Origin of the sequence: Cohnella sp. GCM10020058 (assembly GCF_042683485.1) — a bacterium.
Lineage (GTDB): Bacteria > Bacillota > Bacilli > Paenibacillales > Paenibacillaceae > Cohnella.
Genome location: NZ_JBHUJV010000008.1, coordinates 401,718 through 459,388, shown reverse-complemented (window position 1 = coordinate 459,388; position 57,671 = coordinate 401,718). Strand labels below are relative to the sequence as shown.

At 57.8% G+C, this 57,671-nt stretch carries 51 protein-coding genes (2 of these 51 cut by a window edge); 12 read left to right on the top strand and 39 right to left on the bottom strand.

The window, feature by feature from the left end:
• From ACFSR7_RS14435 to ACFSR7_RS14350, 18 genes are all read right to left on the bottom strand, one after another.
• Nucleotides 1–343: the 5' end (the start) of a beta-L-arabinofuranosidase domain-containing protein gene (locus ACFSR7_RS14435; protein WP_378162618.1), read on the bottom strand. Its footprint begins 1,343 nt before the window's first position; 343 of the gene's 1,686 nt are visible here — the first part of the coding sequence; its start codon is at nucleotides 341–343; the stop codon falls past the left edge of the window.
• 21 nt (nucleotides 344–364) lie between these two features.
• A complete protein-coding gene (locus ACFSR7_RS14430) occupies nucleotides 365–4,261 on the bottom strand; it encodes a discoidin domain-containing protein (protein WP_378162616.1) in 3,897 nt (1,298 codons plus the stop codon).
• A gap of 48 nt (nucleotides 4,262–4,309) precedes the next feature.
• Nucleotides 4,310–6,112 (bottom strand): type 2 periplasmic-binding domain-containing protein, encoded by a 1,803-nt coding sequence (locus tag ACFSR7_RS14425; RefSeq protein ID WP_378162614.1) that lies wholly within the window; start codon nucleotides 6,110–6,112, stop codon nucleotides 4,310–4,312.
• A gap of 67 nt (nucleotides 6,113–6,179) precedes the next feature.
• Nucleotides 6,180–7,064: a carbohydrate ABC transporter permease gene (locus ACFSR7_RS14420; protein WP_378162612.1), complete on the bottom strand. Its 885-nt coding sequence runs from the start codon at nucleotides 7,062–7,064 to the stop codon at nucleotides 6,180–6,182.
• A 40-nt stretch (nucleotides 7,065–7,104) separates the two neighbouring features.
• Nucleotides 7,105–8,049: an ABC transporter permease gene (locus ACFSR7_RS14415; protein ID WP_378162610.1), complete on the bottom strand. Its 945-nt coding sequence runs from the start codon at nucleotides 8,047–8,049 to the stop codon at nucleotides 7,105–7,107.
• A 15-nt stretch (nucleotides 8,050–8,064) separates the two neighbouring features.
• Nucleotides 8,065–10,476, bottom strand: coding sequence for an alpha-L-rhamnosidase-related protein (locus ACFSR7_RS14410; RefSeq protein WP_378162608.1), 2,412 nt, complete (start codon nucleotides 10,474–10,476; stop codon nucleotides 8,065–8,067).
• Nucleotides 10,476–11,141 (bottom strand): beta-phosphoglucomutase, encoded by a 666-nt coding sequence (pgmB, locus tag ACFSR7_RS14405; protein ID WP_378162606.1) that lies wholly within the window; start codon nucleotides 11,139–11,141, stop codon nucleotides 10,476–10,478. Before pgmB ends, ACFSR7_RS14410 begins: the two co-directional genes overlap by 1 nt.
• Complete coding sequence (locus ACFSR7_RS14400) at nucleotides 11,134–13,554, bottom strand: glycoside hydrolase family 65 protein (protein ID WP_378162604.1); 2,421 nt, start codon at nucleotides 13,552–13,554, stop codon at nucleotides 11,134–11,136. The genes pgmB and ACFSR7_RS14400 overlap by 8 nt, the downstream gene beginning before the upstream one ends.
• 99 nt (nucleotides 13,555–13,653) lie before the next feature.
• The gene (locus ACFSR7_RS14395; RefSeq protein WP_378162602.1) at nucleotides 13,654–15,486 is read right to left on the bottom strand and encodes a sensor histidine kinase; all 1,833 of its coding nucleotides are present in this window, start codon (nucleotides 15,484–15,486) and stop codon (nucleotides 13,654–13,656) included.
• Nucleotides 15,487–15,488: 2 nt separating this feature from the next.
• Nucleotides 15,489–17,231 carry a response regulator gene (locus ACFSR7_RS14390; protein WP_378162600.1) on the bottom strand — a complete coding sequence of 581 codons (1,743 nt, stop codon included), beginning with the start codon at nucleotides 17,229–17,231 and terminating at the stop codon, nucleotides 15,489–15,491.
• Between the two features lie 354 nt (nucleotides 17,232–17,585).
• The gene (locus tag ACFSR7_RS14385; protein WP_378162598.1) at nucleotides 17,586–17,786 is read right to left on the bottom strand and encodes an Imm10 family immunity protein; all 201 of its coding nucleotides are present in this window, start codon (nucleotides 17,784–17,786) and stop codon (nucleotides 17,586–17,588) included.
• A gap of 127 nt (nucleotides 17,787–17,913) precedes the next feature.
• The gene (locus ACFSR7_RS14380; protein WP_378162597.1) at nucleotides 17,914–18,282 is read right to left on the bottom strand and encodes a hypothetical protein; all 369 of its coding nucleotides are present in this window, start codon (nucleotides 18,280–18,282) and stop codon (nucleotides 17,914–17,916) included.
• A 28-nt stretch (nucleotides 18,283–18,310) separates the two neighbouring features.
• Complete coding sequence (locus ACFSR7_RS14375) at nucleotides 18,311–18,592, bottom strand: S-layer homology domain-containing protein (RefSeq protein WP_378162595.1); 282 nt, start codon at nucleotides 18,590–18,592, stop codon at nucleotides 18,311–18,313.
• Nucleotides 18,534–19,811: an ABC transporter permease gene (locus tag ACFSR7_RS14370; RefSeq protein ID WP_378162593.1), complete on the bottom strand. Its 1,278-nt coding sequence runs from the start codon at nucleotides 19,809–19,811 to the stop codon at nucleotides 18,534–18,536. Before ACFSR7_RS14370 ends, ACFSR7_RS14375 begins: the two co-directional genes overlap by 59 nt.
• Nucleotides 19,804–20,706 carry an ABC transporter ATP-binding protein gene (locus ACFSR7_RS14365; protein WP_378162591.1) on the bottom strand — a complete coding sequence of 301 codons (903 nt, stop codon included), beginning with the start codon at nucleotides 20,704–20,706 and terminating at the stop codon, nucleotides 19,804–19,806. The genes ACFSR7_RS14370 and ACFSR7_RS14365 overlap by 8 nt, the downstream gene beginning before the upstream one ends.
• Nucleotides 20,703–21,656, bottom strand: a complete 954-nt coding sequence (locus ACFSR7_RS14360; protein ID WP_378162589.1) for an ATP-binding cassette domain-containing protein — start codon at nucleotides 21,654–21,656, stop codon at nucleotides 20,703–20,705. The genes ACFSR7_RS14365 and ACFSR7_RS14360 overlap by 4 nt, the downstream gene beginning before the upstream one ends.
• Complete coding sequence (locus ACFSR7_RS14355) at nucleotides 21,653–22,069, bottom strand: GntR family transcriptional regulator (protein WP_282911191.1); 417 nt, start codon at nucleotides 22,067–22,069, stop codon at nucleotides 21,653–21,655. The genes ACFSR7_RS14360 and ACFSR7_RS14355 overlap by 4 nt, the downstream gene beginning before the upstream one ends.
• A 32-nt stretch (nucleotides 22,070–22,101) precedes the next feature.
• Nucleotides 22,102–22,827 (bottom strand): hypothetical protein, encoded by a 726-nt coding sequence (locus ACFSR7_RS14350; RefSeq protein WP_378162587.1) that lies wholly within the window; start codon nucleotides 22,825–22,827, stop codon nucleotides 22,102–22,104.
• A gap of 209 nt (nucleotides 22,828–23,036) precedes the next feature.
• On the opposite strand from ACFSR7_RS14350, the gene ACFSR7_RS14345 reads away from it, so the two are divergent.
• Together ACFSR7_RS14345 and ACFSR7_RS14340 are read left to right on the top strand one after the other, a co-directional pair.
• On the top strand, nucleotides 23,037–24,194 hold the full coding sequence (locus ACFSR7_RS14345; RefSeq protein WP_378162585.1) for an RluA family pseudouridine synthase: 1,158 nt from the start codon (nucleotides 23,037–23,039) through the stop codon (nucleotides 24,192–24,194).
• Nucleotides 24,195–24,555: 361 nt separating this feature from the next.
• On the top strand, nucleotides 24,556–26,970 hold the full coding sequence (locus ACFSR7_RS14340; protein ID WP_378162583.1) for an EAL domain-containing protein: 2,415 nt from the start codon (nucleotides 24,556–24,558) through the stop codon (nucleotides 26,968–26,970).
• Nucleotides 26,971–27,041: 71 nt separating this feature from the next.
• On the opposite strand, the gene ACFSR7_RS14335 is transcribed toward ACFSR7_RS14340, so the two are convergent.
• The 4 genes from ACFSR7_RS14335 to ACFSR7_RS14320 form a co-directional block, all read right to left on the bottom strand.
• Entirely contained in the window at nucleotides 27,042–27,914 is an 873-nt protein-coding gene (locus tag ACFSR7_RS14335; protein ID WP_378162581.1) for a fumarylacetoacetate hydrolase family protein, read from the bottom strand.
• Nucleotides 27,915–27,944: 30 nt separating this feature from the next.
• Nucleotides 27,945–29,525 (bottom strand): gamma-glutamyltransferase, encoded by a 1,581-nt coding sequence (ggt, locus tag ACFSR7_RS14330; RefSeq protein ID WP_378162579.1) that lies wholly within the window; start codon nucleotides 29,523–29,525, stop codon nucleotides 27,945–27,947.
• 92 nt (nucleotides 29,526–29,617) lie between these two features.
• Nucleotides 29,618–30,817 (bottom strand): amidase, encoded by a 1,200-nt coding sequence (locus ACFSR7_RS14325; protein WP_378162577.1) that lies wholly within the window; start codon nucleotides 30,815–30,817, stop codon nucleotides 29,618–29,620.
• Between the two features lie 261 nt (nucleotides 30,818–31,078).
• Nucleotides 31,079–31,756 carry a hypothetical protein gene (locus ACFSR7_RS14320; RefSeq protein WP_378162575.1) on the bottom strand — a complete coding sequence of 226 codons (678 nt, stop codon included), beginning with the start codon at nucleotides 31,754–31,756 and terminating at the stop codon, nucleotides 31,079–31,081.
• A gap of 160 nt (nucleotides 31,757–31,916) precedes the next feature.
• Between ACFSR7_RS14320 and ACFSR7_RS14315 the strand changes: the two genes are divergently transcribed.
• Together ACFSR7_RS14315 and ACFSR7_RS14310 are read left to right on the top strand one after the other, a co-directional pair.
• A complete protein-coding gene (locus ACFSR7_RS14315) occupies nucleotides 31,917–32,630 on the top strand; it encodes a response regulator transcription factor (protein ID WP_378163056.1) in 714 nt (237 codons plus the stop codon).
• Complete coding sequence (locus tag ACFSR7_RS14310; RefSeq protein WP_378162573.1) at nucleotides 32,627–34,006, top strand: sensor histidine kinase; 1,380 nt, start codon at nucleotides 32,627–32,629, stop codon at nucleotides 34,004–34,006. The genes ACFSR7_RS14315 and ACFSR7_RS14310 overlap by 4 nt, the downstream gene beginning before the upstream one ends.
• A 92-nt stretch (nucleotides 34,007–34,098) precedes the next feature.
• Here the strand turns inward: ACFSR7_RS14310 and ACFSR7_RS14305 are convergent, their stop codons facing one another.
• From ACFSR7_RS14305 to coxB, 6 genes are all read right to left on the bottom strand, one after another.
• Nucleotides 34,099–34,560: a DUF420 domain-containing protein gene (locus ACFSR7_RS14305; protein ID WP_378162571.1), complete on the bottom strand. Its 462-nt coding sequence runs from the start codon at nucleotides 34,558–34,560 to the stop codon at nucleotides 34,099–34,101.
• Nucleotides 34,561–34,645: 85 nt separating this feature from the next.
• Nucleotides 34,646–35,557 (bottom strand): cytochrome c oxidase assembly factor CtaG, encoded by a 912-nt coding sequence (ctaG, locus tag ACFSR7_RS14300; RefSeq protein WP_378163054.1) that lies wholly within the window; start codon nucleotides 35,555–35,557, stop codon nucleotides 34,646–34,648.
• Between the two features lie 331 nt (nucleotides 35,558–35,888).
• Nucleotides 35,889–36,209 (bottom strand): cytochrome C oxidase subunit IV family protein, encoded by a 321-nt coding sequence (locus tag ACFSR7_RS14295; protein ID WP_378162570.1) that lies wholly within the window; start codon nucleotides 36,207–36,209, stop codon nucleotides 35,889–35,891.
• Between the two features lie 4 nt (nucleotides 36,210–36,213).
• The gene (locus ACFSR7_RS14290; protein ID WP_378119038.1) at nucleotides 36,214–36,834 is read right to left on the bottom strand and encodes a cytochrome (ubi)quinol oxidase subunit III; all 621 of its coding nucleotides are present in this window, start codon (nucleotides 36,832–36,834) and stop codon (nucleotides 36,214–36,216) included.
• Nucleotides 36,831–38,696 carry a cytochrome c oxidase subunit I gene (gene ctaD / locus ACFSR7_RS14285; protein ID WP_378162568.1) on the bottom strand — a complete coding sequence of 622 codons (1,866 nt, stop codon included), beginning with the start codon at nucleotides 38,694–38,696 and terminating at the stop codon, nucleotides 36,831–36,833. The genes ACFSR7_RS14290 and ctaD overlap by 4 nt, the downstream gene beginning before the upstream one ends.
• A 20-nt stretch (nucleotides 38,697–38,716) precedes the next feature.
• On the bottom strand, nucleotides 38,717–39,790 hold the full coding sequence (gene coxB / locus ACFSR7_RS14280; RefSeq protein WP_378119034.1) for a cytochrome c oxidase subunit II: 1,074 nt from the start codon (nucleotides 39,788–39,790) through the stop codon (nucleotides 38,717–38,719).
• 426 nt (nucleotides 39,791–40,216) lie between these two features.
• Between coxB and ACFSR7_RS14275 the strand changes: the two genes are divergently transcribed.
• A complete protein-coding gene (locus ACFSR7_RS14275; RefSeq protein ID WP_378162566.1) occupies nucleotides 40,217–40,969 on the top strand; it encodes a hypothetical protein in 753 nt (250 codons plus the stop codon).
• 344 nt (nucleotides 40,970–41,313) lie between these two features.
• On the opposite strand, the gene ACFSR7_RS14270 is transcribed toward ACFSR7_RS14275, so the two are convergent.
• The 4 genes from ACFSR7_RS14270 to ACFSR7_RS14255 form a co-directional block, all read right to left on the bottom strand.
• The gene (locus ACFSR7_RS14270; protein ID WP_378162564.1) at nucleotides 41,314–42,072 is read right to left on the bottom strand and encodes a hypothetical protein; all 759 of its coding nucleotides are present in this window, start codon (nucleotides 42,070–42,072) and stop codon (nucleotides 41,314–41,316) included.
• A 171-nt stretch (nucleotides 42,073–42,243) separates the two neighbouring features.
• Nucleotides 42,244–42,432, bottom strand: coding sequence for a hypothetical protein (locus ACFSR7_RS14265; RefSeq protein ID WP_090109397.1), 189 nt, complete (start codon nucleotides 42,430–42,432; stop codon nucleotides 42,244–42,246).
• A 132-nt stretch (nucleotides 42,433–42,564) separates the two neighbouring features.
• Complete coding sequence (locus ACFSR7_RS14260; protein WP_378162562.1) at nucleotides 42,565–43,299, bottom strand: FHA domain-containing protein; 735 nt, start codon at nucleotides 43,297–43,299, stop codon at nucleotides 42,565–42,567.
• A gap of 143 nt (nucleotides 43,300–43,442) precedes the next feature.
• Complete coding sequence (locus tag ACFSR7_RS14255; protein WP_378162560.1) at nucleotides 43,443–44,015, bottom strand: hypothetical protein; 573 nt, start codon at nucleotides 44,013–44,015, stop codon at nucleotides 43,443–43,445.
• A 256-nt stretch (nucleotides 44,016–44,271) separates the two neighbouring features.
• On the opposite strand from ACFSR7_RS14255, the gene ilvA reads away from it, so the two are divergent.
• From ilvA to ACFSR7_RS14230, 5 genes are all read left to right on the top strand, one after another.
• Nucleotides 44,272–45,504, top strand: a complete 1,233-nt coding sequence (gene ilvA / locus ACFSR7_RS14250) for a threonine ammonia-lyase IlvA (RefSeq protein ID WP_378163052.1) — start codon at nucleotides 44,272–44,274, stop codon at nucleotides 45,502–45,504.
• 106 nt (nucleotides 45,505–45,610) lie between these two features.
• A complete protein-coding gene (locus ACFSR7_RS14245; RefSeq protein WP_378162558.1) occupies nucleotides 45,611–46,804 on the top strand; it encodes an MFS transporter in 1,194 nt (397 codons plus the stop codon).
• An 8-nt stretch (nucleotides 46,805–46,812) separates the two neighbouring features.
• On the top strand, nucleotides 46,813–47,454 hold the full coding sequence (locus ACFSR7_RS14240) for a TVP38/TMEM64 family protein (RefSeq protein ID WP_378162556.1): 642 nt from the start codon (nucleotides 46,813–46,815) through the stop codon (nucleotides 47,452–47,454).
• A 136-nt stretch (nucleotides 47,455–47,590) separates the two neighbouring features.
• Complete coding sequence (locus ACFSR7_RS14235; protein WP_177244180.1) at nucleotides 47,591–47,734, top strand: hypothetical protein; 144 nt, start codon at nucleotides 47,591–47,593, stop codon at nucleotides 47,732–47,734.
• A gap of 23 nt (nucleotides 47,735–47,757) precedes the next feature.
• Complete coding sequence (locus tag ACFSR7_RS14230) at nucleotides 47,758–48,039, top strand: transposase (RefSeq protein ID WP_378162553.1); 282 nt, start codon at nucleotides 47,758–47,760, stop codon at nucleotides 48,037–48,039.
• A gap of 290 nt (nucleotides 48,040–48,329) precedes the next feature.
• On the opposite strand, the gene ACFSR7_RS14225 is transcribed toward ACFSR7_RS14230, so the two are convergent.
• From ACFSR7_RS14225 to ACFSR7_RS14205, 5 genes are all read right to left on the bottom strand, one after another.
• Nucleotides 48,330–49,385 (bottom strand): FUSC family protein, encoded by a 1,056-nt coding sequence (locus ACFSR7_RS14225; protein WP_378162551.1) that lies wholly within the window; start codon nucleotides 49,383–49,385, stop codon nucleotides 48,330–48,332.
• A complete protein-coding gene (locus ACFSR7_RS14220; protein WP_378162550.1) occupies nucleotides 49,382–50,497 on the bottom strand; it encodes a DNA alkylation repair protein in 1,116 nt (371 codons plus the stop codon). The genes ACFSR7_RS14225 and ACFSR7_RS14220 overlap by 4 nt, the downstream gene beginning before the upstream one ends.
• A gap of 27 nt (nucleotides 50,498–50,524) precedes the next feature.
• The gene (locus ACFSR7_RS14215; protein ID WP_378162548.1) at nucleotides 50,525–51,466 is read right to left on the bottom strand and encodes a hypothetical protein; all 942 of its coding nucleotides are present in this window, start codon (nucleotides 51,464–51,466) and stop codon (nucleotides 50,525–50,527) included.
• Between the two features lie 51 nt (nucleotides 51,467–51,517).
• Nucleotides 51,518–52,483 carry a 2-hydroxyacid dehydrogenase gene (locus ACFSR7_RS14210; RefSeq protein ID WP_378162547.1) on the bottom strand — a complete coding sequence of 322 codons (966 nt, stop codon included), beginning with the start codon at nucleotides 52,481–52,483 and terminating at the stop codon, nucleotides 51,518–51,520.
• A gap of 87 nt (nucleotides 52,484–52,570) precedes the next feature.
• Nucleotides 52,571–54,337 carry an ATP-binding protein gene (locus ACFSR7_RS14205; RefSeq protein WP_378162545.1) on the bottom strand — a complete coding sequence of 589 codons (1,767 nt, stop codon included), beginning with the start codon at nucleotides 54,335–54,337 and terminating at the stop codon, nucleotides 52,571–52,573.
• Between the two features lie 119 nt (nucleotides 54,338–54,456).
• Here ACFSR7_RS14205 and mscL point away from each other — a divergent pair, with 119 nt between their 5' ends.
• The gene (gene mscL / locus ACFSR7_RS14200) at nucleotides 54,457–54,942 is read left to right on the top strand and encodes a large conductance mechanosensitive channel protein MscL (protein WP_378162543.1); all 486 of its coding nucleotides are present in this window, start codon (nucleotides 54,457–54,459) and stop codon (nucleotides 54,940–54,942) included.
• A complete protein-coding gene (locus ACFSR7_RS14195; protein WP_378162541.1) occupies nucleotides 54,939–55,706 on the top strand; it encodes an NUDIX hydrolase in 768 nt (255 codons plus the stop codon). Before mscL ends, ACFSR7_RS14195 begins: the two co-directional genes overlap by 4 nt.
• 286 nt (nucleotides 55,707–55,992) lie before the next feature.
• On the opposite strand, the gene ACFSR7_RS14190 is transcribed toward ACFSR7_RS14195, so the two are convergent.
• On the bottom strand, nucleotides 55,993–56,895 hold the full coding sequence (locus ACFSR7_RS14190; protein ID WP_378162539.1) for a hypothetical protein: 903 nt from the start codon (nucleotides 56,893–56,895) through the stop codon (nucleotides 55,993–55,995).
• Between the two features lie 118 nt (nucleotides 56,896–57,013).
• A protein-coding gene (locus tag ACFSR7_RS14185; protein ID WP_378162537.1) for an AI-2E family transporter crosses the window boundary here: on the bottom strand, nucleotides 57,014–57,671 show its 3' portion. The gene runs 425 nt beyond the window's last position; only the last 658 of its 1,083 coding nucleotides appear in the window; its start codon lies off the right edge, out of view — the gene reads right to left on this strand; its stop codon occupies nucleotides 57,014–57,016.

The following is a 57,671-nucleotide window of genomic DNA, read 5'->3' as shown; positions in this document are numbered from 1 at the left end:
AGCTGTTGCCCGACAGCTGCTGCTCGTCGACCGTCCCCGGTTCATGGACGGGACCGAAGTATCCATTTGCATTCAGGTAATCCGGCAGGCGCTCCATGATCTCCGTCAGATGCGTGGGCTCCCGGTGCGTCGCCTGCGCCAGCAGCACAAGCGCCAGGATCGTCCTTCCCTCCCAATCGCCCGGCCACTCGTAATCGGGCGATTTAAAGACCGTATCGGGTTCGTACGGCTCCGTCTCCATGCGGTCAAAGCTGAGCGATGCCCGTCTGCGCAGCTCGCCGGACGTCTCCAGATCACGCCAAGGAATCGTATTTAGGCCGTATGCGCTATTTATGCCGCTCAAGTCCAGACTCCTCCTCTTTGCCTACTCCGTATACTGGATCTGCGGAATCCACGTTGTGCTGTCGCTCGTAATGGTGTTATACCGATTCACGTAAAACTTCAATTCGTCGCCCTGACGCACATCGAGCAGGACGTTCATATTAAGCCCGGTCGTATCGTTCCCTGCAATGAACTGCCAGCCTCCGGCATTCGGCCAGACGGTCTCGTTATTTTTCACGATGCGAACCTGCACGCCGTCCCCGCCCGCGGCGCTCTTCCTGACATTCCCCGGGGCGGTGATCTCGATCATGCCGTCCCGGGGCGCCTTGAACACTCTTACCGCGTCCTGGCCGGCATCCGGATGCTGCCATTGATTCGTGATCAGGCTGTAAGCCGCGCTGCCCTTCCACCGTCCATTGGCGCTGTCCCAGGTCATATTGCTTAGAACTCCGCCCGCTTCTTCCTTATAGGACCAGTTCTTGGTCCCTTGGGTGGACGAAAAGTCCGTATCGCCATTGTAAGTGTCTACAAAAGCGATCTGGGGCGCCCAATACGTCGTATCGGAATTGCTGTTGCCGTTGTTGTTGACGACAAAGCTGAATTGGTCGCCCTGATTGACCGGCGTAACCCCTTGGAACGCAACGCCTGTAATATCCGTGATGGTCTCATATCCGGTGGATGGCCACCATGGCGATCCGTTCTTCAGAATCTTGACCTTGATTCCGTTGCCGCCGCTGTAACGAAGCCTTACGACGCCGGTAACCTTGACCGTCCCGGCTTGCGGAGCCGTATAGATGCGCACGGCCTCGCGGTTGTCGTCCGGATGCATCCAGCCGCTGCCGATCAGGCTGTAATCCGACGTGCCCTTCCATCTGCCGCCGACCCAGGTCATCGGATTGACCGTCATTGTGCCGCCGTTCCACAGCCATTCCTGGTAGTTCCAGTTGTTGACGCTTTGCGTACTCGCGAAGCCGGAGGTCGCCTTGAACTTTTTAATGCCGGGCTCATTCATCGTCACTGCGACCGCATATGGCTGCAACTCCGCGACTTGCATGGCATAGCCGGCGCCGTCGGCCCCCAGACGGGTCGCGTGCATCCGAATGTATCTGGCCAGCACGGGCGCATTAAACGAGAAGGTTTGCGCCGTGGAGCCCGGATTGGCATAACTGCTGTAATTGGCGCTCGGCACGTCGAACCACTCGATGCCGTCCAGGCTGGATTGGAACTTGAAGTCGACCGGGAATCCGCCGCCGCCGCTTCTCGGCGTGACTTGCACCCGCCTCACCGCGGCATTGGCGCCCATATCGACAAATACGGATTCCGCATGCCCGGCGTCCCCGTAGGCGGCGCTGGACCAATAAGTGGCCGCGTTGCCGTCGATGGCTTTGGCGGACGTCTGCGTCCCGCCGACCGTCGAGGCGCCGCTGCCGCTGCGGGACGTCGACGTTCCGGTGCCCATGCTGTCGGAGATCGTGACCGTACGCGCCCCGGCGGCCGTAATGTTATAGGTCACCAATCCGTTTTCGTCGGCCGTGCGCGAGTAGCTCGTTCCATTGTCGTTAATGGTGTACGCATAACCGGGCTTCATATTGTTCCACATGAATCGGACGGTTTCCGCGCCGTCGTTTTGCATGAGCGTTCTGCTTAATTGGCCGTCGTAGCGAATGCGATATTGATGGCCCCGCATATTGTAGTTGATCTCCGTCCCGAAGAGCGAAGAATCCAGGACAGGGTTCACCTCCAAAGCGTCGTACTTCGGCTTGATTCCCAGCATGTCCGTAATCAGCGTGGCGCCTGCCTCCATGTTGACGTCCATCTTCGTGTACATGCCGAATATGCCTGTCATTTGCCAGGAGAATACGTCCTGCGCCCAGTAGGGATCGCCGGGCTGATAGTAGACATCGACGATGTTTTTAATGTATTTGAACGGAAGCGCGCTCCCCGCTCTTGCATAGGCGCCGACCATCTCCCCTGTCGTATGGGGAAATACGTCGCCGTTCTCCCAATCCGGGAACGAAGCGGTAAAGGTCGGATTGACCTCCGTGCCGTCCATCGGATAGAGATTGAGCGGGTAAGCCTTGGCCTGATTTCGGACCATCCAGTCGTCCAGGCCCTGGTACGTGTCGAAGCCCCCGTACAGAATGGACTGCATGCGCTCCTTATTCGCCACGCCGTACTTGATCGCCGCCGAATCCACGTGCACGTATTTCACGTCGGCTTTCATCGTGCCGTTCATATTCCGCCAGCCGATAAAGCCTTGATTCGTATTGGACCAGAGCCCGCCGTAAATCAGGTCTTTGTTGTACGCTTCCTTCAGCTTGCGGGCTTTGTCCCTGTAATACTGCGCCTTGGCCGAATCCCCGATCGCCTTCTCCTCGATATCGGCCCATTGCGTCAAGGCGCCGTACATCAACGCATTGATATAGGCGTCTTCGCCGCCCAGGTAGACTTGATCGAGATAGGCCTGTGCGCTTAATCCCGTGTTGGTCGCCAGCGTCGCTTCGACCAGTCCGTTCCCGTTGGAATCTTTGGACAGGCGGAAGTCCAGCGCTTTGCGGATGCCCGTCTTGACCGCATTCGCCCAAGCGGTATCTCCGGTCGCGTTAATATAGGCTGCTGCGGCCAGCGGCATCGCCTCGTCCGCTTCCGAATCTTCCGGGAACTCGTACACCTGCCCGCCCGCTACGCCCCTGATATGTCCGGAGGGCTCCTGAACGGCAATGGCCATCTCCGTATTTTTCCTCAGCGCTTCGAGCGCGATCCTGTTGCTGGCGGAGGTTTGCATGGCCAGCATGGCGTCAATGCCCCACTGCATTTCCATCAATCCTGAATATTCGGGCCTTAGCGCATTCCACGCGCCGCCCGCCCCCAATAAATCGACGATGGAGTCCCGCCCGAATTCCGTGATGAATCGCGCGAATTTCTGTTCATTGATGCCGGAGGCGGCCGGGAAGCTGCCGATATCGTAATAATCGTCCAGGTTTAACTTGGCGCTGATCGTATAGGTGATCGAGTCGGTCTGCAGATCGGCGATCGCTACCGGATCATAAGCATGCCTGTTGTTGACGTTGGCCGCCACGGGCGAGAACAAGTGGAAGTTCACGGTTTTGGCCGGGTTGTGCAACGTATGGGCGAATGCCGGCAAGCTCAATTTATGATCCAGTTTAAAAGAATAAGGCGCGGTGGCGCTGCGGTAGATCTCGGATGAAATATAGCGGCTGGAGGCGGTCCGGATCTTAAGCAGGAAAGCGTTGGACTCGCTGAGTAGATCCATGTCGCCCCCGATGTAGCCGAAGCCGGCCTCCGCTTCTTCGCCGTAATATTTATCCCCGGGCGTCAGACTCCGCAAGGTGGTCCCGTCCGCAGGCGAGATTAACGTATTCGATCCGCCGTCTCCGCGGTAGGCCGTATTAAACATGCTCTGTTTAAAGGTAAAGCCGAGCGACTTCATATCCACCGTCGTGTAGGTGCCGGATATCCAGTCGTTCGTCTTATCCACCTTGACCTGCACGTCGTCCGTATTGGCCGTAAAGGTCCACGTTTCCGTCACCTTCAGATAGGCGTTCTGGTATGAAATCCCGCTCACCACCGCCGTGTTTCCGCTTACAGAAACCGTCGGGCTGGTCGACAGAGACGCCGTCGTGACCGGGGTACTCCCTCTCGGCACTTCAAAGCTGGAGAGAATGCCGTCGGTATCCAGCGTTTCGACCGAATTGATCTTCAGCGAATCGATTTTGCTTTTCAGATTGTAATCGAGCGACAGCGATACATTTCCCCCGCTCACGGTGAGTCGCTTATTTGCCGTATCGTTCGTTATCGTTCCCGCTGCCGCAGCAGGTTTGGCTTGAAAAGGGCCTAATGCCTGACCGGGCAGCAAAGTAATGCAGAGGGACAGCAAGGCGGAGATCGTCACGACTAGCGCTTTCTTCAATGGATTCATGGATGATTCCTCCAGAAGATCATGATTTCGATTCGCGATCGCTCATTGCTATTTTCCTTGCAGCACCCGGAAATAGTCCGTCATATCCGTTTTGGCCGCTTCATACTTATCGGCCTTGAATTCTTTTAATACGGAGTCGAAGGCTTGATCGACCTCCGCATCGTCCTTGGCCTTGAGTATTTTCGCGACCTTCTGCGCCACGAACTCTCCCCAGAACCAATTCCCGACCTCGCTCGCGTTCTCGCCGTATGGAGCGACATGCGTTCCGTCCGTAGCCAGCTTCTCCACGGCAACCGCATGTCTTGCCGTTTCGAAGGGGTCCATTTGCACCGGATAGCTCTTCTGCCAGGTCACCGGGTTATAGCCGAATAAGCCGACGGCCGTGCGCAAGGCTTTGGAAGTGAATCCGTCGCTGTAGAACGGATCGTAAAGACCGTAATAGCTGGCAGATTTCCCGTCCGCCGTTTTTTGTCCGCTGGCGATCGCTTGGCCGAACGCCTCGTCCTTGAAAACGCGCTTGCCGTCTTTCTCGGTATAAAGTCCGGCGCTTTCCGGTCCCCATGTCATCAGCTCCATGGCCTCGTCGGAATAAAGCCAGTCGAAATACTTCAGCAGACGCGGCAAATCTTTCACCTTTTTGCTGATCATGACATTATAGAAGCCGCTTGGATAAGTGGCGTCCACGTAAGTTTTCCCGCTTGCCGCCTTCGGCCAAGGGATCGGTCTCAGATCGTACGCGGGATTGATTTGCTTCAGGGATTCTCTCGACTTGGACCAATTGTCCGAATAGCTTGCGACGGCAATCCGGCCGGAATTGAGCTTCTCCATATACTGCTCGGTCTTTTGAATGACGTAGTCATTGTCCAGCAGCTTGCCGGCGTACCATTGATTAATCGTCTTGTAGTAATCCCGCATGCCCGGGTTATCCAGGAATCCGCTTACATTTCCGCTCCCGTCAATCATCCAGCCGGGGTTCGTGTACAGCGTGCTGAAATGATAGATGCTCCAGTTCATCATGCTCAGCGGAATGACGGGCTTGTCGCCTTCCATCAGATTTAAGTCTTTGATCTGCTGAAGCAGCTTGGTAAAGTCCGCGACGGTCTCGATTTTCGGATCGAGTGCGAGTTCGTCCGCCGTATAATTGCGGGGGTTCGCTTTGAGATCCGATTCGATCTCGCTCATCGTTTTAAACTTGTAACCCAGCTTTTTGAGAATGTCCTCTCTTACGACCAGGCCCATGCTCGTTTGCCCTTTGTAAAAAATATCGTCGTCCGGAATGTTCGCGCCGACTTGCGGATCGCTCTTGAACGGCGTTGCATTGGGCAGCGCGATAATATGTCCTTCTTTGTCCTTCAACATGTTCCAGGCCAGCTCGGACGTCCACTTTTTCATATTGGGGAGCTGGTCGATATAATCGTCCAACGCGACGAACTTGTCGCTCGCATAAAATTTGCTCACGTTCGGATTGTCGACCAGCACCACGTCGGGAAGCGTATCGGAAGCGACCAGCAGATTAAATTTCTCTTCCGGCCGCATCCCCGAGGCCGTGACGATGTCGCTTACCTTGATCTTGAATTTATTCTCGATATAAGGCGTGACGACGTCGTTCGGATTGTTGTAGAAATCCTGCGGCGTGCTGTGTACGGCATCGAAGAAGCTATATTCCATTTCCTCCTGCGGCGCTTCCGAAGAAGCGCCGGAAGAAGCCGTACTCTGAGCTGTCGCCGAACCCTCTTTTTCCACCACGGTGTTTGCCGCATCATTGTTGCAGCCGGTCAAAGCCGTGGTTACCGCCAGCGCGCCGATCATCGTGACCGCATGCCATTTACGCTTCCATCCTGCCAGTTTCATCGTTCTGTCTCCCCTTATAGTCGTTAATCTATCTATAGCCGCGCTGCAGTCGCGGGTATATTCGCAATCAGGCTTTGACTGCGCCCATGGTGACGCCTTTGACGAAGTACTTTTGCAAAAAAGGATAGACGCAGACGGCCGGCACGACCGACACGATCAGCGTGCTCATCTTGATGGCTTCCGGCGTCACATTGCTTTTTCCCTGGGACATTAACGCCATTTGTTGAAAATCCTTCGCTTGCGCCTCGAACATAATTTTATAGAGCAGCGTTTGCAGCGGATGCAGCCTCGTATCGGTCATGTACAGGAACGCGTCGAACCACGAATTCCATTGCGCGACGCCGACGAATAAAGCGATCGTGATAAAAACCGGCACGGACAGCGGAACGACGATCTTCATGAATATCGTCAAATCCCCGGCTCCGTCGATTCTCGCCGATTCTTCCAGACTTTCGGGGAGCCCTCTTAAAAAAGTGGAAATAATAATCAGATGAAAGGTGCTGAACATGCCCGGCAGAATATACACCCAGAAGCTGTTCATCAGATGCAGCTTGTTGATTAGAATATAGGACGGTATCAATCCGCCTGCCACGAACATCGGGATCATAAAATAGAGCATTAATCCCTTTTTGCCGTAAAGATCGTCCTTGGAAATCGCATATGCGGCGATGCCGGTAACCGTCAGATGCAGGAGCGTGCCGGACAGCGTCCGGGCAACGGAGATCCCGAATGCGTTGAGGATCAGATTGTTCGAGAATACGGCTTTATAATTTTCGAGCGTAGGCCGACTCGGCAGGAAGGTAATAATCCGGCTGGCGGATGTCGTCCCGTCGCTGAAGGAATAGGCCAGCACATACAAAAAGGGATAGATCGTTACCCCGCAAAGAACGATTAAGAGGATGACAATCATCGTATTTGCGCTTTTTTCATAGATCAGATGTTTGGGATACATGCGCTTCCTCCATTATGGATCGCAGATATGAATCGCAGAATTAATATAGGCCGTAGCCGTTCACTTTTTTGGACATGCGGTTAGAGAGTACGATCAAGATCAAAGCGACGGCGGATTGGAAAAGGCCGATGGCCGAAGCATACGAATAATGGGCATATTGAACGCCGATTTTGTAGACTAAAATGTCGAGATTGTCCGAGGCGCTGCTCACCATGGCATTTCTCAGGTTAAATAGGGTTTCAAAGTTCGGCGTCATCGTGCCGCCTACCGAAAAGTTAACGCTCACGATACTCCCCGTCGTCAGGATGAACAGCACGATAATCGTCGGAGCGATTCCCGGCAGCGTTATATGCCAAATTCTCTTGAGGCGTCCCGCGCCGTCCACGATGGCCGCTTCATAGAGCTGCTGATCGATCGCGGTGATCGCGGCGAGATAAATAATCGAGTTCCAGCCGATCTCCTTCCAGATCGCCGATCCGATGGCAATTCCCCAGAAATAATGCGGCTCTCGCATAAACGCGACGGCCTCGCCTCCGAAAACGGAAGTCACGATGACGTTAACGATTCCCGTATCCTGATCGAGCAGCCGGTAGACGATGCCGCCGATGATGACCCAAGAAATAAAGTGCGGCAAATAAGTGATCGATTGCACGGTTTTCTTGAAACGGCCTTCCTTCAGCTCGTTTACCATTAAGGCCATTAAGATCGGCATCGGAAACCCGATCAGAATCGCAAACACGTTGATGCCGAGCGTGTTTTTCAAAGATTCGTAAAAATCGGGGTTGTCGAACATGGCGGCGAAATGCTTGAATCCGACGAACGGACTGGACAAAAAGCCGGTTGAAACCGTGTAATCCTGGAAAGCGATGACGATGCCGAGCATCGGCAAATAGTTAAATATAAAGACGGCGACCACAGCCGGAACCAAAAATAAGTAAAGCGTCTTTCGCCGTTTGATTCGCTTCCAAACCTGCCTTCTATCCATGCCTGACGCTCCTGTCTATTTGTTGATGATGAAATGGATCTGCCCCTTCTGCAAAACCGATTTATCCAGACGGGTTCCCTGCGCGAACGGCGGCGGAATTTCGAGCGATACGTCGTACCTGTCCGGAACGTAGGCCATCAGCTCGAACCGGCTGTCCGTCCGGTGCCATTCGACGCTGATCGTGCCGCCTTTGCAGGCCAGCGTTCCTTTGCACCATTTCAAGCCGCAGGGATTAGGAGCGAGCCGAACCGTGCGATTAATCTCATCGGGCGCGTACAAGCCGAGTATGTCGCGAACGAGCCAGACGCCGGCGTGGGCGGCAAATCCATGACAGACGCTGTCCGAGCTCGACGTATGCTCCCACAATGTACCGGGCCCGTTGTCGATCATGTGCGAAAATAAAGCTTTCATTTCCCGGAGCAGACGGCGATGCTCTCCCCAGCGTGCCAGCAGGTCAAAGCGAAGAAAATAACCGATGAATACGCCGGCGCGCGCCAGCATGACATCCGAAGCAAGCTGCGGGGCAGCCGGACCGTGCGCTTCGATCAATCGCCGGACCATCTCGGGCCGCTCGTCCCGACTGGACGCGGCAAACGTGAGCACATAATATTGGACGGCTTCGGAGGAGAGGGGTCCCGGTATCAGACCGCACTCCGAATCGCGCTTCAGCGAATCGGAATACCAGCTTCCGGCGAAGGATTGGCCGAGCAATATGCGCCGCAAGCGATCGGCTTTGTCCATCCATTCCGGCTTCTGATAAATCTCGCCGGCGCGCTGCAACACTTGGGCATAGAGCGCGTTCGTTGCGACGGAGACGGGCGATTTGTACGCCTCCAGGTTGGCGGACGACCATTCTACGAACACATAGCCCGGCAGGTTTTCCAGCAAGCCTGCCTCGTTTTCATAAGGAGCGAATTGGCCTAGCAGGTTCTCGACCGTCCGGCGATAATCGGCAAGCATCTGGATGTCGCCCGATCTGCAGACGTATTCGTCGAGCTCCAGAATCAGAAACAACGGCCAATTCGGAATAAAACAGCCTTGATTGGCGAAGCCGGACGGATAACAGACCGGGAAAAAACCTTCTGCCAGCGGCGCTTGATCCGAGCGGAGAAAATTGTCGAGCATCGCCCGCTCCACGGACGTATCGCCGAGCATGAGCCGCGCCGCTCTCCCCGACCAGAAAGAATCGCACAGCCATCCGGCCCTTTCTCTTCCCGGGCAATCCATGAACACGTCCAGCGTATTCATGGTCAGGGTTTTCTCCGCCGCGTCATAAATCCGGTTTAGTTCTCCGTCGTCACACAAGAAAGCTTTCTGCAAAGGCGGCTGAAATTGATATAAAACCGTAAATAAATCGTGAACCGTAAACGACTGGCCGCGCACGATCAGCTTCACGTAACGAAAAGCGTGGGGCTCGAAGGCAATGAAGGTAAACCGGCCGGGCTGGCTATTTAAACGGATAACGCTGTTGCTGCCGGAGCGCCGAGGATTAAAGGTTCCCCGGTCTTCAAGCAAATCCGTGAAAACCAGATCCAAGGTACCCGCTTCCAGGCAGGTGAATTCGATCCCGATAAAACCGCTGTTCATCTCGCCGAAGTCATAGGCCAGAGCGGCGGCTAGGCCTGGAGCCGGTTGAATCGTAATAGCGTTATCCGGATATATGCGTTGGATGCCGGTAAAGGGAAGCCCAATCTCCTTGCTGCATGCCACGGAAGGGCGGTCAACGACAGGCGGCGACTCGTAAAAGTGATCTGTCTCCTCCCGAAAATGCGGGTGCGGGGCAACCGCCAGATCCGGGTCGGCTTCCGTATCGTGAACGGCGATCAGCCTGGCGCCTCTCGCCATGCGCATATCCGGCAATGGCGCGACTCTTGGCAGCAAGACGGGCCGTTCATCCAACTCCTCCACTTCCGTCCTTCCCGCCGGCTCCTCTCCGGCATTCGCGCGCCAGTCGAAAATGGACCGGTCCAGGTCATAGGTTTCGCCCAGGCATCTGGCATGGGAGAAAGCTTCGGTCATCTGTCGGCGTTGATACAGCCTGAAGCCTTGCCAGCTGCAATCCGTATAAGCCAGCAACGTATCGCCGACCGTCAATTCAGCTATCAGGAAGCTGGATTCCCCCGTTACGTACACATTCGGATCGTTGTACCCGGCCAGCTCGATCGCCAGCACATGCTCTCTTCCTTTGACCATCACGGCCGTCATGTCAAGCACATCCACTCTGGCGTGGCCATGGGCGGCACGCGCGGGTCCATGTCCCATCAATCGGCCGTCGACGTACAGCCTGTAAAAGGTACGGGCGGTAATTTTCAGCAAGCAAGCCTCATCCGAATCTCCAGGCCGCCTGACGATTTTGCGGAATCCGGCCTGTATGTTTTTCTCCAGGTACAGCCCCTTCAAGAAAATCGGCTTAGCCAGCTTCATCATCAGGGAGCGGCCTCCTTGTATCTGACCGGGGAAAGCAGCAGCTCCCGCAGCCCGCTTACTACCAGATCCGCCTCTTTAAGCAAAAGCTTGTCGCCGATGCCAACGCATTTCATGCCGGCGTTTTTAGCCGCCTCAATGCCCGCCGCCGAATCCTCGAGCACGAGGCAGCATTCAGGCTGTACCTGCAGCAATTGCGCGCATTTCAGAAAAACCTCCGGATCCGGCTTCGTCTGCGCCACCATGCTTCCGTCTACGACGGCATCGAACCAGTCCTGTATGCGCAGGCGCTCCAGGATGATGCCCGCGTTTCTGCTGGAGGTGCCCAATCCGATTCGCACCCCTGCCTTTTTTAACGAATCCACGTACGCGCGGGCGCCGGGCAAGAGGTGGGATTCGTTTAAGCCGGCTAAATATTCGAGATACCATGTATTTTTCCGCGAAGCCCATTCCCGTTTTTCATCCGCAGTCATGGCTTCGTTTCCCTTTTGCAGCACATAATCCAGGGATTGCGACCGGCTGACGCCCTTCAACCGTTCATTGTCTTCTTCCGTAAAAGAAATGCTCAGCGCCTCTGCGACGCGCCGCCAGGCCAGATAATGATACTGGGCCGTATCCACCAAAACCCCGTCCAGGTCGAATATCGCCGCTTTTATTGCCTTATCCATGCACGGCTGCCTCCCGATGCTTGGGAACAGCGATGCGTTCGCCCGATTTTTCGGCGCTCCAAGCGTACGCTTGTCCCCATATTTTGACCTGGAAGGCTTCTTCCCCGATCTCGGGCAGCGTAATATGCAGCTGCTCCGGCTCGGCTTCGACGGTTAGCCGATACCCTCTCCATTGGACGGTGAAGGACAGAGACTTCCAAGCCCGGGGCAGCGAAGGCGCGATCTCCAGCATGCCGGACGATTCGTCCGGCTGCACGCCGCCAAACCCGAAGATCAGTCCCTGCCAGACTGCACCGGTGGCCGCCGCATGAAGACCTAGGCCTGCATTGCCGTGCCGGTCCATCAAATCCGTTTTTGCCGTTCTCAGCCACAGGTCGTACGCTTTCTCCGTATCTCCAAGGCGCTGAGCCATCAAAGCGGACATGCCCATGCTTAACGAGGATTGGTGCCATGTGCGTTTTTCGTAGTATTCATAATTTGCCTTGATCGCCGCCGGATCGGCGAACCCGCGCAGCAGCAATAGCAGCATGACCGTATCCGCCTGTTTGATAATTTTAGTCTGCGCCAATTCGGCCAATTGCGGATTGCCGGTATAGACGGGCATGCCGTGATCGTCGAATGCCGTAAATTGATAATCTCTCTTTTGAAAATAACCGTCGAATTGCTCGATCAAAAGCTGCTCTTCGTCGCGCGGAATATACATGAGAGCCGCTATTTGTCTCCACTCGGCGATGTCGTCCGGCCGCCATGCCAACCGCGCCAGCAATCCGCTCACTTCTGCGGGAAACCGTGCCTGATAATCCGTTAACCGATCGGCCGCCTGGACTAAATTATGAGCCGCCATCCCATTCGTATAGGCATTGTTGTCCACGTGCTCGTGAAACTCGTCGGGTCCGATCACGTTCAGAATGACATACTGTCCGCGCTCCGCATCGAATGCAACCCGCGATTGCCAGAAGCGCGCCGTCTCGATCAGCAGCTCCAGTCCGTATTCCAGCATAAATGCCGGATCGTCGACGACGGAGACGTACTGGCATACGGCATAGGCGATATCCGCCGTTACGTGATCTTCGATCTTGCCCATCCACAGCGGCTGGGGCGCGCCGTACTCGTCGTACGAGAACGGCGGAATTTCCTCCTGCCCGCCGGCAGCGGATTGCCAAGGAAACTTGGCGCCCGCATAACCTGCGACTCTCGCATTTTCTCTCGCGCCATCAAGCTTCTCGTACCTATATTTCAACAGGGATTTAGCCAGATCGGGGAACGTATACATAAAGAAAGGCAGCATAAAGATTTCCGTATCCCAGAAGACGTGGCCCCAATAGCCTTCGCCGTGAAGTCCCTTAGCCGCAATGCTGACGGCAGGCGATCCGGAATAGGCCGTACTCATCAAATGAAAGAGATTGAAACGAACGAGCCGATTATCTTCCTCGCTGCCCGCGATTTGGATGTCCGCTTCCTTCCACATCTCTGCATAACGATCCGTATGCTTGCGCAGCTCCTCCGTCCAGCCTTCGGACCGATACTGCGCCAGATTGCGGTGAACGGCATCCCGCAGGCGATCCTCGTTAAGCTCCAGGGAATGATAGGTGGCAACGAGCTTATCGAGCTGCACCGTCTCCTGCCGGCCGATGCGGAACTCGACATACTCCGCGCACTGCCCGCCGTCGTTTGAAAATTTGTGATAAATCGTCGGCAATGGCGTTTGTTGACCGAATCTGGAGAGGCCATGAATGGCAGATCCCATTCCGATATGGATGGCTTCATCCTTTGTGACCGCTTCCAAATAGAGCTGCTCGGAATCGGTGCCTTCGGCAGCGACGATATTATAGTGTTTGGCACGGAACTTCGGATTCGTCTTCCAATTGACCGCCGCTCCGTCAAGATAGCTTTCTATGCCGAATACGCCTTCATGATTAAGTGGCGTTACGAGCAATCGGATCCCGGCACGATGAACGTCATCGCGGCTTACAAATCGGCATGCCCCAACCGCAGTTTCATGGCCGGCCGAATCTCTGTATACGCTTTCGCTAATCAGAATACCCTGCTTCATATCGAGAATGCGGCAAAATCGTATGACTTCGCAGGTTTGCGCGTTTAACGGGCTCGCTTCCTCTGCGTAACGGAGAGCATTTCGGTTCGCAAATACGGATATGCCGTGCCAGCGGGGCAGATTCACCAATTCTCTGACCGGCCCGTCCCCTTTGTTGAAGACGCCCGCCAAATAATTTCCCGGCATTTCCGGAACGGCCCCCTGCTCGAAAGCGCCGCGCGTTCCCATATACCCGTTCGTCAGCGTAAATAGGGTTTCATGCTTTAAATTGCTTTTTGCATCATACGCACTTTGTACGATTAGCCAGTCGTCCTCGCTCAGCAACCGATTAAGGGCTTCATGAAAAAAATACGCAGCCATGTCGCTCTCTCCCCCAAACGTTTCTCTCGTTTTAATTATAGGGGGGAGAAAAGACCGGAAAACAGACACGGAATGAACGATAAATATACGAAACGAACGCTATTCCATGCGCAAACGATCGGCAAAGCGGAAAAGCCTGGCGACCTCCTCCTTGGTCATAAAGGGGAGAATAACCGTGACGACGGTTCCTTCGCCATACACGCTCTCGATTGAAATCCCGTATTCCTCTCCGAAATATAGCTTGATGCGCTTCATAATGTTGCTTAATCCGTATCCGCCGGAGCCGTCCAGCATCGCCTTGTTCAGTCCGTCCAATTGCTCTCCGGGGATGCCCGCGCCGTTATCCGTTACTTGAAATACAACGTTCCCTTCCGAGCGATACCCCTTGATATCCAGCCGCCCTTCCGTATGAACAGGACGAAGTCCATGCACAATCGCATTTTCGATAATGGGCTGCAGAAAAAGCTTGATGGTATAACACGGCTCAATGCTTTCCTCGATTTGAAAGGCCGCCTCGAACTGAACGTTATAGGTAAATTTCAAAATTTCGATATAATCGCGAATCATGCTTATTTCCTCGGATACGCTTGTAATGAGCTCGCCATTATGAAGGAAATTGCGGTAAAAGAAGATCAGCCTTTCCGTCGTCTGAAAAATATCTTCTGCGCCCAAGCGCTTCGCCTTTCTTTTAATGAGCGCGAGCGTGTTATACAGCAGGTGGGGATTGATCTGCGCCTGCAGCAATTCAACCTCCATGCTTCGGGCCACTAATTTCGATTTATAGTCATGCTGGATCAGCTCGTTAATTCTTTTGGTCATTTGCACGAAGCTGTTATCGAGCACGCCGATCTCATCGTTGCCGGTTACGGAGCGGGTTTCTTCCCCATCCACGCCCTTGGCTTGGAATCGGCGAATTTGGGAGACGACTTTGGAGATCCGCTTGGTGATCGCAGAGGACACAAAATAAGTCAAAATAAACGAACAGAGCAAGGTGAGAATCAACACAACGAGCGTAATCTTCGTAATGGGGGCCAATTTCTCTGCAACCAGATCCGTTCTGTACAAGGATACCAGCCGCCACCCCGTCACGTCGGAGGTCGTATAAGCCGCGATATAATTATCGCTGCCGTTTTTATATTTGAAGTAGCCTTCCTTGCCGTCCCAGGCATGCGCGCTTAATTCCCCCGTTTGAAAAGAAGCGGGCTTGTCCGGATAAGAAAAAACCGTTTGTCCCGATTCGTCGAAATAAAAGATCTGACCGGACACGAACTGATCGTTGCGGCTGAATATCCCTTTAAAAATGCCGGTGGAAATGTTCAGGTCCAACATGCCGAGCTGCTTGATCGTCTTAAAATCCATCAACTTTCGATTCATCGAAATATACGTCGACTGTCCCGATTGATTCGCCAACCAGTAAAACGTCTTCTTGGACGAAAGAAAGGCCGGGTACCAAGCGTTAGCGGCCATTTCCTGCATGTCCCTGATCCCCCCGCCATCCTTGGGCAAAGAATCGTTGTCGACGTAAATCACTGGAATTACCGCTTCAGCCGCGGTTGCCGACTTCGTAGAAAAGCTGCCCTCGGTATATCCGGTTTCCTCGAAGATGGAACGTATTACTTTATAGATCACGTTGGCATAAGCATTCGACACCATATCGATATCCGTGTACGTCTGGGCCAAGGTTTCCTGGAAAAGCGTGTTATTAAACAGGATATCGCTTTTTTTCATGTAAACGGTAAGCTGAAAATCCATGACGTTGCTGGCTTGCTGCAGATTTCTCAGCAGCCATTTCATTTCATTCTGCTCGACGTACCTGGCCGCGATGGCGTAGGAGGACCAGCTGATCGTCAAAATCGCGCAAATCAAAATGGTCGTAAAACTGAACATTAACTTTTTGCGCAGGCTGATGTCATGCAGCTTCGGCCACTTCATCGTCAGATTCTCTCCCGAAATTCTTTGGGACTATAACCCGTAAGCTCTTTGAATTTGCTTCGGAAGTGCGCCTCGTTCACATAGCCGATGCTTTCCGAGATTTCATAGATTTTGTATTGGGGATTGGCCAGCATTTCTTTGGCCAGATCGATTTTTTGCTGGATGACATATTCGGAGATGGTCGTATTCATTTCCCGCTTGAATACGCTGTTGATATAATTAGGGCTGTAAAAAAACGCGCTGGAAATCGATTTCAAGCTGAGCTCCTCGCGCAGATTTTGCTTGATATAGGTCTGTATGTCATGAATGAGCCGGGTATTTTTATTCTGCTTCTTATGTTCGAGGTAGGCCGCAATGTCCATCAAACATTGCTTTAACCAGGCTTTCATTTCCTCGACCGTTTCGAATAAAGTCCATTTCTCCCAGATCGGTCGATTCAAATCTACGATACGCTCAAATTGTTCGTTTTCTTCCATGAGCATAAATTGAAGGCAAGTGACGATTCCGTAAAAAATGCCTTTGACCTGATCCGCGCTGGCATGGGAATCCGCAAAAGCCGAAAATTGCTCTACGAAGCGATCGATTTCTTGCGAATTACCCGAATGAATTAAAAACTTCAGTTCCTTTTGAAGCTCGGGGAGCTTCCAATCGTTCTTTACGGTTGTCGACTTTTTCGTTTCCACATCGCGTATATGGATAATTTCCTGCTTGCCCAGATGAAATTTAAACTTTAACGCAAATAACCCCTGCTCGCACAAATCGCTGACGTCACCGATTCGATCGCTGATTTCGCTTAAGCCTGCGGAGCAGCTTATGCCTTGCAAGTGCAGCCTCTCGATAAGACCGGAAAGCAAATTTTCCGTTTGCTCCAGTATGCTGCTCGGCCCCATGGCGCTGTCATAGCTGAATAAAACGCCGTAATGAGACTCGTCAAGCTTCGAGGTTATAATAGAGACCGCCGCCGTCAGGTGATCCGCAATCGTTTGCTGGATGTAAAGGGACAATAGTTGTTTGTCTTCCGTACGCCGCGCCGCAAGGTTTTGATAATCGTCCACCTCCAGCACGCAGACTGTATATTGCGCTCTCTTCAAATCGATTTTGAAAAAATCGACCGTATCCCAAAGCTCTTCCTCGTTTTTAAATGGTTTGGAAAACAGATCGGCGCTGAACTTTTCAACCAATGCGGGCATGCTTTTTGACAGCATCGCCTTTAGCTTTTCCTGTTCCGTTTTTTTTTGAATCTCGCTATTCAACAGGTATATGGTCCGCTGAAGGACCTCGACCAGTTCTGCGGGCACGATGGGCTTGAGCACATAACCGTGAGAAGACAGATCGATCGCTTTTTTCACGTATTCGAATTTATTATAGAAGCTGAAAAAGATCATCTTGATCGCCGGGTATTTTTCCTTGACGATTTTAGCCATCTCGATCCCGTTCATCAGCGGCATTTCAACGTCCACCAGCATGATATCGGGCTGCTGCGACTCGAGCATCCGCAATGCTTCCTTGCCGTTGGTCGCTTCTCCGAAGATCCGGACCGGGAGCCCCGCTTCTTCAATAATCTCTATCGCTTCTTCTCGCTCCACTTCGAAATCGTCGACGATCAACAGGCTCAGCATCGAAGCGCACCTCCACGTACCGCAACTTTCACCATATTGTAAGCCTTTTCTAAATGAGAATCTATTGTTCCCGTTAGAAAAAGTGGCGCGCGGCCATTTCGTTTGAAGAATAACCGAAACGCCCATCGCTGGCTCGTCCGACAGCCTTTGCCGTTGCGATGAATCGCCAATCGACCTCCGATTCGTTCCGTCGCCGCAAAGCCTGCAAATATGCATCTTTTTTCGCCGATGTCTATCCTTTCGAGAAGAAAAGATGCAAAAACGCAGGTATTTTCCTCCTTCAGCCCGATTTTCGGCTTTTGCTTGGCATTTACCTGCACATTTGCAGGCATTTCATCACGAGCCGGCGGCCGGCAAAAAATACATGTACAAATGCAGGTTTTTCCTCCGCCATACGTCCGAAAAGCGCCGGCTCTCCGATATTTAAAAAAAGCCAGTCAGATCAAGGGCTTGATCTAACTGACTTCTATTGGGATTAAATCATTCAAGGTGGTTAGAATTACCCTCTAAACGATAATTAATCACGATAACGGAGCTGCTGTTTAATATTTCGGCAGCATCTTCATTCATCGTAATTTCCGTCCGATTCGGCGTGAAGTGAAGCTGCGAGATACCGCCATATAATGACTGCGACTCATCGTTATAAGTAATATGAACCTTGCCAAATCCCGCTTCAAACAAAACCAATCATCAATACATCAATTTCTTCATCAAATTGAGCATATAAAAAATGAGCATTCAAAGTCGTCATTTCAAATAGCCTCCACGTTAGTGCAGACTGCCTCCGCGTTGATCGCCTAAGGCAGAATTATTTTGCCAAATAAATCTGCCCGTCATGGTTGCACACGATTATTTTTGAATAATCTTGGGGCGCGACTATGACGTCCACGCCGTCCCCGCGTTCAGGATTCACTCTGACTTTAAGGAATGCAACGACTTCCGTCTTACTCGTTAAAAACAACTTATCCATAAAATCATGAGTGGGGTGCTTATAAAACAAGTAGTACGGATCTTCGGAAGAAAGTGCATCCGTATTATAAACTTCGTCATCCACTCGAGCCCAGTTCTTGATGTTATCTATCGATTTAAGATTTTGAGGATTGATTTGTTGCAGCAGCTCTTTCATGATTCGATCGGCTTCATCATGAACGATTCGGTTTCCGGGAAAAATACTCATTTTAGTCTTCTCCTACATAACCGTGATCTTATTGCAACGACGCCAGCCGCGCCAGCAGCACGACCGCTTCGGCTCGTGTGATCGGAGCCAGCGGATTGAACTTGTTAAGGCTCTGCCCTTGCACAAGCCCCGCTTCAAATGCCGCATTGATATAGGGCAGCGCCCTCTCGGCGATCGCGGCATCGTCGGCGAATGAAGAGGCAGCCTTGGACTGAAAATAAGTCCCGGGCTGCCTCTGATCCCTATTCGTCTTAAACCTTATAAGCCCTAAGCGCCTTGAACACTTCCTTGAACGAAGGCTTCTTGCCATACATGAGCACGCCCACACGGTAGATCTTGGCGGCGAGCCAGCCGATAACCAGCACGGAGGCGATCAGAATACCGACCGACAGGACGATCTCCCACCAGGCCGGATCGGCGAGGCCGATGCGGAGGAACAGGATGAACGGCGAGAAAAACGGGATGAACGAGCATACGGTGATGAACGTGCTCTCGGGGTTCGTCAGGCCGTAGATGGCGATATAGAAGCCCGCGAGCGACAGCATCGTGACCGGCATCGACGTCTGGCTGAGATCCTCCGTCCGGCTGACGAGCGAGCCGATGGCGGCGAACAGCATCGCATACAGGAAGTAACCGAGCAAGTACATGAGAATCGCGAAGATAATCATCTTGGGCTCGACGCTGGACAGGTCGATGCCGAACTTCTCGAGCGCACCCTTGTTGTGCGGCAACGTGAGATTGATAAGCGCCGCGCCGACGAGCACGACGAGCTGGAGCAGGCCGACGAGGAAGGTGCCGATGACCTTGCCGAACATCTGCTTGAGCGGCGCCACGCTCGTGACGATGATCTCCATGACGCGCGAGCTCTTCTCGGCGGTGATCTCGGTCGCGATCAGTTGGCCAGTAATCATAACGGACATGAACAGCAGAATCAGGATGGCGTAGGTCAAGCCGATGGCCGTCCCTTGCTCGGCCTCCGTCTTGCCGCCGCCGTCCGCGATCTGCACGGTGTCGAGCTTGACGGGTGCCTGCAGCTTGAAATATTGTTCATTGGTCAGGTTGGCGTCGCGGACCGCCTGCTGGGTCTTTACGAATTGCAGGCCGCTCTGCAGCGCGCCGGCCGTATCGGTGTCGAGCATTTTTTTGGAGTGGTAGACGACGTCGGGGAAGCCGACTTCTTTATTTTCGGTAAAGGTAAGATAGCCTTTGATCTTGCCGTCTTCAATGGCCTGCCCGAGCGCGGCCGTCTTGTCGGCATCGGAGCCGGACGCCTCGACCGGCACGAGCTCCACCTGCTTTTTTTCCGCCTGCCCGAACTGCTGCTCCAGCCCTTTGATGATCTCGCCTTGTTCGCTTGCGATATAGCCCACCTTCGCGGCCGAGCCCGGCCCCGTCAGCTTGTCGATGAAGTACGGCACATTGGCGCCGACGACGAGCAATACGCCAAGGATGATCGTGGTAATGATGAAAGACTTGCTGCGGAGCTTATTCCGCATCGTGAAGGCAATGACCGTACGCATGCTATTCATGGCTCTCACCTACCGTCTTAATGAAGATTTCGTTCAGGGTCGGCTCCAGCAGCTCGAAGCGTTCGACCGGGCCTTGTGCCATTGCGTGCTTCAGGATCTCCTGTGCGGCTTCCTTACGGGAGATGCGCAGATCGTACCCTCGCTCGGTACGGGTCGCGGAGACAACGCCGGGAATGCGATCCAGCCCGGGGATATCCCGCTCTGCACCGACGACCACTTTTTCCTTGGGAAAACGACTCTTAATGTCGCGGATCGGCCCCTGCAGCACCGGATTCGACTTGTGCATGATCGTGATGTTGCGGCACAACTCCTCGACATGCTCCATCCGGTGCGTCGAGAAGACGATGCTCGCGCCATCGTCGCGCAGCTCCTTAACCGTCGACTTCAGCAGCTCGACGTTGACCGGATCAAGACCGCTGAACGCTTCGTCCATAATGAGAATGCTTGGCTTGTGAATGACCGCGGCGATGAACTGGATTTTCTGCTGGTTGCCCTTGGAGAGCTCCTCGACCTTTTTGTTGTAGTACTCCGGCACCTGAAACCGGTCGAGCCACCGTTTCAGGTTCGCGTCGGCATCCCGGCGCGACATGCCGCGCAGCTGCGCCAGATACAGAATCTGCTCGCTCACCTTGATCTTCGGGTACATGCCCCGCTCCTCCGGCAGGTAGCCCAGCATCGAGAGCTGCTCGGTGCTATAGGTCTTCCCGCGGTAGCGGATGCTGCCTCCGTCCGGGAGAATGAGTCCGAGCACCATACGCATCGTCGTCGTCTTGCCCGCGCCGTTCGCGCCGAGCAGCCCGTAGATCTCCCCTTGCGCCACCTCGAAGCTGAGCCCGTTGACTGCGGTTTTGTCCCCGTATTGCTTAAACACCTTTTCGATTACCAGCGGATTCATCTTCCCGCATCCCCCTTCCGAACTAGGCAAGCCATGATCTCTTCCAATTCCATGCGCTGCGAGGACAGGATCCGATAGCCGTTAGAGAGGCAATAAGCCTCCGTCTCCTCGGGCGCGTCGGACTCGATCCGGCAGATGCCGGGGCCTGCCTCATGCGCCCCCTGGACGCCCGGCGCCTGCTTCAGCAGCCGAGCCGCGTCCTCCTTGCCGGCCGCACCGTCCGTCCGCTGGACGGCCAGCACCCGCCATGCCTCGAACAACCGGTCCTTCTCGTACAGCCCGAGGCACCGGCCCCGATGCATGAACAGCACGTAGTCCGCGAGCCGGCGCACCTCCTCCGTGATGTGCGTCGCAAAAATCAGCGTGCGATCCCCTCGGTCCATGTAGCGCGTGAGTTCGTCCAGCAGCGCCTTCCAGGCTGAAGGGTCGAGGCCGGAAGACGGCTCGTCGAGCAGCAGCAGCTCCGGATCATGGGCCATCGCGACCGCGAGCTCCGCCTTGCGCCGCATTCCCTTGGACAGCTTGCCGAGCTTTTTGACGCGATCGGCGTCGAAGCTTCGCATCAGCCGTTCGTATCTTTCCCAGGTCCAGCCGGGGTACCACCTGGAGGCGAACCGGGCCTTCTCGTCGGCAGTGAGATGGTTCTCGTAAGCGTGAGGCAGCTCGGATACGAAGCCGATCCTCTCCCTCAGCCCCTCGTCGCTGTCCGGCGACAGACGCTGGCCGAGTACCGCGGCCTCGCCCTCGCAAGGCGCGAGCCGGAGCAGCAGCCGCAGCAGCGTGCTCTTGCCGGAGCCGTTCGGTCCGACGATGGCGGTCACCATCCCGGCAGGCACGGACAAATCGAGCGGTCCGAGCGCGAACCCGTCGTGCCGGACGGCCGCTCCCTTCAGCGAGACGGCGTCGTTGCCGCTCTCCGTTTTTTCCAAGCCGTACATTCCGAGACTCATCGCTGCCCCCCCTTTTCCCCCTCGGCTTCCGCCCGCTTGCGCTCATAGGCTTCGCGCCAGATTCGCTCCATCTCCTCGCGGCTGCACTGCAGCTGCAGTCCGGTCTCTACCGCACGCTCGAAGGCTTCGACGACGCGCACGAGCCTGAACTCATCCCGCGCCGACTGATCGATGCCCGCTACGAACGTCCCTGTCCCTTGTCTCGTGCGCAGGAGCCCTTCATTCTCCAGATCCTGATACACTCTTCGCACCGTAATGGCGCTGCATCTCAGATCGGCCGCGAACTCCCGAATGGACGGCAGCAGCGTGCCCTCTGCCAGCTGCCCGCTAAGGATGAGGCTTCGTAGCTGGACCTCCACTTGATGGTACAGAGGCTCGGGCCGATTCTCATCGATATGAACGGGTATCCACAAACCGCCTCGCCTCATTTCCTCCCGTTACTTCATTAAAAAGTATAGCTCCTGCTCTCCATTCGCTTGACGATCGCCCGCCGCATGACGTAGAGCGCGATTGCCGCGATCAGCGCCGTTCCGGCCGGCAGCAGTATCGGCGCTTCGCGGACCGAATCCAGAAGTTCGCCCACAAGGCTGAATCCCTGCCAGGCCGCGCCTAGCGAGATCAGTCCGAGCAGCAGGCAGATCGTCAGATAGGACTTGACGTAGGTTCTTCCGTTGAAGCCCATCTCCAGGTACAGAATGACCGCGTTCATGATCAATCCGTAGCAGAGCCAGACCGCAGCCGCAGCCGCCCACTCGCCTGGGGACACCCGCTCTCGAAGCGCAGGCGCGAGCAGGTACTGGACGGTAAAAAAGATCGCGCCGATCGCAGCCAGCGTCGTTCCAGCGAGCAGCATCCGGGCACTGGCCATCCGCGCTACGGGAATCGGCATCGTCCGCCAGTGCGACAGCCGCTTAGTGAAGACGTCCCCTCTCCAGTATGCGAACATCGTGCGGTTCATCGCGCAGCCGAACGCCGGAATCGTGAACGTGTACAGCCAGTCCGCCATACCGCTCAAGTAGCGGGACACGCCGCTGCCGCTGAATCTATCGTCGACCAGCGCGCTGATAATCGTTCCTACATATAGGGCGAACACTGCAGTGAACACCAGCCCCAGCCAATCGCGCTTGAACTCAAATGCCGCCAGCGCCTTGGTCGCGCGCCATCCAGACATCTGCTCGCCTCCGTCACCCATACTGTGTGTATATCCTTATACACAGTATAAACACTGCCGAGAAGCCCTGTCAATCCTGAATCTGGAATTTAGTCTGAAGCGATTGTCATGCGGATTTGTTGCAAATGGCTTTATCTATTAGAATAAAGACACCACGCCTGCCGCACGGGAGATGCGGACGGGGCGCAATGACCGGAGGGAACAGAGAAATGAGCGGGAAAAACGATCGAGGCGGCCGAGGACAGGCCGGCAAGCCGCGGAGAAGCGATTCGCGGGAGAACGGCGAAGCGGTATGGCAGGGGCGCGCAGCCAGGGACAACGGCGCAGGCCGTGCCGGGCAGGGGCGCTCGGGCAGGGACGGCAACGCTGGTAATGCCGGGCAGGGGCGCTACAGAGGAAGCGCCGATGTTGCGCGATCTGCGCAAGGACGTGCCGGAGGCAATGTGGAGTCTTCCGCTGGTAGAGCAGGCGAACCTAAGCGCCAGGCCGGCGGAGGCTCGCGCAGCTTCGCGGTTCTGGAGCCGTCCGAACTGCTGCCCTTCCTGCTCGCCAAGCTGAGCGGCCAGGGGCGCAACGCCGTCAAGGCAATCCTCGCCCGCGGCCAGGTATCCGTCGACGGCACGACCGTCACCGCCTACAATCACCCGCTTGCGCCGGGCGCCTCCGTCTCCGTGAGTCGGGAGCGGATCGAAGAGGCTCCGCCGCTGATCGGCTTGTCCATCATGTTCGAGGACGACGACCTGATCGTCGTCGCCAAGGACGCGGGTCTGCTGTCGATCGCTTCGGCGCAGGAGACCGAGGTGACCGCCTATCGGCAGCTGACCGAGCACGTGCGGCGGACGGATCCCCGCAGCCGGATTTTCGTCGTGCACCGGCTCGACCGGGACACCTCGGGCGTGATGATGTTCGCGAAGCGCGAAGAGATTCAGCAGGCGCTCCAGAACAACTGGCAGGAAGCCGTCACCGAGCGGATTTACGTCGCGCTGGTCGAGGGCCGCGTCGCGCGTGCCGAGGGCACGATCTCCTCCTGGCTCAAAGAGAGCAAGACGCTCAAAATGTATTCGAGCCCCTACCCGAACGACGGCCAGCATGCGGTGACGCATTACAAGACACTTGAGGCCAAGTCGCAGCTCTCACTGCTCGAAGTCAAGCTCGAGACCGGCCGCAAAAACCAAATCCGCGTCCACATGCAAGACATCGGCCACCCGGTCGTCGGCGACAAAAAGTACGGCGCGCGCACCAAGGTACTCGGACGCCTCGGGCTGCACGCGAGAGTGCTCGCCTTTGTCCACCCTGAGACCGGCGAGGGGCTGCGCTTCGAGACCGACATTCCGAAGGCGTTCCTTAACGCGCTCAAAGATCAATAGCCTTATTTCACCCTCGCCAGGCCGTGTCGTCCGGGCGGGGGATTCTTTTTATCGGCCTGCATATGCGAGTTAAGTATGCACGTAGATCTACAGTTTGCGCGCTTTCCGGCTGCCCACGGTTCAAGTATGCACGTAGATCTACACTCAACGCGGGTTACGAGCGACAGCCCGTCAAGCATGCACAAATGCCCAATGCTTCGAAAATTTCGGTTGGCGGCGTGTCTCATTTGCCCCTAAATATGGCATAAGGTTCTTTTTTTATACTTAAATGAATAAATAGGCCTATCCAACGCGCGGTTAACCCGGTAAAATCAGATTATGTCGTTTCATGTCAATCATTGCCATAGTTAGGATGGTCACGTTGATCGAACTTCAAAGCTCATACAATGCGACCATGGTCGTTTTATCTTGCTTCGTGGCCTCTATTGCCGCTTATACCGGCCTGAGCATGTCGCTTCAGTATGCCGCGGCTTCCAAGGGCCGGTCCCGTCTCGCTTGGCTGGCATGCGGGATCGCGGTTATGGGGGCGGGCATTTGGGCCGTCTGCTTTTACGAGATTAATGCATACAGATGGTCTACCGGCGTCGAATACGATTACGGCACGGTGATCCTGGCGCTGGCGATCGCTGCGGCTGCTGCGGCACTGGTCCTACGAGCGGTCAGCCAACCCAAGCTTAGCAGGGGTTCGCTGCTAGTGCGCGGCGGCATCGCGGGCATCTGTGCGGCAGTCTTGCCCTATGCAGGTCTTCAAGCCATGCGCGCCAGCCTCCATCCGCGCTTTGAGGCCGGGACGTTCGCCTGGTTCACGCTGGTCGTCGCCGCCGCGTTCATCGTCGTCCTCTGGATCGCGTACAAGTTCCAGACGTCGCGCGGACCCAAGCGCAAGGCCATCGCGGGCCTGCTTCTTGGCACCGCCTTTACCGCGTCGATCCATATCGGGCTGGCGCTTGTCTCCTGGACGTCCCCGGAAGAGCTTCTGACCGCCGGACAGAGCGACTCCTCCGCCATGATCTCCTTTTTCCTGGGATTCGCTACGCTATTCGTTGTCGGGATCGCGTTCGCCGCCATTTTCATGGAGCGGTTCTGGAAGGCGCAGATGCGTCGTCAGCTGGAGCGGGACATGCGGATCGAATCGCTGTTCAGGCACAGCCAGGACGCCGTCTTCTCCTACAATCTCGAGGGCAAGCTGCTGGACGCCAACCTCGCGGCCTTCCGCCTGACCGGCTACGAGTGGGATGCGCTGTCCAAGCTCAGGCTGAGAGACATGATCTCGCCGGAGTACCAGCATACGGTGGCCGTCAACTTTCAACATACGGTCACGGGACAGTCGCGCAACTTCGACTGCGCCCTCATCCACCGCGGCGGCCGGCGTCTTGAGGTCAACAACACCAATGTCCCCGTCCTCGTCGAGGGTCAGGTCGTCGGCGTGTACACGATCGTTCGCGACATCACGGAGCGCAAGCAGGCCGAGTGGCAAATGAATCATATGGCGCATCACGACGAGCTGACGGGACTGCCCAACCGGCGCCTGTTCGAGCAGCAGCTCGTCAAGGCGATCGCGGATCAACAGCAGGACGGGCAGCCCGCCGCCGTCCTGTTCCTCGACATCGACCGCTTCAAGCTGGTCAACGATTCGCAGGGTCACGATGTGGGCGACCTGCTGCTCCGTTCCGTCGCCGATCGGCTGAGCGAAGCGGTCAAGCATACCGGCATCGTCGCCAGACTGGGCGGAGACGAGTTTTCCGTGCTGCTGACCGGCGGCATCACGCGCGAGGACGCGCAGGCAATCGCGGCCCGTATCAACCGGGAGCTCGACATCCCGTTCTCGCTGCGCGGCAAGGACGTGCATATCACCGCCAGCATCGGCATCGCGCTGTTCCCGGAGGACGGCGATTCGCTCATCTCGCTCATGAAAAACGCGGATACCGCGATGTACTCGGCCAAGGAAAACGGGAAGAACACGTACAACTTCTACGACTTGTCGATGAACGACTCCCTTTTCGAGCGGGTTCAGTTGGAAAACGAGCTGCGCAAGGCGCTGGACCGCGGCGAGTTTTTCCTCGTTTATCAGCCGCAGGTCGAGCTCGCGTCCGGCAAGGTTGTCGGCGTGGAGGCGCTCATCCGCTGGCAGCACAGCACCAAGGGGCTCATTTCGCCGGCCGAGTTCATCCCGCTCGCCGAGGAGACGGGCATGATCGTGCCGATCGGCGAGTGGGCGCTTCGCACCGCCTGCACGCTCGCGCGTCGCTGGAGCCTTTCCGAGGTCGGGCCTCTGCGCATGTCGGTCAATCTGTCGAGCCGCCAATTCGTGAGCCCCGACTTCGCCGAGTCCGTAGAGCGCGTCGTCCGCGAGACGGGCATGCCCCCTGAGCTCCTCGATCTGGAGATTACCGAATCGATGACGATGGACGTGAACCGCTCGATCGAGACGTTGCGCCAGCTCAAGACACTCGGCGTCTCCATCTCGATCGACGACTTCGGCACGGGCTATAGCTCGCTGAGCTATCTCAAAAGTTTTCCCGTCGACCGGCTCAAGATCGACCAGTCGTTCGTCCGCCAGATGCATTCGGAGACGAAGGACCGGTCCATCGTGGCGACGATTATCTCGCTCGCGCACAACCTGAATCTCCAAGTCGTCGCCGAGGGCGTCGAGACGCTTTCCCAATCTGTATTTCTCGCCGAGCAGGGCTGCGACGAGATGCAGGGCTACTATATTAGCAAGCCGCTCAAGGCCTTTGACGTAGAAAACTTCATCTTGAACAAGTCCGCCGTCTAATCGCAAAAAAGCCGCACGGTCCCCGATCCGATTCGGGTTCGCCGTGCGGCTTCTTTTTTCTCAAGCAAGGGCTAGGTCTCTTCGCACACCGGATTCGCCAGTTGTTCGAAACCGTCGATCCGGCAGGCGATCCGGTCTCCGTCCGCGATCGGGACGGCGCCCGGCGTACCGGTCAAGATTACGTCGCCCGGCAGCAAGGTCATGAACCGGGAGTGGAACGCGATCGCGCGCCAGGGCCGGTAGATCATGCTCGACACCGGGCGGCTGTGCCGGACTTCGCCGTTCAGCGCCGTCGACACCGTCAACCGGTCGATATCGCCGAGCTCGTCCGGCGTGATCAGCTCGGCGCCGAGACTGCAGAACGTGTCATAGCTCTTCGCCCGCGTGAGGAATCGTGGATGACGCGCATGGACGTCCGCAGCCGTCACGTCGATCGCCGCGACGAATCCCGCCGCATAGCTGGGCGCATCCGCTTCGCTCACGTCCTTGCAGACAGCCCCGATCACGATGGCGAGCTCCGCCTCCGCCTGCACGCGTCCGATGGCGGCCGGCAGTACGATGCTGTCACCGGGCCCGATCAGGCTCGTATCGGGCTTCATAAATCCGACCGGTTCCTCGCTCTCCCAATTCTTGCGCTCCCGCTCCTGCGACTCGCTCAAGTAGTTGAATCCGATTCCCCATATTTTACGAGGGCGGCGAATGATGGGCGCGGCCTCGTACCCTTCTGGCGCTAAAGGCGGCAAAGCAGCTGCGATGCTCGCTCCTTCTTCGGTCGACAGCCAAGCGCGGATATCCGCCAGCGCCCCCGTCTCCAGCAGCGCAGGAAGCTCCTCCTGCCAGCTCCGCCCCGCAGCCTTGCTCAATGCTTCCACGGTCAGCAGACCTTGCGGCAGTCCAATCGCCGTCCGTTCCCGCTCCTCCGTCTTAATCCTTAGGACGCGCATGCGCTCCCCTCCTCCCATTTGCGATGAAATCTACCAGCCAATGGCGGCGCCATCGCATCTCGGATCGGTGCCGCCGCGCATCAAGCCGTCGCTGCCGATCGATATGGCGTGCGCATGCCCCATCCGATAATCGAAGGCGTCTACGACGCGAACGTCATGTCCGGCCTCCGCCAACCGCCGGATCGTCTCTGCGTCGATTCGGCTCTCGAGCTTCAGCTCGCGCGACGCCTCGCCCCAGGTGCGTCCCCACAGCCACCTGGGCTCGGCGACCGCTTCATGCGGCGCCATTCCGTAGTCCGCCATGCGCGTAAAAATCGCGGTCTGCGTCTGCGGCTGCCCTTCCCCGCCTTGGGTGCCGTACAGAAAACGCGGCTTGCCGTCCAGGCAGGCCATAGCGGGCATGAGCGTATGAAAGGTTCGCTTGCTCGGCTCCAGCGTGTTGACATGCGCCGGGTCCAGCGAAAAAAAGGAGCCCCGGTTCTGCATCAAAATGCCGGTCTCTCCTGCCGTAAAGCCCGAGCCGAATTCAAAGTACAGACTCTGGATGAACGAGACGGCGTTGCCTTCCTCGTCAACGACCGCAGCATACGCCGTGTCGCTGCCGGCGGGCGGGCTGTCGAAGTCCATTGCATGATAAGGATCGATGCATCCAGCCAGCTCGTCGGCATAGGCTTGGCTGAGTAAGCGCTCCAGCGGTATCTTATGAAAATCGGGATCCGTAAGCGCCCGGTTGCGATCGATAAACGCCAGCTTGATCGCCTCGATCATCCGGTGATAGTAGGTGTAGGCCCCGTGCGGAGTCGAGGACGGCTCGAAGCGTTCCAGCACCTGCAGCGCCATAATACCGGTAAAACCTTGCGAATTCGGCGGCGCCTGATAGAGCGTGTATCCGCGATAAGCGCCGGTCGCCGGCTCTTCCCAGCTGCCGCGATGCGCGGCGAAGTCCGCCTCCGACAGCAGTCCGCCGGCCTTACGCAGACCCGCGACGATCTGCTCCGCAATCTCGCCTTCGTAGAACGCTTCGCGGCCGCCTTCGGCAAGCGCCCGCAAAGTCGCTGCGAGCTCTCGCTGCACGAAGCGGTCGCCGGCTGCGGGGACTGCGCCCTGCGGCAAATAAATCGCGGCTGTCTGCGGACACTCGCCAAGCATATCCCTGCATTTCACGGTAAAAAAATGCTGATCCGGCGACAAAGGAAAGCCTTCGGCCGCGTGACGAATCGCCGGCGCCAGCACCTCCGCCAGCGACAGTTTGCCGTACTCGCCCAGCACGGCCGCCCAGCCGTCGACCATGCCCGGCACCGTGATCGCGCTGCGGGCACCGCGATGCGGAATGGCCGCCATGCCGGCGAAGCAGCCCCGGTCGACAGCCGCGCCCGATCGCCCGCTGCCGTTATATGCGCGGACGCGGCCTTCGGCTGCGCCATACGCCAACCAAAAGCAGTCGCCGCCGAGTCCTGTCATATGCGGATAAACGACGCCCAGGCACGCGCTGACGGCGACAGCCGCATCGAACGCATTGCCGCCCCGGCGCAGCATCTCCGCACCGGCCTCCGATGCGAGATCGTGCGGGCTGACCACCATCGCTTGCTTGCCTGCTGCCGCTCTGCTCATTCCTGCTCTCTCCTTTGCCTTTTGCCTGCAACCGTCTTGACGCCGTTAGCGCTCCACGGTACTCTCTTGACTACGGTCAGTACCCGGCCGTCCTATCCGACTGCGCTCCGATGTTGCGCTTCCCATTCGGCCGCCCAATGCAGCAGCATCCGATCCTGCCCGGGTCCGGCGATGAGGGACAACCCGACCGGGCAGCCGTCTACAGTCGCCCAAGGCAGCGTGATCTGCGGCAGTCCGCCGATGCCCGCGATGCAGGACAGCTGCTGCGTGCGGATGCGAAGCTGCTCCATCTGCGCGAGCGGCGTGCTGCGAAGCGGCGCCGGACCGGTCGCCGTCGGAATCGCCAGCAAGGTGTCGTCTCCCAGCAAGGCGGCGAGTCTCGCGCGTATATCGGTCATGGCCTCACGCTCCTGGCGGCAGTCGGCGTCCGCGATGGTCCGCGTCCACGCGAACCGCTCGGCGATGCCCGGCCCGAACCGAGGGCGCGCCTGCTCGATCCAAAGCCCGTGCGTCCGCCAGATGTCTACGCCCTGGAGCAGCTTGAAGATCCGCATCCACGCTTCCAGCCCCTCGTCTGCGATCGTGACGCGCTCGCTTACTCCGAAGGACAAGGCGAGCTCGCCCAGCAGCGGCGTCAATGCCGCCTGCGTCTGCTGGTCGGCTGCACGCAGCGTGTCCGCTGCGACAAGCAGCCTGCGCGGCAGCGCCGCGATATCCCTCTGCCGGTCGGATTGTTCCAGCAGCACCTCACCGGCGGCAGCGACGAGCTTGGCCGAATGCGACATCCATCCGACCGTATCGAAAAGCGGCGCGAGCGGCACGACGCCTTCCAGCGACACGCGTCCATGCGTCGGCCGGAAGCCGTAGATGCCGCAATACGAGGACGGGATGCGGACGGAGCCGCCGGTATCGGTGCCGATCGCAAGTTCGGCGAGGCCTGCCGCCGCCGCAACGGCAGATCCGCTGGAGGAGCCGCCCGGAATGCGCTGCTCGGCTCTCGGATTGATCGGCGTTCCATAGTTGTAATTTTCGCCGTTTAAGCTGTACATCATCTCGTCGGTATGCGTCATGCCGTTCAGCCTGGCACCGCTCGCGAGCAGCAGCTCGATCGCACGTGCATGGCCGGCGGCTGCCGCATGCGTCCGCGACCAATCCGGGCTGCCGGCTCCCTGGATATGGCCTTTGACGGCAAACACGTCTTTTGCCGCGAACGCAATGCCGTCGAGCAGCCCGCTTCCGGTCGGCTCCAGCTTTATATCTTGCCGGATGTAGGCGTGCCAGCGATCGTGCATCCGACTCATCCCCTCTTCTTGTGTGTGTATGAGCAGTATAGAAAAGGGGATCTTCCGGTGTAAATTCACTTCGCGCACATTTGGCACAACCTCCGAAAATCGCGCTGTTCTTTGTCATCGAACCCAAGGGCGCTGTCTTGCATGCAAAAAAGGGACGAAACAGAGTCACCCCCTGCTTCGTCCCGCTTTTAAGCTCTTCTTCGCCGCTCGGACGGCGGTCTCTCTACGCGTTTCTCCTAACCTTTTGCAAACTGTTGCTCCTTACTCTGCCTGCTGCAGTTCCCCGACAATCGCCTTGTATTGTGCCAGCAGCTTATCGAGCGCATGCTTGATCTTCTCTGCATCGCCCGTCTCTACGGCTTCGCCCAGCGCGATACGGCCCGATAGAATGCCGGTTCCCGCCGGAGATACAGCGGCAACTGCCGTCGCGACTGTCCCCTCTGCGCGGGACGTCCCTATCGCCACGGACTTCAGATTGCCGCCATCAACGATCTTCACTGCTTGCAACGACACTGTTCCTGTCGGCGCCGTCAAGCCCCCCTGTTGGACATCCACGGCGGTTACGGGATACGCAGCTCTCGAAGTCTCGGCTAGACTCGAAGCAGTTGCCGCTGGCACGGCAGTTAACGTCAGCGTCAGCGCGCCCTTCCCCTGAACGAGTTTGTTATAGGCCGCCAGCGTCTCCTTCCAATCCTGCACGGTGTCCGGCGCGTACTTCGCGGCGAGCTCGGTCGGATCGGGCAACTGAATGGCCGCAGACAACGAGACCGCCTTCGCTGACGTGAATTGTGCGGGCGCGCCGGCCAGCGAAGCCTGGGAGATCGCGTACTGCTTGGAAAGCGCCGGTCCTGCCGCCGCAAAGGCGGCGACGGGGCTGGCCAGCGCGGTGACGGCCATGGCGGTGACGGCAATTTTGGCGAACAGGGAATTGTTTTTCATACCAGTATCACTCCTGCTTATAGTTTGTCTTGCCTCTCTTACTTTAGATTCCGGGTGTGGCAGACGATTGGTGAAGTTGTGGAAAAACGATGGCACGCGACCGGCTTCAAGCCGCGCTTGCTATAATAACCGTATAGCTCGGTCGGGGAGGTCTTTTCCTATCAACGAATATACGATTGCCGTCGTAGACGACGACGCGAACATCCGCCATCTCGTCGAGGCTTATCTGAACAAAGAAAATTACCGCACCGTCGGTCTTTGCACCGCGGAAGAAGCATGGGAACTGTGGATGAGCAGCCCGCCGGATCTCTGGGTGCTCGATATCATGCTGCCCGGCATGGACGGGTATGAGCTATGCAGACGCATTCGCGGCGATGCAGAAGTGCCCATCATCATGATCTCGGCCAGGGACGACGAGGTCGATAAAATACTGGGGCTTGAGCTGGGCGGCGACGACTATCTGGTGAAGCCCTTCAGCCCTCGGGAGTTGGTGGCTCGGGTCAAGCGCCAGCTGCGGCGCTGGTACAAGCTTCATGCCGCGAACGAGACGACTGTTGCCGCAGTCTCTCCTACCGTTCTCGCAGTTGACTCCTTGCGGGTGTATCCGGAGGAACGGCGCGCTTTTTGGCGCGGCGCGGAATTGGATCTGACCTTTAAGGAATACACGCTGCTCCAGGCGCTGGCGGAATATCCCAATCGCGCGTTTACGCGGGAACAATTGCTCATGCTGGTATGGGGCGACGATTATTTCGGCAGCGACCGGGCTGTGGATCATCTCATCAAGCGGCTGCGTAAAAAAGCCGAGCAGCTCCCGATCGAATCGGTATGGGGGCACGGCTACCGTTTAAGAGCGGACGGAGGGATTCAGCCATGAAGCTGCTGCATCAGATCAATCTGGCTTTCGGCGCGCTGCTCGTGCTTGTATTGGGCATGACGGCGCTGCTCATCCATCTGGTCCTGATCGATCACTTCATGGGCGAGCAAAAGCAGGAGCTGAGCACGGTGGCCTCAAGCATCGCAACCCGTCTCCAACTGCAAGCCGTGACCCTGACAAAGCCTTCCGATACGACGCTCTCCCTCGGTCAGGCCGTTGCGCTGCCTGTCGGCGTCGAGGCTTATATCTCGGATAGCGAGGGTCATATCGTCAGCGGCGGCACGGAAATGGCGTCGATCGTGGCTACGGCGCAGCCCCTCTCTGCGGCTGTTCTATCCGCCGGCGGAGTGCCGGCTCGGTTAACCGCCTCGAGCGCGTCGGTCAGCAGCAGCGGCTATCTTGTTCATACGGACCTTGTCCCCCAAGGCACGCTTACGCTGCGGACGCCGATCAGCAAGGTCAACGCCATCGAACGCGCGCTTCTCGGCCGTTTGCTAATCGTGCTGGGCATTGGCGGCGCGGTGGCGCTGCTGCTCAGCCTGCTGATTACCCGCAGGCTCATTCGCCCGATGATGAAGCTGCGCGGCGAGCTCGCGAAGGTGCAAGAGCGACAATTCGCCGACGTCCGACTCGTTCGGGCCGGCGGCGAGATCGGCGCCGTCGCGCGAACCGTTTACGACCTTGCCGGAGAATTGGAGCGCTATAACCGGGTGCAGAAGCAGTTTTTCCAAAATGCCTCCCACGAGCTGAAGACACCGCTCATGTCGATCGCCGGCTATGCCGAAGGCATTCGCGACGGCGTGTTTGAAGGCGAAGGTGCCCGAAAGGGACTGAACATCATTATGAACGAGAGCAGTCGGATGACGAAGCTCGTCACGGAGATGACACTGCTCGCGAAGCTAGACAGCGAAGAAGACATCGTACAACCGATCGTCGTTCACGTGCGCGAGCTGCTGACCGGCGTCGCCGAACGGATTAATCCGCTGCTTGCGGCAAGGGGCCTGTCCCTGGACACCGTCTGCGCCGACGACACAAAAAACGTGCTCGCGATCATGGCCGACAAAGACAAGTTAATGCAGGCGCTGCTCAATGTCGTATCCAACGCCGCGCGCCATGCAAGACAGTGCATCGTCATCGAAGCGAGTATTGACGAAGGCCGAATCGTTATCTGCGTGCGGGATGACGGAGCAGGATTCCCGGATACCCTGCTCCCTCATCTGTTCCATCGCTTCGTCAAGGGCAAGGACGGCGAGACCGGCCTCGGCTTGGCCATCTCTCGCGCGATCGTCGAGCGGTGCGGCGGTTTAATCCGTGCATGCAATCATCCAACGGGCGGGGCCGTTATCTCGCTTAGTTTTCCGCAGACGGCCGTCTGAAGCCGCACAAAGCAAAGAAGCAGTCCCTCGTCGATAATGACGTAGCGACTGCTCCTTGCTTTTACCGAATCTCCTGGAACAATACGATTATACTAGCCGAAAATCGCGTCGATCACCGGCTTGGTATGTCCGCCCGGATATAGCAGATACAACAGAACGTATACGGTAACCCCCGTTATTGCGGTAACGAACCATACGACGGCGGTCACGCGGCCCCAGCGCCTATGCTTCGCATACTTTTCCTTGAAACCGAGTACCAGCGTCGTGATGCCGAACACGGCCGCGACCATCGCCAGCGTAATATGGAACAGCAGGAAAATCAAATATATCGTCTTGAGGTGATCCGGTCCGCCCCACTCGGTGTTGCCGACAAAAATCGTGCGGGATACGTAGATAATGAAGAAAATGACCGCCGCGATCGCAGCCGCGATCATCGTCTTCTTGTGGGACTCGCGTTTGCCCCGGATAATCTGATTCCAGCCGATCGCCACAAGAATCGCGCTTAACGCGATGAAGCTCGTGCTGATCGTGGGCATGATGGTATAGCTTGACAAGTGGGCTCACCTGCTCCATAAATGTTGGACAACTGCTCCCATTGTAACCTGCCTTTGTCCTTAGTTCAATTCGGTACGACCCACTTCACACATTGTTCAAACGGCTCGAGGAAGCGTGGTCGAACGAAGGATCGTCATCCTGCGCCCGCTCTCTCCGATACCATTGCATGAAGACGGCATACATGGCAGCGATGTTGACAAACTCTTGCAGCAGCTTCATGATGATGCCGCCGAGCTGCTGGTCGTCGGTCGGCGCCATCAAGCTGAAGAACGCAGGTCCGCCCTTGAATTGCGACAAAAACTCGGCAGAATTGCCGGAAATGCAATAGCCCATCGCACGCGTCCAAACTTCGGGATCGTTGTAAACGCTGAACAGCGGCGTGCTCGCGAAGATGATGAGTACGCAAGCCGGCGTCAGCAGCAAGCCGTTCAGGAAGATGAAGCCAAGCTTGCGGAGATTGGTCAGCCTGCTCCACTCCGCGACCGGACACATGATATGCCACCAGCTGATCATCGCTGCGCCGAGCATGACGAAGTAGTAAAATCCATGCACGACGTAATGCGTCATAATCCAGTCATGATTGGCCGGCATATGGTACACCGAGAACAGCAGGTTAAACGCGAAAAGGCCCAGCAGCGGATTCATGAGAAAACGAAAAGGTCTCCAAAACGGCCGGGAGAAGATGGATCTCCACAGCCATGCCGGCACGCCGTAGATCAGCATCCCCGGTACGATAAAATAAGAAATCGCCATCGCCGTCATATGAAAAGTAAACATGAGATGGCCCATCAGGCTGAGCGGACCGCCTTGCGCCAGATACAGCAGGACGATGCCTGCGATAAATGCCGCTTGTCGCTTTTTGGCGACAGGCTCGCTGGCGCTGAATCGCTCTCGCCACGGTCCGGTGACGAGCGAATATAAGAGGATGATCACGAGCGAGACGACCATCATGACCGGACTCCACAGGTCGGCGAACGAAAAGTATTCCAATCCCATTCCCACCGTCGTTCCTCCTTTCAATCGCTTCAAGCTTCATGCTGTCGTACTTACGATCCGCTATAGGCGCGCTGTAAGTCGCGTTGTACCGATCATTGCGGACATACGATCCGTTATTCTCGAAAAGCTGCAGCCTTAATCCCCTTAAATCCGGGAATAGCGGATCCTGTGTCCGCAACACGTTCAAAAAGCCGTGCGAACCCGGAATAGCGGATTGTCCTTCCGTTAAAGACGCATACTGCCGATTATACACCATCCCGACCCGCGAATGGCCTTAACCGTTAAAAAGAGAGGCGGCTTGTAGGCCTGCCTCTCTTCGATTCCGATTATGTTACCACCAAACCCAGTACAGCGCCATGATCACCATCGTGATGACGACGATGATACCGAAGATGATGCCCATCGTCGCGAACAGATGACCGCGATCCTTCAAGTGCATCCAGAACGCGAGTTGTACGAATACCTGCAACAGCGCCATGGATACGAGAATGATGTACGTGAACGTCGTGTTGATCTCGCCGGCGGAAACCGCGGCGAAAGCGATGATCGTGAGTACGAGGGACAGGACAAAAGCGACGACGTGCTTCTGCGGTCCTTCGTGCCGGTGACGTCTCTTGGGTTCCGAAGCGGCTGCCGAATGGTCGTTGGCCATGAGGTTAACCCACCTTTCCCATCAGGTATACAACGGTGAAGATGAATACCCAGACGACGTCGATAAAGTGCCAGTAGATGGCGGACACATAGATCTTCGGAGCGGTGACGACGGTAAGGCCCTTCTTGAAGATCTGGGTAATGAGCAGCCCGATCCATAGAACGCCGAACGCGACGTGCGCGCCGTGGAAGCCGACCAGCGTGTAGAACGAGGAGCTGAATGCGCTCGTCGTCAGCTTGTGGCCTTCGGACACGTACGTGTTGAACTCGTAAATCTCGAGCCCGAGGAAGCTCAGACCGAGCAAAATCGTGATAATCAGCCAGACGATCATCGCCTTGACCTTGTGCTGGTGAAGCGCCTGAACCGCGAAGACGCTCGCGAGACTCGATACCAGCAGGATCATCGTAGCTGCGAATACCATCGGAAGCTCGAACAGATGGTCTGCCGTCGGACCGTCGAGGGTCTGATGGCGAAGCGCGATGAAGGCGGCGAAGAGGGTTCCGAACAGAACCGTCTCCGCGCCGAGGAACAACCAGAAGCCGAGAATTTTATTACGGCCTTCTAACGTCGCCTTTTCGGGCTCATGAGGAAGGTGTCCGTCTAAGTGATGGTCGTGTGCGCTCATGCGTGCACCCCTTTCTCCTGCTCCTCAGGCTCGATGTGGAAGCCGTGATCGTCGAACACGGAGCGGCAGAACATGCTGCCAAAGGTAACGACGAGCCCTGCGATGGCAACGACCAGATGGTCGTACATGAAGCCCAGCGCCGCGACGAACAATCCGATGCTCATGATGAGCGGAAGGATCGAAGGCGAAGGCATGTGGATCGGTCCGACCGGCTCGGCCGGCGGCATCTCGGTGTTGCCCTTTTGCTTTTCGTTCCACCAGGCGTCATAAGAGCGCACGAGCGGAAGCTGCTTAAAGTTGTATTCCGGCGGCGGCGAAGGGATCGACCATTCGAGCGAGCGGCCGTCTTCCCACGGATCGTCCGCAACAGGCGACTTGTTCGCTGCGCTGACGATAACGTTGATGACGAAGATAATCGTGCCGATGCCCATCAGGAACGCGCCGACGGTGCTGACCGCATTCATCGTGTCGAAATCCTGGCCCGGCAGGTACGTCCATACGCGACGCGGCATGCCGATCAAGCCCAGGAAGTGCTGGATAAAGAACGTCAGGTGGAAGCCGATGAAGAACGTCCAGAAGGTCGCCTTGCCCAGCTTCTCGTTCAGCACGCGGCCGAACATCTTGGGCCACCAGTAGTGCAGGCCGGAGAAGATGCCGAAGATCAATCCGCCTACGATAACGTAGTGGAAGTGAGCGACGACGAAATACGTATCGTGATACTGGAAGTCAGCCGGCGCGACGGCCAGCATGACGCCGGTGACGCCGCCCATGACGAACGTCGGGATGAACCCGATCGCGAACAAGCTTGCGGAGGTGAACGAGATCGAACCGCCCCACAGCGTGAACAACCAGTTAAAGATCTTGACCCCTGTAGGCACCGCGATCAGCATCGTCGCGATGGAGAACAGGCCGTTCGCTACAGGGCCGAGGCCCGTCGTGAACATATGGTGCGCCCATACCATGAAGCCGAGAAACGCGATCAGTACGGTCGCGAATACCATCGAGCTGTAGCCGAACAGACGCTTGCGCGAGAAGGTGCTGATGACTTCGGAGATGACGCCGAAGGCAGGCAGGATCAGGATGTATACTTCGGGGTGACCGAATACCCAGAAGATGTGTTCCCAAAGCACTGTATTACCGCCGTTGCCTGTCTCGAAGAAGTTAGCCTGGAACAGCCGGTCGAACGTCAGCGCGACGAGGCCGACCGTCAGTACCGGGAAGGCGAATACGATCAGGGCGGAAGTAATGAAGATCGCCCACGTGAACATCGGCATGCGCATGAAGGACATGCCCGGCGCGCGCATGTTGATGATCGTCGCCATAAAGTTGATGCCGCCGATCAGCGTGCCGATACCGGCGATCTGAAGGCCCATCAGGTAATAATCGACGCCGTGACCGCCCGCGTACATAGGGCCGGCCAGCGGCACGTACGACGTCCAGCCCGCATCCGGGATGTCGCCTGCGAACCAGCTGATGTTAAGCAGAACGCCGCCGGCGAAGAAGGTCCAGAAGCCGAGCGAGTTCAGGAACGGGAACGCGACGTCGCGCGCCCCGATCTGCAGCGGGATGACCGCGTTCATCAGCGCGAACAGCATCGGCATCGCCGCAAGGAAGATCATTGTCGTGCCGTGCATCGTGATCAATTGGTTAAACGTGTCCGCCCCGACGAAATCGTTCATGGGCTTAATCAGTTGAATCCGGATCAGGATCGCCTCAAGGCCGCCGACCAGGAAGAACAATCCGCCGGCGATTAAGTACAGAATCCCTATTTTTTTGTGGTCGACGGTCGTCAGCCAGTCCATTAAGCCCCGATAACGCTTGACCGTGTGCGCGTGTGCAGCCAAAGCCGCGTCCTCCTTCATTCCCCGCAGAAGCTAGAGTATTAGTATTCGAGCTTTTGGCCGGCCAGATACTTCGCGATGCCGTCGAGCTCTTGTTCGGTAAGGCCGGTCGCTGTCGTACCCTTGCCAGGTCCGTAGGTAACGCCCGTGCTGACGTCAGGCATTTGGTTGCCCGGCTTGATCGTCTGCGCGTGGGAAATCCAATCCTTCAGGTTCTCCTCCACCGACTTTTCGTCGTTGTAAAGGATACCGCCGACGGTAAGCCTGCTGCCGACGCCTGTCAGGTTCGGAGCGGAGCTGCCAGCGTTCGTCTCGCCGATCGCGTGGCAGGTCAGGCACTTGCTCTCAAACGCGGCCTTGACGTTCTCGTCGGCCGGCATCGAGACCGGTGTCTTCATCGCCGCCACCCAGCGGTCGAACGAAGCCTGGTTAACGGCCTTCGCCTTGAAGTCCATCAGCGCATGGGAAGGGCCGCAAAGCTCTGCGCACTTGCCTCTGAATACGCCTTCGTTGGGGAATTCGAGGTACAGCTTGTTGGTGGTGCCGAGTCCCGCGTTGGTATCGATCTTGCCGCCGATGGAAGGAATCCAGAAAGCGTGCGTCACGTCGCCGGACGCCAGCTTGAACTGAATCTTGCGGCCGGTCGGCACGATCAGCTCCTGCGCGGTCTTAATGCCGTATTCCGGATACTCGAACTCCCACCAGTACTGGTGAGAAGTGACGGTAACCTGAACCGCCTCGGGATCCTTGGAATAGTCCTTGGACAAACCGAAAACCGTGTTGATCGTCGGTACGCCCAGAATGAGCAGCAAAATAATCGGAATGACCGTCCAGATAATCTCCAGCGTGTGATTCCCTTCGACTTGCTTCGGGATCGTGTTGTCGCCTTTGCGCCGGCGGAAGCGAATCAGTACGTAGATACAGATCGCAAACACGACGACAACGACTAGCGCCATGATCGAGATCGAGAGCGTCATCAGGTCAAATTGTTTCTGCGCGACGGGGCCCTTCGGGCTCAGCGTCGATAGATCGTCCCTACCGCACGCCGACAGCAATAGCGCCATGCCGGCCATTAGCGGAAGCAACCGCTTTAATACGCGCCACCGATTCATCATCCATTCATCCCCACTTTGACATAATCATGGATCGCCCTCTTCTCTGACTGTGGCGGCGGCAATCCATGTGTTGCGCGATGTCGAACTTTGGTTTCGCACATACCTAAACCCTCTAATAAATATAAAGATTGATACGACAGTTTGTCAATGTTCACACAACAGTTCACAAATTGTTCTCAAAACTGTCAAAATCGTTGCGCCGCAAGGGTTTCAAGGCCCGTTTTTACGTTTATCAGTCCCTTTCGCGCCCCTGTGCAAAGGCTTTCTTCGACCGTAAAGCCTCGATTTCCCCGATCGCCCTGCCGCAGCCCCTTTCCATCAGCTTTTACCAACGACGGCTTGTTTTATGTACGGAATATCGGCATACTTTTGCGGCCGCGGCGAACACTAGTTGCATCGCATCCAGATCCCGAGGAGGAGCAGGTTATGAACAAGCGCCGTTGCGCGAACGTATGTCTGCTCGCAGCCGCGCTGACAGGCGCGTTGGGCGGCTGCAATTATAAAGCCCATCATCAGCAAAGCGCCAACGATTACGGCAGCAGAACGGCGAACGATCCGAAAATGTCCGGCGTACGCGCCTACAGTCATGTCGTCACCGATCCGCACGCGCATGACAATCGCTATTTCGAATACAGCTCCGCTCTGTCGTACCGGCTCTCCAACGTGCCTGGCGTCAGCTCGGCGATCGTCATGCTGACCGACAAAAACGCGTACGTCGGCATCACGACGGACCAGACCGCTACCGGCATACGGTCGCACGGCGGCTTGCGCACCCGCGAGCAGGATAACACGGGCACGACGGAAGGCGTCTATAACGTGGACACGGGCAGCAACTCATGGGACTTGACGAAAATTGTCACGCCGTACAACTCCTCCTTTTCGCACAAGGATATCTCGGATCTGTCGACCGAATTCCGCCAGACGCTGTCTAACGAAGTACGCAAGATGGCGCCCAACGTGAACGGCGTCCACATCTCGGCCAACATGGAGTACATGAACCAACTGCTCGGCTACGCCAAAGCTTCGTGGGACGGCCAGCCGCTCGCTCCGCTCACGCCCGGATTTAACAAGCTTGCCAAGTATGTTTTCGCCGCAGCCAACGACGTGCCTACACCGATTCCCGAGCCGACTGCCGGCAGCGGAAACAGGAACGGCCAATCGTCGAGCGCGAGGCCGTAGCCAGAACCAGAGCCAAACCAAAAAGGGGCTATCTCCCTGGTCAATTTCGACCTTGGGACAGCCCCTTTCTGATGCTGCTGTACCGGACGACAAGCATATCGAGAAGATCATACCGGTTACGTTAGCGTGTTTGCGAGTCAAAAACCTGCATTTGTACATGTATTTTTTGCCGACCGACAGCAGGTGATGAAATACCTGCAAATGTGCAGGTAAATTTAATGCACAAGCCGAAAATTCGGCAGATGAAGGAAAATAACTGTACACTTGCATCTTTGATGTGTGAAAGGGTCAACATCGACAAAATTAGATGTATATTTGCAGGCATTACATCCATTTATTTAACATCAAAGGCTTCCCTCGCCGCCTTCCGCGTCTGCGTCCGCCCAGGCATCCAGCTTCTCGGCAAGGTTCGAATAGACCGGCGAGTCGGCGAAGTCTTCATCGCCAAGCATATCTGCCAACGTATGCTTGAGCTCATCGGCATATTGCTGCTTGCTGCCGCCCTGGGTCTCGTCGTAGTCTTCGGTCAACAACTCCAAGAGCGCCTGGATCCCATCGCCCGCCCCGCTGCCGTCGTCTTCCCCGGACGCCCCGTCGGTCATCCAGGAAGGCCATATATCGGCTGTTTGTCCATTCTGCGGCGGCACCAGCGGCGGCGTCCCATCTCCTGCTTCGTCACCGTCTGCACATTCCTCCGGTATATGCCCCGGCCTCGGTCCCATCGCATCGCGCACTTGCGCGAACATCGCTTCGACCGCTTCGTCCGAGGCGCCGTCAACGTCGAATTCGCCCAGCTGGGACTTAACGTCGGCCAGCCTCGCCAATGCTCCGTCTTCTCCCTTGCCGCTCTCGCCCGCCTTCGCCGCCAGCCGCTCTTGCATACCTGCAAGCAAGTCGCGCTTGTCCTGGGTGGTAAGGTCGCGTGCGTAGCCAGCACCGGAAGGCCTCCCGGCGCCCATACTCCATTCAACAGCGTCGGCCGACTTCCCGTTCTCCTGCGCGTCCGTCTCCGTCTCCGTCTGCATCCGGACGGCAGACGTCTGCGCCGAATAGATGTACCCGCTTTTGTAAAATGCCGAATTCGTCGTTCCCGTCACGCTCATCGTCATCGCTCCGTTCTATGTACATCCCGCTCTACCTATTTGTAACAGGCGGCTATGAATAGACCGTGAATGGAGCATGAACGAAGCCTGAAAGCCGGCTGAAAGTTCAAATCGGCGATAAAATAAAAAAACAAGGCCCCGAGTCGTAGAGGCCTTGCGAAAAATCGGTAGTCAGGAAGCGGACGAGTTGATTCTCATCAGCTCGCGTTCAACGATAACGGTTAGTTCATCTTCATAGCCGCCGGTGATTCTGTATTTCCGGATATAGTCCTTGACGAACTTGCGCGGATCCTTGGGGCGAAAAATTCTCGTTAGCTCCTGCAGACTCTCCTGAACTTCGTTATGACCGCGCTTTGCCATGCCATAATCCCTCCCGGCGGAAACTTCCCGCAAGATTCGTACAGAGTTGACGCCCGGCTGCCTATATAAGATTTTACTTCCCGTTCGCCTCATTATACCAGTTCGACTAGCGGTTTAACAGAAAAACCGTCTTCAGACGTCTACCTCGAACCATTGCTCTCCGCCCGGCAGGCTGAATCGGTCGCCCGGTCTGAGCTCTCGCCGATCTCCCGCCGCCAGCCGCGTACCGTCCGGCAGGTATGTACCGTTGGATGAACCGTGATCGACCAGCGAAAAAATCCTGCGGGACGAATCGTAGCTGACGGTGCAGTGCTTGCGGCTGATCTCGGCGTGCCCGTCCGGATAGACGAGCTCGCATTGATGACCGTCCCTGCCGATCGCCAGAGGCCTGTCCGCCAGGCTGTAGCTCGCGCCCGCGAACTCGCCGGCGACGCCTACGAGCCGAGGCTCTCCGGCGATTGCAGCGGCAGCCCTGCGCCGCTCCATCCTGTCGCGTGCGTCTCCCAGACTCCGCAGCGGAATCGTGTAGCCGAGTGCATCGTCGTCTTCACGATCGTCGACAAAGGCGCCATGACCGGTTTGGGTTTGGTTCGAAGCAAACAAGTCCGAATCCATAGGCTTGGACTCGTCCTCCTTTGTACTCTTACCCCGAGAAGTCATCTGCAGAAACGCCAGCACCGCGATAACGGACACGGCGATGCCGATCGCCATGGCCGCCAGGAGCGGAAGCATGCCCTGCGACTCTATGCGCTCCGCGGCGGTTTGGGCGGCGGCCGTCGCCGCCTCCGCCTTCAGGCCCGGCCATGCCGCGGCTGCGAATGCCAGCACGGCGGCCGGCAGGGCGCGGAGGCCGGACCTTCTTTTCATGGCGGCTCCTCCTAGTCATGTAAACGCTTACTAATTCGTATGCGCAGGTTCATTATTTAATACCGCTTATGATCTTGATTATAGCCTGATTCGGCGGCCCGTTCAATCTTGGCCCTATGGCCCGCTTAGGTTCGACGGCCTGTTCAGAGGCCGCCGATCAGCTCGCGAAGCTCGCTTACGGAAGGTGCGCGAAAATCAACCTTCAGCCCGTCCGCGTCCGAAGAAACCTCCTTGATCTTGACGACTTTCGGCAGCTCGCCGCCCAGCGGAATAACGACGTCCTCGAATCCCTTCTTAGGCAGCTTCACGCCCCGGATCGAAGCCTCCTGGACTTCCGCGTTCAGGTTGGGCGATTCCCACTTGAGCCTATATACGATCGTCAGCCCGACGGGAATCCGGTCCTTGATCTTCAAGTTGACGTCCGCCGCCAGCCGGTCGTCCGCAAGCAGGCGGAACCGGGCGCCCGTGATCAGCACGTCAGGGCTGTACATCGGGTTGCTAGCGATAGACGCCTTGGCCAGATTGTTGACGTCGGCTTCGGACAGAATTAGCTCCGTCGACCGCCGCTTGAACATCTCCACTGCCTTGCTCTCGAGATTCACCTGTTCATAAGCGAGATCCAGGCGCTCGGCGGGCTTGATCAATTGATATAAAATGACGCTTCCCACTGCGATGAGCACGACGAGGGTAATGAACGCAAACAGCAGCTTTTTCAACGAAAATCCTCCTCTGGGCGGAACTTAACGCGGACGAAAGCGCACACACTGCGCACGCATTGACTTGCATCACTACTTAAGAGTATAACATTAAGTAATTCAAACGTCGGACAGGGTTCTATCGCCGCGCGGATCTGACGCCCTGCCCGCGCCTCAGCCAGCCGTCCCTTCGGGGGCGGCTTTTCATTTATGATCAGGAAGGAAGATGATGACCTTGTCAGACTCATTACCCCGAAGCGCCCCTGTCTCTATCCGAATGGAGGATATTCTGTTCGCGGCCCATACGCTTCGCGGCGTCGTATCCCCGACCCCGCTCCAGTTCAATCAGCGGCTATCGGCCAGGCACGGCTGCCGGATCCACCTGAAGCGCGAGGACCAGCAGGTCGTGCGCTCCTTCAAGATTCGAGGCGCCTACAACCTGATCTCGGGTCTCTCGGCAGCGGAACGCGAACGCGGCGTCATCTGCGCGAGCGCAGGCAACCACGCGCAGGGCGTCGCCTACTCGTGCGCGGCGCTCGACATTCCGGGCATCATCTACATGCCCGCGACGACGCCTCGCCAGAAGATTGGACAGGTCGAGCTGTTCGGCGGGGATAAAGTCGAGGTCAGGCTCATCGGCGACACGTTCGACGACGCTTATGCCGAAGCCCAGCGGGCGGTGCGCGAGACGGGGATGACCTTCGTGCATCCTTTCGACGACACCCGCATCATCGCAGGCAACGGAACGGTGGGTAAAGAGATCATGGAGGCGTGCAAGGAGCCGGTCGACGTGCTGCTCGTGACGGTCGGGGGCGGCGGGCTCGCCGCGGGCGTCGCATCCTACGTCAAGGCCGTCAGCCCGAATACGCGCATCATCGGCGTCGAGCCCGAAGGCGCGCCGTCGATGATGGTCGCGATGGAACGCGGCGAGGTCGTGCCTCTGGAGGAGATCGACAAGTTCGTGGACGGCGCGGCCGTCAAGCGGGTCGGAGATCTCACATACGCGCTGTGCCGCGACTTGCTGGACGAAGTGATCGTCGTGCCGGAAGGCCGGGTATGCACGACGATTCTCGAGCTTTACAACGAGCATGCGATCGTCGCCGAGCCCGCGGGCGCGCTCACCGTAGCGGCCCTGCCCATGCTGGCGGACCGGCTCGCCGGACTGAGCGTCGTCTGCGTCGTAAGCGGCGGCAACAACGACGTCGACCGGATGCAGGAAATTAAGGAACGCTCGATGATTTACGAAGGCCTCAAGCATTATTTTATGGTCAACTTTCCGCAGCGGTCCGGCGCGCTCAGAGAGTTCCTGGACGACGTGCTCGGGCCGGACGACGACATCGTTCAATTCGAATACACGAAAAAGCATAATAAGGAAAACGGCCCGGCTCTCGTAGGCATCGAGCTCAAGAGCCCTGACGACTACGGCCCTCTGGTCGAGCGCATGAACCATAAAGGGTTCCGGTACGTGGAGCTGAACAAAGATCCGTTGCTGTTCAACCTGCTGATCTGACCGGAATGCGCCGCGACTTTGATCGCATGAAAATTATGGCTATAATGGTGAGGTCATGCATCCCGCCCGCCGCTTGTGCGCCAGAGGGCTTCAAAGGAGAATTCCGTTGAAGACGGCTTCGATCAAATCGCTTTTTACGAAAGAAATATCGCTGCTGGCCATCATCCTGTACCTGGTAGAGTTCGTGCGGGGGGCGGCGCTCATCGGCTTTTTGCCTATCTACGGCAAGGAGACGCTCGGCCTCGACTTGGACGTGATCGGCGCGGCCATTACGGCGCACTACCTGATCGATACGGCGCTTAAGCTGGGGATGGGGTACCTCGTCCACAGATTTCCCGTCAAAAAGATCATTAATATCGGCTTGCTCGCCTCGCTGGCCGGGATGGCGCTGATCGGCTGGGCGGATGTGCCCTGGATCTTCATCTCGGCCGCCGGGCTTTATGGACTTGGCATTTCGCCGATCTGGATTTATTGCCTGACCAAGGTCAAAGAGGAAAGCCGCGGTGCCCAGATGGGCTTCTTGTACATGATCTGGCTCGTCGGCCTCGGCTCCGGCCCGGTCGTCCTCAATCTGGTACTCGAGCACAGCGAAATGGCGAGCTATTGGATCATGGTGCTCGTATCCGCCGGCGCATGGCTGCTCTCTCTGATGATTCCGAAGGAAGCGCATGCCGAAGTGGCAGCCGTACCCTTTCGCAAGCAATTGGCCGTGCTGGGCACGCACCTGAAGGACATGCGCCTGCTGCTGCCCGGCATGATCCTGCAGACGCTGGCGGCAGGCATGCTGCAACCGATCCTGCCCAGCTTCGTAAAAGATCATCTCGGGATGGCTTCCTGGCAGTATACGCTCCTCCTGCTGGCCGGGGGCGGATTCACCGCGCTCGGGTTGATCCCGATGGGCAGGCTGTCGGATCGGCTGGGGAAAAAGTGGTTTTTGGTCATCGGCTTTCTGATGTTCGGCATCGCGCTCTATGGCCTGACGCTCAGCCCCGTGACCATGCTCGCCTTTATCTGGGCCGTTACGCTCGGGTTGTCCTATGCGGCCGTGCTGCCCGCTTGGAACGCGCTGCTGGCGGCTTACGTGCCTCCCGAGCAAAAAGGCCTCGGCTGGGGCGTGCTCTCCGCCGTGGAAGGCGTCGGCGGGCTGCTCGGCCCGATCATCGGCGGCTTCGCGGCCACGGGCTTCGGCGAACCGTCCGTCGTACTAAGCACGGCAGTCATTTTCGCAGTGATCGGCGTTATCTACCTGCTGTTCCCATTCCGCCTGTTCCGCGGGGAGAAGCCCGCACAGCGCATGTGAGGTAATCTATGCTTCAGCTATGGTCCGTCACAATCGCCGCATTCGCCGCCACGCGCTGGCAGGAGTGGATGAACTATCTTAAAGGCATGAGCCTGGACGATATCCAGGCGCTGCTCGACCGCTATTCGGCTCTCGGGCCGCTGCCGGGAATCTTGCTTCCTCTGGCCGAGTCGCTGCTGCCCTTTTTGCCGCTCATCGTCATCGTAGTGGGCAATGCCTTGTCCTACGGACTATGGCTTGGCTTCCTTTATTCCTGGATCGGCGCGAGCTGCGGATCGATCATCGTGTTCATGATCGCCAGGCGCTTCGGTTCGCGATACGGGGAGCGCATCCGCAAGCGCCTGCCCCGCATGGAGCGCCTTTTCTCGTGGGTGGAGCGCAAAGGGTTTACGCCGATTTTCATCTTGTCCTGCCTGCCCTTTTCGCCGTCCGCCGTCGTTAATATCGCATCTGGCATCTCCAAGATTCCGACGCATACGTTTGTCACCGCCATCATTATGGGCAAGGCCGTGATGATCTTCACGCTCTGCTTTCTCGGCCACGATCTGAACGCGCTCGTCCACCAGCCCTGGCGCCTGCTCGTTGCTGCCGCGATCCTGGCTGTGCTGTGGTTTGTAGGCAAAAGGCTTGAAGGCCGGTATGTGGGCTGATCATCAGAACCCATCCGCCACAGTCTTCGGTCGGTTTGCCGCCGCCGATGCGAGAGCGAGCCCTGCTGGCATAATGCCGCCGCGCGCGTGGCAACCTATCCGGGAGTCGACGATATCACCGGAAGGAGGGATCGCCATGTCCGGCGAACAACCGTCAGGCGCTCAGATCGAGGCCAGAAAAGCGCAGTCCAAAGCCGACAGAACGGGCTCCGGCAAAGACGCGGCCAGCCGCCTCCAATCCGAATCCGACCACTCCGCCATGCGCAAGCACGGCAAGTAATTCTAGCGAGGCGGTGACTTCAGATGAGCGATAATAACGAAATGCTGCCGTTATCCGGCGAAATGGTCGAATCCGACGGCATTTACCGCGACGAGTGGGGGCGCGAGCTGAAGCTCGAACGCGGGGACGAATTCCCGTCCGATCCGATGATCGGCAGCACGGAATGGGAATGGGTCGAGGCGGTCTACGACAACCACCACGACGGCGAAACCGACCCGCGCCTGGTTCCCAAGGAAAAGGACATCAACAAGCAGGAAAAAATCGAACACCCGCGCAGGCAAGTGGACCGGGGCTCTAAAGGCTAAATATGAAAATCGGCGATCGTTCCCGGAGTCGGGCGGCGATCGCCGATTTTTTAGTGGGGGGCACATTTATCGACACCTTCACAAGTGTCTTGAGGGCGACGTTAGTGCCTTTTGGCGCTTATCGACACCTTTCCAGCGCCTACGACCGGCGTTAGTGCCTATTTGCACTTTACTGGCGCCACGGATAACACGACTGCGTTATTCCACAACATAGCGTCCCCCACGAGCAACCTTTCGCACCGAGTTACACGGTTTTTCCGTGTAACTAACTACACTAGCCAAATGTGCCATTACAGCCCTAGCAGCCGTTCCGGGTCCTCGGGCGCGCCGTCTCGCCGCTCCAGCAAATGCTCGATCAGCTTGTCGAGCCGGCGCAGTCGCTCCTCGTAGGCGTAGATCGCCGACGCCACGACGGCCAGGCGCGTCTTGTCCGCGCGCTCCATATCCGACGAGCATGCGATACTCTCCAGCAGCTCGGACGATTCGGGCGGCGGCGCGGCGGCCGAGGCGCCCGGTTTCAGCAGCCCGTCCCATTTCCACATCAGATGCTCGTGGTAAGCGCACAACGACTCGATATGGCCGTCGATCTCGCGCCGCCACGTCCCGTCCGCAGCCGCGGCAAAATAATGCACCTCCACCGCCTCGATCAGTGTAACGCCTCGCTCCAGCGCGCTCAGCATGCCCTGATACACGACCAGCAGGCGGGCGCGGTCCGCCCGGGACGCCTTGCGTACGACCCGCTCCTCGGCGTATAGATCATAGGCGTCCTCGAGCTTGCGAAGCTGCCCCTTCAACCCCGAGAGCTCCCGGTTGAACACGTTCTCGCGGAGCTCGTTGGACACGGCCGTCCGCAGCAACAGCGACAGCTGCGTCTGCGACTTTTTCATCTGGGCGACGAACCGGCCGCGATGGCGCGGCGGGGCGATCGCAATGTTGACGACAAAGGCCGTGACGATGCCTGTCAACAGCGCCGCCAGCCTGTCCATGACCAGCGGCCAGCCGAGACCGTGCGCCTCCATCAGCACGACGACGGTCACAACGGTGAGCCCGATCGTCTCTTCCGCCCGAAGGCGGATGCAGAGCAGAATCATCAGAACGCTGACGATGCCGATGGACAGCGGGCTGCTGCCGACCAGCCATACCGCGGCGATCGCCGCCGCGGCGCCCAGCACGTTGCTCTGCAGCTGCTGGAGCACCTGCACCCAGCTGCGATAGATCGAAGGCTGGATCATCACGACCGAGGCAATCGCCGCGATGAGCGGCAGCTTAAGACCCATCAGACTGCCGATCCATAGCGCGATCGCGACGGCGAGTCCCGTCTTGAATACGCGAGCTCCGATCGTCAAGGCGCGACCTCCTTTGCAGCCTCCAACACTACGGCGGTCTTGGCGATTTCTTTGCCGTTGAGGACCAGCGCGAGCGTATGCGTGCCCGGATAATGACGTCTTGTGGACAAGTCCTTAAAGGAGAGCTTCCGCGTCCCTTCGATCGTGCCGCCGCCTGCAACCTCGCGCTCCGCCAGCCTGAACAGCTTGCGGTAGCCGCTCCCCTCGGCGCTGCGCGGGTAGGTCACCGCCAGCTCGAGCCTGAGCTTGCGCGATTCCGCTTCAAGCAGCGGCAGTTCCACCGCATAGGCGACCATAACGGCGTCTCCGATCGCCGCCGCTTCCGGCGTGACGGACCATGTCCGCGCAACCGCCTCCGGCGCGGGCAGCAAGCCGAATAGACGCATCGCGTCTTCGTCGGCCCGGCTCCGGATCAATCCCCGGCAGGCATGACGCAGCAGGGCGTCCGTCTGCGGGTCGGCACCGTGCCAGCGAGTCGCCAGCTCCATCACCAGTCCCGGATGGTCCTTGGAGATGTCGTTCAGGTTGTTGGCGACGCTGCGCCGCACGTACTCGGACGGGTCGGCCTTGAGTGCCTCCAGAATAGGCAGGATCGGCGACGGATCCCGCTTGAACGCCGGCAGCGCGTCCGCCCACGGAAGACGCGGTCGGCAGCCTTCGCTGGCAAGCCTGCGCACGTGCTCGTCGGGATCTGCGCTCCACGTCAGCATCTGCGCCATCATGCGCGCCGGATCTTGCTTGATGAACGGGCGCACGGCAAATTCGGCGGAAGACGACCCCGTGAACAGCGCGAGCGCGCGCACGGACCTGTCCCAGTGGGATCGTCCGAACACCTCTACGAAGTCGGGGAAAAACAAATAAGGAAAGCCGCGGCACTCGCCGGCTATCCCCTCTAAAATATCGAGCGCGCGCTCGTAGTCCTCCGGCAGCACGGCACCCAGCGACAGGGAGATCCGGCGCATGCGGCCCTTAAGGGCGAGCGCCTCCCATCCTTCCGCAAGCACGAGGCCAACGAAGCGATCCGTATCGAACGGTTGCCACGCACGGGCGACCCGAGCGCCGAATTCTCTCAACAAAACGTCATCGTACATATTTTTAAGCGGCTCCGCCACGATAAAACTCCTCCTATATCCGGCGTATCAATCGCGCATGTCCCGCCGAATCGAAGTTTTATTATACCATGCGGACAGCCGACCGGTCAGCACGGACAGGAACGCCGATACGAACGCCGCCATCGCGGCCGTCTCCAGACACTCCTCGATCGTCTGCAGCAGCCGCTCGCTGTCTTTGCCCAAGCTGCGGATGTCGATCGTGTCCAGCGAGACGGCACAGAAGGCTACGACCAGTCCTGCCGCGAAAAACACGCGCGCCGCAACGCCTCTGCCGAGCAAGCGCCAAAGCGCCCATACCGCCGCCAGCCCGCATGCCGCGTACAACGGAATAAGCCAGTCTCCCGCTTCCATCCACGGCAGCAGACGGATGCCCGTCTGCTTCAAGTAGCGGTCCCGCAGCCGCTCGTGCAGCGCAAACCGCTCATCCAGCGCCAGCCAGGCGAAGGCCGCCGCCGTGATCGTCCAGCCCCATGCGGCATTTCTCGCGATCCAGCCCGACAGTCCGCGGCCGCGCGCCGCCGATCGCTTGTCGGCGAGCTGCTCCACGCGTCCTTTCCGCCTGCTCCAAGGTGCGCCCGGCGCCGATCTCTCCGCCCCATTTGCTCCCGGCGCCGATCTCTCCGTCCCATTTGCTCCCGGCGCCGTCTCCACCGCTTCTCCGCTTGGCCCGCCGGGCGGCACCGAGCTCCCTTTTTCAAGCGAAGCCACGCATGCATTAAGCGCCGCCAGCGCCGCGGCCAGCACGAGCAGCACGCTCTCCAGCCAAGCCTGCGGCGTCGTCTCCGCGGCGACGTATATCCAATATCGCGGCCAGCCCGCGGCGAGCATACCGACCGTGAACAGCAGGACGACAAGCCATAGCGCCGCCAGCAGCCGCTTCCCCGCGGATGGCAGTCGCGCAGCTCCCGCCAAGGCGCCCGTATCGCCCGAAACGCCCGTTTTGCCCGCCCCTCTCTCAGACTTGCGCATGCACCGGGCCTCCTCCTCAGGTTGATTTCCCGCAGTATCCTGCGCCTGCTCTTACACCAGATTCAGCGGCTCCCCGGTCGCGAGCCCGCAAATATGGTCTACCCAAGTCTCGTAACCCCGTTCCAGCACTTCGACCGAGTACCAGGCTGTATGCCCGGTCTGCAGCAGTCGGCCCTCGACGATCTGTCTGGCCGCGCGCTCGTCCTTGTCCGCGATCGGGAACAGATCGTCGACCGCGTAGCCGCGCAGGCGGCCTTCCTCGATAGCGTGCACGACTGCATAGGGATCGACCAGCGCGCAGCGCGATACGTTGATCAGCGTCGCGCCGTTCTTGATGCGCGCAAGCTCCGCTTCGCCGAAGGCAGCCGGTCCTTGCCACTTCGCAGGCATATGTAAGCTCACGATATCGCTCGAGGCGAGCAGCTCGTCGAGGCCGACCAGGCGCACGCCCGCCGCGCTTCTCTCGCGAGGGTCGCATGCGAGCACGCGCATCCCGAAGGCTGCGGCCAGCTCCGCCACGCGCGAGCCGATCCGGCCGAGCCCGACGATGCCCAGCGTCTTGCCGCGCAGCTCGAATCCGAGCACGCTCGTGCCGGGAGGCACGCGGCCGCGCACGCGATCCTGGCTCAGATGGATACGCCTGGACATCGTCAGCATCAGGCCGAGCGCATGCTCGGCTACCGAATCCGACGAATACTCGGGCAAGTGGCTGAGCGCGATGCCGCGTTCATGAAGCCAGGCGGTATCGATATAATCTACGCCTGTCGCAAAAACGGCGATTCCTCGGAGCTTCGGCAAGCGGGACAGCCAGGAACCGTCGATCGAGGGGACGGACCTGGGCGTCAGCCCGCATACGTCCGCATCCTTCAGCAGGTCGACGAGGTCGTCGGGCGGGATCGGCTTTTCCTCGGTCAGGAACCGGACATCCGCGATCCGCTCCATCCGCGCGGCCTGGGCTTCCGTAAAAGTGCTTCTTCCTCTAGCCGTTATAACGACGGCCTTCAAACGGTCGAACATGATCCCTGCCTCCTTTAAGCTCAATTGGATCTCCCTAGTTTTAACCCAAATCATTCCTCCTCGAAATTCGCTTCGTATGCGCCGGCTTCAGCCGGTCTTGACGGGCGCGTTCTCCGGATAACGGAACGGCAGCAGGATCTCGAACGTCGTGCCGCTTCCCAGCTGGCTGTATACTTGAATCTTGCCCTGGTGATTGTCCACGATCTTGTAGCTGACCATCAGGCCGAGCCCCGTGCCTTTATCCTTGGTCGTGTAGAACGGCTGCCCCATCTTGGCGAGCTGGCTGTCCTCAATGCCCGGCCCCTCGTCCATGATGCGGATGCGCACCGAATTGTCGAAGCGTTTCATATGGACGCGGATCGCACCGCCGTCGGTCATCGCTTCGATCGCGTTTTTGATGACGTTGATGAAAACCTGCTTGATCTGGCTCTCGACGCCGTAGATCCAGAGCGGATCCGGACCGAAGTCGCTCTCGATCTGGATGCTGTGCAGGATCGCCTGCGTCTCAAGCAGCGTGACGGTCTCGCGCATGACGTGCCGGATATCGTGGTAGGACAGCTCGTACACCTGAGGCTTGGACAGCATGAGCATCTCGCTGACAATATTCTCGATGCGGGTGAGCTCCGACTTCATGATGTCAAAATACGTGCCGTTGTTTTTTCTCCCCGATGAGAGCAGTTGGAGAAAGCCCTTGAGCGAGGTCAGCGGATTGCGGATCTCATGGGCGATGCCGGCGGCCAGCTGGCCCGCTACGTACAGCTTCTCCGAGTTGATCAGCAGCTCCTCGTTCTTTTTGCGCTCGGAAATGTCGCGGATGATGATCTGTAGGGCGGGCTCGTTCTCGATCGAGGTCATCAGCTCCACGATCTCCGTATTGAGCGTCCGGCCTTTGAGCGTGATCCATTCCTGCTCGAGCGGGCCGCTGTTGCCGGTCATGGCGAGATTTTGCATGCGCTCCCTCACCCTGTCGTGATCCTCGGGCAGCAGATAAGCAAAGATAGAAGATCCCAGCAGCTCTTCCGGCTCGGCCGCATCGAACATGCGCAGTCCCGCTTCGTTCACGAACACCCATTTATCCTTTTTGAAAATGGCAATCGTGTCCAGCGAGTTTTCGACGAGCAGCTTGTACCGTTCATCCATATGATTCATGCGCTTGTCGATATACCAGGTGAACAGCGTTGAAGTCAAAATCAGGAGCATGCCGATGCCGATAATGACCGACAGCCGGTAAATGTCCTCCTGCAGCCGTTCCGCTGAAGCATATAGGGCGCCGTCCCGGTATTGCAGCAGCAGCGCTTGCTTGGAGATCTGGCTCTCGATGAAAACGGCTATGCCGAGCGTCAGGCTCGCCAGCCACTTGTTACGCTCCCCAGGCCACTCCGAGAGGCGAAGCGCCGCGTAGATTCCGCTGAACAGCAGAAGAATGCCGAGCACGACATACACCGTCGCCGTCCGGATCTCCGATACGTCCTCTCCCAATTCGCCGAAGTAGCTCATGAAGGTGACGCTGAAGGCCAGAATGAAGCTGCCGGCGGCCAGCCGGTAACGGATCGTGTTCTGGAAGGCAAGCATGACAAAAGCCATCGAACTGAAAAAAATCGTGAACAGCAGCGATACGACGGCCGCCCACGTGAACACGATCGTCTGGTCCCATGCCAGCGTAGTGAGAAATTGCTTGACCCACATCCCGATGCCGAATACAAAAGCCCCGCCCGATAGCCAGAATACGCGGAAATGATTGTCTTTGCGTTGGAGATTGCCTGTGAAGTTGAACATGGTGTAGGATGCGATTATGCTGATAATCAGCGCCAACAGCAGAAGACCGATCTTCCAGGACGTCTCGGAATCGTACATCATGTGATCCCCCGCAGTCGAAGATGTGATGGAGTTGTGAATGCCTTGGTGATACAGTTCGACAAGTTTTAAGAAAATCCTACTTTTTCCAACTTAAAAAAATGGAGGTTTTGCATGAAATGTTAAGAAAAATGGCAGGAGAATTCAAGACATTTGCCATGCGCGGCAATGTCATCGATCTCGCGGTCGGCGTCATCATCGGCGGCGCGTTCGGACAGATCGTCAGCTCGCTCGTCAACGACATCGTTATGCCGCCGATCGGGCGGCTGCTGGGGGGCGTGGATTTTAAGGATTTGTTTTGGCGGATCGGGGATTACAAGGAAACTCCCGCTAATGTGCACTCGTTGGAAGCCGTTCGCGCCGCCGGCGCTCCGGTCATCGCTTACGGGCAATTCATTAACATCATCATCAATTTTCTCATCATCGCCTTCTGCGTATTCATGCTGGTGAAGGTCATCAACAAGCTGACGGAGGGCCGCAAAAAGGACGAGCCGCTCGCCGAGCCGACTTCAAAGGAATGCCCTTACTGCCTGTCCGTCGTGCCGATCAAGGCGGTGCGCTGCGCGCATTGCACGTCGGAGCTCGAGGCGACGGCAAGCGCATGAGCGGCGAAAAACCTTTGCGCGCGGACGAGCTTGGGAACGCCATAGAGCAAGTAAGGGGCGGGGAGACGGGACTGGACGCCGAGAGCGTGCGGGCTGAAGAGAGCGTGCGGGCTGAAGAGAGCGTGCGGGCTGAAGAACGGTTCGATATCTACGATGAGCTGGACCGACCGGTCGGTACGGCGACCCGCTCGGAGGCGCATGCGCGCGGGCTGTGGCACCATACGTTCCACTGCTGGCTCGCACGCCGCGGCGAGGACGGCAGGGCTCGCGTGCTGTTCCAGCGGCGCAGCCGGGACAAGGATACGAATCCCGACCGCTTCGACATCACGGCGGCCGGGCATCTGTCCGCCGGGGAGACGGCGCGCGACGCGGTTCGAGAGCTGGAGGAAGAGCTCGGGCTGCGCGTCTCGCTCGAGGACCTGACGCCGCTCGGTACATTCCGCGAGGAGGACGAAGGCTTCGCGCAAGGCGTAAGATACGTCGACCGCGAGGTCAGCCAGGTGTACGGCTACATCGCGGACCGCGGGCCCGAGACGTTCCGGCTGCAGCGGGAGGAGTTGGCCGGACTGTACGAGGCGGACGCGGCGGCGCTGCTCGCGCTGATGCGCGGCGAGACCGAGACGGTCACTGCGGGCGGCGCCGAGTTGGACGCGAACGGCGTGCTGGTGCCTGTGTCCGATGTCCCGGTGAGACTCTCCGACTTCGTGAAGCGGGACACGGCTTATTACACTCGCGTGATTGAAGCGCTGATGAGACTAGCGTAGCAGGGAATACGGGACGAGGCGGCCGTTTTTTTTAAGGAAGCTATTAGTTCCAGTTGGGACTACTTCAAGTCCTCGGGCAGCGTGGCTCAGTAAGAAAATTCCAGATGGGACTACTTCAGGCTTTCTTGCGGCATTACTGCACAGATTGTCCCACCGAGGACTACTTCTAGCCATCGGGCTGCGGAGCAAGCTCAAATAAGTCCTAACTGTGACTATTCAAGTCACGCTGCCCCTCCAAAAAAAAGAGCATCCCCGGAACCGACTCGTTCCGGGGATGCTCTTTTTTTCATGCTAAAGACCGCTTGATTTCCTGCCAGTTCAGCTTGCCTGCGCTCAGCTTGCCTTCCCACCATTTACCGTCGGCCAGGCTGTAATACAGCACCTCGCTACGTCCGTCCCCGTCCGTATCCCATACGCGAAGGAAACGGGCATCAGGCTGCTTACCGAGCACGCCGCCCTCACCGACGAGCTGCCAGTTCAGGCGAAGCGCTCGCTGCGATATGGCTGACGAAGTCGTCCACGACGTTTTCCCGCCATCCGACGTTACTCCACCTGCAGCTCCGGCGCTAGCAGCCGCCCTATCGACCGGCACGCGGCCGAGCCACCAGCGTCCGCTCTCCGGCACATACCGGAGCGCTTCCTCCGTCTCGTCCGAGTTGGCCCGAGCGCTGTCTTCCGCTGCGAAGCGCCCGCCCCATTCCAGCATGCCTTGGTTGACGCGGCCCGCCGATTCCCAGTTGCGATACCAGCCGTCGATCATGCCGTGGATGTTGTAAAACACCGTGTTGCGCGGGGCGACGTCGAAGTCGTTGATATCGGGCTCCCCATACAAATCCGCCGCCGTCTCGTGGATGCAGCCGTGAAGGCCCGAGCCTTCGATGAACAATCCCAGCTCGTCTGCCGTCCGAAACGACTGCGGCTGCATAATGATCCTCGCCTCTGCGGACCGGTCGTAGCACGGCGCCCGCCTGATCTCTTCGGGCACGCGCTGCCAGGGCGCGACCAGGGACTTATCGTAGTTTTGCCGGCCGTACCAGTCCAGCGCCCTGCGGATGAAGCCGCGATGGAATTGAAGAAACTCCGCGCCGTAGCCCGGACGCAGCTGCGACGGATCGTCCACGTGATGCGTATGGTGCCAATTCATATGTTCTTCCAGCAGATCCTCCGGAAAGTTCGCTATCGTCGGCATAACCGTCTCGCCTCCCTCTGCCCGCAGCCGAAACGGCCAGGGCATTCGCCTTGTTGCAGTCATTGTATGCGAGGGACTGGGCTTAAGGTGAATCCGGGCGTGCGAGACGCGTCGAGCCTCATTCGATAATCTCGATTTTCCGAAGACGATAGATCTGGTAGAGATGCGTCACGATCACCTTCAACACCGCATAACCCGGCACCGCGAGGAACATCCCGAGGAGTCCGAAAAGACTGCCCACGATGAGAAGCACGATGATGATGGTGAGCGGATGGATGTCGAGCTTCTTGCCCATGATCTGCGGCGACAGCAGCCGGTCCTCGATCTGCTGCGCGATGACGATGACGACGATCGTCCAGACGACCTTCCACGGCGAATCGATGAACGCGACGATGATGCTCGGCACCGAACCGATCAGCACGCCGACATACGGGATGACATTGAGGAACGTAAAGACAATGGCGAGCAGCAGCGCGTATTTGAGTCCGATGATGAGGTAACCGGTCAACATCATGATGCCAAGACCGATGCTCACCAGGATCTTGCCTTGTATGTAGGCGCTGAGCGCCTTATCCATTTCCAGCATGATCGATTTGGCTTGCTCGTCGTGCCTGTCGGGCACGATCTTCACGATATAATCCGGCACCTTGTAGCCCGTCTTGAGCATGTAGTAGGCGATAAAAGGAACCGTCGAGAGCAGCAGCACGAACTGCGAGATCCAGCCCATGATCTTGTTGAAGGCGTTGCCCGTGTTGGAAATGACGCCGTTCACCAAA

Bases quoted from the DNA above. Each gene is read 5' to 3' on its own strand.
- coxB (WP_378119034.1), bottom strand. From the start codon at position 39,790: ATGATGAATCGGTGGCGCGTATTAAAGCGGTTGCTTCCGCTAATGGCC.
- ACFSR7_RS14370 (WP_378162593.1), bottom strand. From the start codon at position 19,811: ATGAATAGCATGCGTACGGTCATTGCCTTCACGATGCGGAATAAGCTC.
- pgmB (WP_378162606.1), bottom strand. From the start codon at position 11,141: ATGGATAAGGCAATAAAAGCGGCGATATTCGACCTGGACGGGGTTTTG.
- ACFSR7_RS14430 (WP_378162616.1), bottom strand. From the start codon at position 4,261: ATGAATCCATTGAAGAAAGCGCTAGTCGTGACGATCTCCGCCTTGCTG.
- ACFSR7_RS14390 (WP_378162600.1), bottom strand. From the start codon at position 17,231: ATGGGCGTTTCGGTTATTCTTCAAACGAAATGGCCGCGCGCCACTTTT.
- ACFSR7_RS14295 (WP_378162570.1), bottom strand. From the start codon at position 36,209: ATGGCCAACGACCATTCGGCAGCCGCTTCGGAACCCAAGAGACGTCAC.
- ACFSR7_RS14290 (WP_378119038.1), bottom strand. From the start codon at position 36,834: ATGAGCGCACACGACCATCACTTAGACGGACACCTTCCTCATGAGCCC.
- ggt (WP_378162579.1), bottom strand. From the start codon at position 29,525: ATGAGCAGAGCGGCAGCAGGCAAGCAAGCGATGGTGGTCAGCCCGCAC.
- ACFSR7_RS14195 (WP_378162541.1), top strand. From the start codon at position 54,939: ATGAGCGGCGAAAAACCTTTGCGCGCGGACGAGCTTGGGAACGCCATA.
- ACFSR7_RS14425 (WP_378162614.1), bottom strand. From the start codon at position 6,112: ATGAAACTGGCAGGATGGAAGCGTAAATGGCATGCGGTCACGATGATC.
- ctaG (WP_378163054.1), bottom strand. From the start codon at position 35,557: ATGGGATTGGAATACTTTTCGTTCGCCGACCTGTGGAGTCCGGTCATG.
- ACFSR7_RS14400 (WP_378162604.1), bottom strand. From the start codon at position 13,554: ATGGCTGCGTATTTTTTTCATGAAGCCCTTAATCGGTTGCTGAGCGAG.
- ACFSR7_RS14320 (WP_378162575.1), bottom strand. From the start codon at position 31,756: ATGAAAAACAATTCCCTGTTCGCCAAAATTGCCGTCACCGCCATGGCC.
- ACFSR7_RS14335 (WP_378162581.1), bottom strand. From the start codon at position 27,914: ATGCGCGTCCTAAGGATTAAGACGGAGGAGCGGGAACGGACGGCGATT.
- ACFSR7_RS14240 (WP_378162556.1), top strand. From the start codon at position 46,813: ATGCTTCAGCTATGGTCCGTCACAATCGCCGCATTCGCCGCCACGCGC.
- ACFSR7_RS14325 (WP_378162577.1), bottom strand. From the start codon at position 30,817: ATGCACGATCGCTGGCACGCCTACATCCGGCAAGATATAAAGCTGGAG.
- ACFSR7_RS14235 (WP_177244180.1), top strand. From the start codon at position 47,591: ATGTCCGGCGAACAACCGTCAGGCGCTCAGATCGAGGCCAGAAAAGCG.
- ACFSR7_RS14260 (WP_378162562.1), bottom strand. From the start codon at position 43,299: ATGAAAAGAAGGTCCGGCCTCCGCGCCCTGCCGGCCGCCGTGCTGGCA.
- ctaD (WP_378162568.1), bottom strand. From the start codon at position 38,696: ATGAAGGAGGACGCGGCTTTGGCTGCACACGCGCACACGGTCAAGCGT.
- ACFSR7_RS14210 (WP_378162547.1), bottom strand. From the start codon at position 52,483: ATGTTCGACCGTTTGAAGGCCGTCGTTATAACGGCTAGAGGAAGAAGC.
- ACFSR7_RS14420 (WP_378162612.1), bottom strand. From the start codon at position 7,064: ATGTATCCCAAACATCTGATCTATGAAAAAAGCGCAAATACGATGATT.
- ACFSR7_RS14395 (WP_378162602.1), bottom strand. From the start codon at position 15,486: ATGAAGTGGCCGAAGCTGCATGACATCAGCCTGCGCAAAAAGTTAATG.
- ACFSR7_RS14415 (WP_378162610.1), bottom strand. From the start codon at position 8,049: ATGGATAGAAGGCAGGTTTGGAAGCGAATCAAACGGCGAAAGACGCTT.
- ACFSR7_RS14190 (WP_378162539.1), bottom strand. From the start codon at position 56,895: ATGCCGACGATAGCGAACTTTCCGGAGGATCTGCTGGAAGAACATATG.
- ACFSR7_RS14365 (WP_378162591.1), bottom strand. From the start codon at position 20,706: ATGAATCCGCTGGTAATCGAAAAGGTGTTTAAGCAATACGGGGACAAA.
- mscL (WP_378162543.1), top strand. From the start codon at position 54,457: ATGTTAAGAAAAATGGCAGGAGAATTCAAGACATTTGCCATGCGCGGC.
- ACFSR7_RS14310 (WP_378162573.1), top strand. From the start codon at position 32,627: ATGAAGCTGCTGCATCAGATCAATCTGGCTTTCGGCGCGCTGCTCGTG.
- ACFSR7_RS14345 (WP_378162585.1), top strand. From the start codon at position 23,037: ATGAGCGGGAAAAACGATCGAGGCGGCCGAGGACAGGCCGGCAAGCCG.
- ACFSR7_RS14380 (WP_378162597.1), bottom strand. From the start codon at position 18,282: ATGAGTATTTTTCCCGGAAACCGAATCGTTCATGATGAAGCCGATCGA.
- ACFSR7_RS14270 (WP_378162564.1), bottom strand. From the start codon at position 42,072: ATGAGCGTGACGGGAACGACGAATTCGGCATTTTACAAAAGCGGGTAC.
- ilvA (WP_378163052.1), top strand. From the start codon at position 44,272: ATGGAGGATATTCTGTTCGCGGCCCATACGCTTCGCGGCGTCGTATCC.
- ACFSR7_RS14265 (WP_090109397.1), bottom strand. From the start codon at position 42,432: ATGGCAAAGCGCGGTCATAACGAAGTTCAGGAGAGTCTGCAGGAGCTA.
- ACFSR7_RS14375 (WP_378162595.1), bottom strand. From the start codon at position 18,592: ATGGCAAGAAGCCTTCGTTCAAGGAAGTGTTCAAGGCGCTTAGGGCTT.
- ACFSR7_RS14410 (WP_378162608.1), bottom strand. From the start codon at position 10,476: ATGATGAAGCTGGCTAAGCCGATTTTCTTGAAGGGGCTGTACCTGGAG.
- ACFSR7_RS14205 (WP_378162545.1), bottom strand. From the start codon at position 54,337: ATGTACGATTCCGAGACGTCCTGGAAGATCGGTCTTCTGCTGTTGGCG.
- ACFSR7_RS14215 (WP_378162548.1), bottom strand. From the start codon at position 51,466: ATGCGCAAGTCTGAGAGAGGGGCGGGCAAAACGGGCGTTTCGGGCGAT.
- ACFSR7_RS14230 (WP_378162553.1), top strand. From the start codon at position 47,758: ATGAGCGATAATAACGAAATGCTGCCGTTATCCGGCGAAATGGTCGAA.
- ACFSR7_RS14350 (WP_378162587.1), bottom strand. From the start codon at position 22,827: ATGTCTGGATGGCGCGCGACCAAGGCGCTGGCGGCATTTGAGTTCAAG.
- ACFSR7_RS14360 (WP_378162589.1), bottom strand. From the start codon at position 21,656: ATGAGTCTCGGAATGTACGGCTTGGAAAAAACGGAGAGCGGCAACGAC.
- ACFSR7_RS14275 (WP_378162566.1), top strand. From the start codon at position 40,217: ATGAACAAGCGCCGTTGCGCGAACGTATGTCTGCTCGCAGCCGCGCTG.